The following is a 57,671-nucleotide window of genomic DNA, read 5'->3' on the forward strand; positions in this document are numbered from 1 at the left end:
TTAGCCCTATCAGGAAAAGGATGGTGGCGATTATCAGGTTGTCCTCAAGCTCATCAGGCTATGAATCTACAATGGTTCATAGATTTAGGATTATATAATATGTCAGTTATCTATAAACAGTTCAAACTTTATTCGAAACCGCCGTGTACGAGAGTACGCACGGTGGTGTGAGAGGGCGGGGGAGTAATCCCCCTACCTACTCGATTATCATTGAGATTTCAAGTAGAAGTTTTTAAAGCCTGCCTGAGTTCATCTTTTTATAAAACAGAGGCTGCTTGAATGGAGAGGCAACTTTAAAACAAAAAGCTTCATTTTTTCTTAGCTCATTTTTTTTGGAGACTTGATATTATTGATCAACTTATTTCATAGATTTGCGGGCTTCTAATAGTCTGTTAATCATTATCAGAAAAGGATTGATTGAACTTTTAGTATGCGTTTGATTTTTTGCGAATAAAGGAGTTTTAAGTAGCTAAAATGTTACGGTCGAGGCATATAGTGTCAGTCATGTGACTTGTACAACTGTAAATTATCTCCCTGTACATACACCTGTGTAAGACACAAACTAAAAGGAATAAAAATAAAACTATTAATCATATGATTATAAAAGAATCAAACATAACCATAAACATTAAAGATATGGACAAATCCATTTCATTATACGAATCTATTGGTTTGAAAGTTAAAAATCGATGGGATAATCATTATGCTCAGTTGACAGCGACTGGTATTGTTATTGGACAGCATCCAACCAGCGACACCAATCTGACAGGAGGGGCAGGTAATATTTCTATAGGCTTCACAACAGACAACTTTGAAGAAACGAAATCCAGATTGGAGAAATTATCTATCAGGACTATTAACAGGCAGGAAGAAGGTGGACAATTTATTCACTTCAACGCCCCTAACGGAACAGCACTTTATTTCATAAAACCAAAATGGTAATAAATAAAAAATACCATAGACGTGTGCGACACTTAAGACAGAAATAGAATACTATGACATCAAAGAAATTCAAAAAAGAAAAACCGCAAAATTTATAAATAACGGAATTAAAATTATTACAATTGAAGGTACCGAATATGATTTTGTTGTTAACGAAAGAGATACATGGATTGAGATTTTAAATGAAAAAATAAAATAACGCACTACAACATGCTAGTATAAAGCATATGGCGTTCGTAGTTTTTAGGAAGTGTAGGAGGGTAATTGATCACCGCCAAATCTTTGATTTGGCTCAGTAGTGTTTTGGAGGTTTCGATTGGTTAATTTTCCATACGCCTCATCTAGCCAACGTCGGCTGTAATTTGATATGGTCAAGGCACATCGTTTACACTTTTAAAGTAGTAATTTGAAAAAAAACTCAGATTGTTATGCCGAGGGAACAAACAACGGCTATGGTACAAAAAAAATAGAGTACAGATCGTTTAAAATCTTTAAATGACTAGGAAATGGTATTGAACTACAAAACGGGAAGACTACCATTCAATTTTATTGCTTTAGGCTTTATGTTATTTGCTGTTAGTATATGGCGCATAGTTGTTCTAGACTGGAAAGGGATGTTGTTTTTTCCAATTGCATTGCTATTCTTATTTCTAAAATCGGGATTGATAATTGATACCGACAGTAGAAGATTAAAAAAATACATTGGCCTATTTCTGATTAAAAAAGGTGAGTGGGAAAATATAGAGTTAATACTTTATCTTGAGATACTTAGGGTGATAAGATCTCAAAGGATGAATGTCCTTTCGATTCGCAGAGCTGAAACAAAGGACGTTTACAAACTGATTTTAGTATTGCCTAATAAGAGCATTGAACTTATGGTAGGAGAAAAGGAATCTATTATCAATACTTCAAAAGAGATCTCTCTTTCACTGCAAACAACAGTGTTAAATAGATATATATAATACCAAACGAGCTTGAATTAAAATATTCTGTGAAGTACCGCAAATCAAGACGATTGATAATTTAAGTAGATCTTTTTTCCAATTTAGATAGAATAAAAAAGCACTTCCCTTATCCTGATGGCTATCGGGAGAGGGAAGTGCTTTTTGCTTGAATGGTGCTTGAGATGTTTAGAGGTTATATTTTACAGTGAATAAGAAGTAGCGAGGCTGCACATAGTAGGTTGATGATGCATAGGCATAATCTGTTTCGCTAGATTGATTTAAGGATTTGGTATCTAAAAGATTTTTTCCTTTTAGTCCGAATTCCCACTGGCTATCCTTTTTCTGATAAAGTAGGTTCGCTTCCAGAAAACTATACTCATTATCAATGGTGTTTTCCTTGTTGGTGTAAGAATAGAAATTATAATCAGCTGTTAGAATTAGTTCTTTAAGGATAATCGCATCTAATTTGACATAGGGACGCTTGGTGAAATAGCTGGTCGATGTTTGACCTCTGTCGTAATTGCTCACCGAATAGGAATAGCCCAGTTCTAGATTAGGAGCCTTCTTAAAGTTGGTTGAAACCGACCCACTATAATTTTGAGAGAAAGACTCTGATGTGCTTGGCAAAGAATTAATTAGGTTGTTCGTTTTTGCCCAGGATAGATTGGCTCTTGTAGATAGTTTAAAGTTCTTAAAAGTACGCTGATAACGTGCATTGGCACTTAAGGATTCATCTTCCAGATTTGAGTTAATTGTACTTGTAATCTGATTAGTCCCCATTGGAATAACATCACTCTTAAGAGCATCTATTCGCTTTGTATAATTCAGATTGGCAAACATGTGCGTAAAGTTAAACATGTTGAATGAGAAGAAATTCAAAGAGATATTGTGATTCAGGGAACTCTCCAGATCTCTATTGCCACTATAAACAGAATTGTAATTGTTTAAAACGTAGGATTGTGCAAATTTACTCACATCGGTAAAGGCTCTTGTAATCTTATAGTTGAATCTTAGGTTTTCTGATTTTTTCAATTGCACATTGATATACATATCAGGTAATATAGAGGTTAATTCATCTGTCAAATGGCTTCCTAATTGCTTGTTATCAGTCTTATACTGATGCAGACTTAAACCTGGATTAAACGTAAAGATACCAGTTTGTAGCTTATAGTGGAAACCAAGAAATAGATCAGAAATATTGAAATTTACATCATTCTCGAATGAATCACCCTCCATAGCTAGTTTCGATTTATCATCAAGAATCTGGAAAATATCTGAATCAAAGTTCTGATGACTTTGGGTTGTTCCCAAAGTAAGTTGAATATTGCTTTTATCGCCCGTGATATAGTAGTAATCGACTTTTGCATCCACTTTATTCGTTAAGATATTCTTCTTTTGATTCAGGTTGTAAAGGCTTTGAGACTGATTGACGGGGAACAAATCCACAAAGGCAAATTCGTTTCTGACTGAATTGTAAAAAGGATCTTCGTTCTGATACAGATGCTGGGCCTCAAAAGTAAAGATATTCCTGTCATTTAAAGTGTAATAGATGTTTGTATTCTGGTTGATAGAAATTGGCTTTTGCTTCTTATTTTGAATGATTAGATCTGTGGTATTGTCTACCAAAGAAGATACAGATTCTACTTCTTCGTCATTCGATTGTTTTAACATGATGTCATAATCGAATTGAAAGTTGGCATTGGGTTTAAAAACCGAGCTAAACTTAATAAGGCCCAAATTAACATCCTGATCATTTTCTTTTATCGCTTCCTCAACCTTCGAACGATTGTTATCTAGTTTATAAGTAATTGAGCTTTCGGTTCTCATTTCAGTATCCGTATAAGCATATATTCCGAATCCGCTAATATCTAGAGTTTTACTAGGAGAGTAGCTGAAGTTTAGAGCAGCAAATTTCGTGTCAATATTCTTGGCTTTATCGTTCTGAGCCGTTGAGATACCCAAACTATTTGAACCTGTACTAAAAGAACTGCTACCATTACGGTTGAAGTTTTTAAAGCCACCCGTAAAATTCATATAATCTCGACGAGTAAAAGGTACTTCTCCAATATTATTCATATCAGTAATCAGGTTGAGGCTAAACTTAGGAGAGTAATAGAATAGTTTGGGATGAGCCAGGAATTTTTCATCTGGGCCGGCACCAGCAGTCAGTTCACCAAACCAAAAATTCTTTTTGCCTTTTTTTAGCTTGATATTCATAGCGATATTATCTGTGTCATTTGTCAGGCCTTGCATCTGATTAACTTCGTTGTAGTTGCGCAGGACCTCGACCTTATCAATAGCATCGGCAGGAATATTTTCAGTCGCGATTTTTGTGTCACCATCAAAGAAATCTTTGCCTTCAACCATGATCTTCTGGACTTTTTTGCCTTCTACCTCTATTTGTCCATCGTCGTTGAGTTCCACACCAGGAAGGGCGACCAGAACGTCTTTCAATTTCTTTTCGGTGCCAGTTGTGAACGAATCTGTATTGTAAACAATGGTATCACCTCTGACGGATACTGGCATCTTGTAGGTTACATCAACCTCAGAAAGCAAACTGTTTTCTTCCATTAGTGTGATATCTTTACTAAGATCGGTTTCTGTTGTTGAAATTGTGAATTCACCAGGAGTACAGCCCAAAAAACTAACTTTAATATTATAAGTCGTATTGGCTTTTAAAGTCAGTTTGTATTCGCCATTGTGGTTCGTTACACAATAGGACTCCAAAGCTTTTGTTTGTGCGTTTAAAGCTATAATGTTGGCCATTTCAAGCCCTGTTCCAATACTGTCTTTGACCTTACCATTCAGATTGATATTCTGTGAGAAAGTGGTAAAAAAAGCACACAAGAGTAGGGTAGAGGAAATAAATTTCTTCATGATATAATAAGTTAAGAGTATGGTGATTTTACTTGATGACTATTTAAATATGGCCTAGTGTCTACCACCTTGTCCTTCTCTACCTCCACGCATATTTTGGAAGTTTTCACGCATTTCTTTCATCTTAGTTTTAGCAATTTCATCATATTTAGTCTGATTGACTACTTTTCCTTTTGATGGCGATTTTATTTCAACTTTTTCTTTGGGATTCATGTTTATTTCTGAGCACAAGATCGTGGTGATATCATCACTGATCTCAAGAATTAAGCCTGGTAAGCCCCAATAGGCCGCAGGACCTTGGTTGATTGGGATCTCAGGTGAATACCATGCCACAATCTGTATTTCTTTTTCAGTATATTCTTGTTCCTTATTTTCAGTATTTCGATTAAAGAGTGTTCCCATATTAGGTCTTTTAATGGTTTTTGTTGCTGTGGCTTTAAATACCGTGTATTTTCCAATCTTTTTGGTATCTCCTGCCATTTCCCAATTCAACTTCGGTAAGGAATCTTGGACAAGAAATATCTTTCCAAAGAGATCATTTTTTACAACATAAGTACCTTTTTTTACATTTTTATAATAGTTTTCACTATTACCACCCATCATGCCGAATCGCATTCCGCCCCCTCTATTCGTTTCAGGTTGTTCGAGCTTGACATCTTCTTTATAAATAGACTCAAGCTGATTGAAGTTTAAAATAAAAGTTTTTTCATTGGCTTTTTTTATACGCTCCTTAATCATTTGCTTCCGATTTTCAGGAATATTTCTTCCCGAAAGATCAACATTAATGGTGGTTTTGCTTTGGTAATAGGCTTTGCCTTGGAATTCTTGAGCGAATAGGCTTGAGGTCATAAATAGAATCATGCCAGAGACTAGAAGAATTTTCGTTTTCATATTGAATGGGTTTGGTTATTTACAGATCACTTCGCTAAGACTCTAAATGGAGCATAAGGTTTAATTAAGTCATTAAAGTCATTTTTATAAATCAGCTCCCAAGATCTATTAGTATAGGTTAATTTTTCATTGTTGAATTATTCATGTTATAACGAGTTAAATGTGTTTTTACTTAGTGTTTGTGCTTGATATTTATTATTTTGAATTTTCGATAATAAAAATTTATTGTTAGCTTTAGTGTAATCTCTTCTAATCAAAATCCATTAAAAGGGATAAGATTAAAACACGAATAATACGATATGAGATCATTTTACATTCAATCTGAGGATATAAATTCTCTTGAAAATCATCTCGCTCAGTTAGATATTGAGGACGAAACAAAATCGATTTTGTTTCTGATGGCAGATGAAGACCAATTTTCAGAGGATCAATTAAACCCAATACTTAGAAGGATAAAAAAAAATCTAATAGGAGGCATCTTTCCTGAGTTAATATTTAATGGTCGGAGTAAAAAAACAGGTGTTTTGTTATTAACTCTCCCTTTTGAGTTACGCACGCAAGTATTCGATTTATCAGGTAATTCTGATGAGTTTTTTAGTCAACTCGAAAAAGCACAACACAATTCAATGAACTCCCTTAGTTCATTATTTGTATTTGTTGATGCTATGAGTCAGAATAAAGAGAATTTTATGCAAGCCTTGTTCAATTTCTTTGGGATGAATACCAGTTATATTGGCGGAGGAGCAGGTTCGTTGAGATTAGAAAGTGTGCCTTGTATCATTAATAATCAGGGGATTTATGCAAATTCAGCTGTCATAGGTTGGGGTAATAAGCCCATTAGTCTAGGAGTGGCTCATGGTTGGTATTCATTTTCGGGCGTGTTGAAAATTACCGAAACGCTGGGGAATATAGTGAAATCAATCAATTGGCGACCAGCCTTTGAAGTTTATAAAGAAATTGTAGATGTACATTCTGGCATGAGCTTGACCTCTGATAATTTCTCAGAACTTGCTAAGTCATATCCTTTAGGTATTGAGAAATTAGATGCTGAAATGATTGTACGAGATCCCTTTAAATTATGTCCACAAGGGCTCCATTTTATAGATGCTATTCATGAAGGCGAATACGTAAAGGTATTACATGGCGATATTGAATCGTTAATTGAAGGTGCATCAAAAGCACAAGTGCTTGCTTTATCTAAATCAAACGAGAATATGGATCAGGATTCTCTTTTTTGTATTGATTGTATTTCTCGGGTTCTATTTATGAAAGAATTTTATAGAAAAGAGCTAGAAACAGTTGCGGCAGATAAGCATGTATCAGGTGTTCTCACCATTGGAGAAATTGCCAATGAGGGTGATTCATTTTTAGAGATTTATAACAAAACTATAGTTTTAGGGGTATGGTAGAAAAATGCTTACAAGCAGAAATCTTATTGGAACTTGTTTTTAGTGTTAGCCTTGAGAAGAATGAACAACTAATTTTAAACAAGAGCCTGCCTTTGTATTTAAGGAAACTCAATTGTTTTTTGGCTGGAGTTCTAAAAAAGGATAAGAATGAAAATATCAAGGAATTAATCGTTATGCCTTTTGCAGCAGGAAAATCTGATGATTGGGATAGCGTTAAAAAGTACTTTTCCTCTTTAGATCTCGACAGTAGACAGAAGTGTCCAGAATTTGTCTATAATAATCTTTATTATTATGGCTTATGCTTAAATGGTTACGGTTTATTTATATTAGGCAGAAAGAAAGCTTTTGATCATTTTTTTATAAAAGAACTCCAGAATGTCGTGCATCATTTGGGTAAAATACTGATTCAATCCAATGAGATTGAGAAAAGAGAACGTGCGGAAGAGAAGTTAAGAAAAAGCGAAAAACGATTGTCATTGTTGATGCAAGAATCTCCTTATGTTATTGAAATCTATTCTGAGGATGGCATACAAAGATACGTCAATAAAGCTCATAATAATTTTTGGGGAGTGCCTTCAAGTAAAACCCTGAATAAGTTTAATATTAAAGGTGGGAAGGATGTTAAAAAATCGGATAACCTACAATATGTTCAGAAAGCATTTCAAGGTCACTCAGTAAGGGTGCCAGAATTTGAAATACAAATCAAAAATTATAATTCAGGATTACTCGAAACACGTTGGTTATCTTCAAGAATGTATCCTTTGAAGGATGATGAGGGTAGGGTTACTAATGTGGTTATTACACATGAGGATATTACCACAAGGAAGCATGCTGAAAAGGAACTACTAATTGCTAAAGAAAGGGCTGAAGAAAGTGATCGTTTGAAGTCAGCTTTTCTGGCTAATATAAGTCATGAGATACGTACACCAATGAACGGAATTCTTGGTTTTACAGATATTCTAAAGCAGTCCGATTTTAATGATATTGATCAGAATCTATATATTGAACTGATAGAACAAAGTGGGACACGTTTGCTGAATATAATGGATGATCTGATAGATATATCAAAAGTAGAGTCGGGGCAGGTGGAGTTGTTGATTTCCGAAACTAATATAAACGAACAAGTTGAATCTGTTTTTAATGCTTTTCAAGCAGAGGCAAATAACAAAAATATTCAACTGCACATAGAAAATCTATTACCTAAAGCAGATTCTATTGTACGAACTGATAAAGAGAAACTCTATACAATACTTAGAAATTTGATAAAAAATGCCATCAAATTTAGCCTGAAGGGAAGTGTAAAAATAAATGTTGAGAAAAAAGGTGATTATATCGAGTTTCATGTAAAGGACAATGGTATCGGAATTCATGAAGAAAGACAGGATGCAATATTTGATCGTTTTATTCAGGCTGATATGGGAGATAAGAGAGCTTTCGAAGGGGCAGGTCTAGGTTTATCAATTTCAAAAGCCTATGTAAATATGTTAGGAGGAGAAATTTGGTTAAAAAGTAAACCTAATATTGGGTCTAAATTTTATTTTACCTTACCTTGTGATATTGAAATTAAGGAAGATGATGGATCTGAGTTTATAAACTACGAATTAAACGAAAGTGAGATGAAATTAAAGGTATTAATTGTTGAAGATGATAAAATCTCTATGAGTTTTATTAAATTGCTTTTAGAACCCATAAGTAGGCAAATAATTTTAGCAAAAAATGGGGAAGAAGCGGTTAGACTTTATTACGAAAATCAGGATGTTGATTTAATTTTGATGGATATAAAGATGCCAGAGTTGGATGGTTATGAGGCTACACGTCAAATACGTCATGTGAATAAAGATGTCATTATTATAGCTCAAACGGCTTATAGCCTTCTAGGCGATAGAGATAAATCTATAGAATCTGGATGTAACGATTATATTACCAAGCCAATTTTTAAAGACAAACTGATGATTTTAATCGCGAAATATTTTAATCATTTAGTAGAAAATTGAGCAGATAAGAAACTTTGATTTAGGTATCATACATAAATGTTTTTAAGGTGCAGTTTCAAAGCTGTACCTTTTTTATATTAAATAAATCAATAGAAATTAGCTTAACATTTCCGAATTGTATAAATTTGAGAGTCAGCTTTCTAGTTTTTAGTTTGCGTCTGCTTGTGGTAAGTTTGTAGAGGTGTTTTTAAGGATTGTACTAGAAAGAATGAGTTTGAGTGAGTACTGCCTGATAGATATAATATAAGATGTGTTGTGAAGACGGAATGATCTATCGGTGAATAGCTTTTTCAAACTAGAGTAAAACAATGTGTTACGATTTTCAGATCTTAAGTCTTCAAGCTCATGTTAGAAAAAATCATTGATTTTAGCATTAAAAATAAGCTAATTGTAATTCTATTCACACTTTCTATTGCCTTGTTTGGAGTCTATTCTATTCTGAAAATTCCTATTGGTGCCGTCCCCGATATTACTAATAATCAAGTCCAGGTCATAACCACATCGGGTAATTTATCGACTCAGGAAATTGAGCAATTCATTACAGCACCTGTCGAGTTGGAGATGGCAAACCTACCGGGGGTAGAGGAAATACGTTCTATCTCCAAGTTTGGTTTGTCGGTCGTTACGATTGTCTTTAATGATGAGATTGGAACTTTTTTACCACGGCAGTTGATCGCTGAAAAGATTAAAGCTGCCTCTGCTAATATACCCGAAGGATTTGGAACGCCAGAGATGGGACCTATTACAACAGGCCTTGGTGAAATATATCAGTACATACTAGATGTGAAGTCCGGCTACGAAGATCGCTACACGGCCATGGATTTAAGAACCGTACAAGATTGGATTGTTAAGCGTCAGTTGTCGGGAATCCCTGGAGTGGTTGAGGTGAATAGTTGGGGTGGTTTTCTGAAACAATATGAGGTCGCTATTGATCCCATTCGTCTTAGAAGTATGGATTTAACGCTTGTGTCTGTTTTCAATGCTCTTAAATCCAATAATAGTATATCGGGTGGAGCTTATATTGAAAAAACTAATCAGAGCTATTTCATTCGTGGGGACGGTCAGGTGAAATCCATAAGCGATATAGAAGAGATTGTTATCGAAAACAAAGCAGGTATTCCAATTTTGGTAAAGGATGTGGCCAAAGTCCATTACGGCTGCGCTAATCGTTTTGGAGCCATTACGGCCAATGGGCAGGGTGAAAAAGTGCTTGGCCAAATTATGATGTTGAAGGATGCCAATTCTAAAGTGGTTATCAAAGAGGTGAAAGAGCGTGTTGCCGAAGTTCAAGAAAGCTTACCCGAAGGTGTCTTTATCAATCCTATTCTAGAACGTTCTGAACTCATTGGAAAAACCACTTTTACCATTGTAGAGAATTTGGTTCTGGGTTGCCTGATTGTTATACTGATCGTGATTCTCTTGTTAGGAAATATCCGATCAGCCTTGGTGATTGCCTCTATGATACCCTTGGCACTTCTCTTTACATTATCTCTGATGTATATTTTCGGAATTGATGCGAATCTGATGAGTTTGGGGGCTCTCGACTTTGGGATTATTATCGATGGTGCTGTTATTATTGTGGAATATATTGCCATTCGTATTAATACGCAACAGGCAGTTTTCGATAAGAGTAAACCTGAAGATAGACAGCGGTTAATTGATAAGGTAACATTCACGGGTGCTTCAAAAATGATGAATTCAGCCATATTTGGACAAATCATTATCCTCATCGTTTTCATACCCATCCTATCATTACGTGGTGTTGAGGGCAAAATGTTTCAACCCATGGCCTTATCCTTTAGTTTCGCCATTATAGGTGCTATGATATTGGGTTTAACCTGGCTTCCAGTAGCAGCTTCTTTATTTCTGAAACCTGTAAAGCAAAATACGAATGGTATTTCACAAAAAATCATGAATTTGGCTTACCGGTCGTACACGCCTGTTATGAAATGGACTTGCGGACACAAAAGGCTGGTCTTGGCTTCTGCTCTAATTGGTTTCGTGATGACTGGATTTTTGTTTACGCGAATGGGGGGTGAATTTGTTCCGACTCTCGATGAGGGTGATTTTGTGATTCAGCCCGTTCTAAAAACAGGAACATCTCTTTCGAAGACAGTTGAAATGACAAGTCAGATGGAAAAAATCTTGTTGGATAAGTTTCCTGAGATCGATCAAATCGTTTGTCGTATTGGTGCTGCTGAAGTGCCCACCGATCCTATGTCGATGGAAGAGATCGATATGATTATCAAAATAAAAGCGCGTGGCGAATGGACTTCGGCTAAAAGCAAGGAAGAATTGGCTGATAAGTTTAAGGACGCCCTTTCGGTGATTCCTGGAATCGAATATGAATTTACCCAACCCATCGAAATGCGTTTTAATGAACTGATAACGGGTGTTCGTGCTGACATCGCCGTTAAAGTATTTGGAGAAGATTTAACTTATTTGAATGAAAAGGCCACAGAGATTAAGAAGCTGATCGAAGATGTGCCTGGTGCTGCTGATGTTATTCTTGAAAAGACTGAAGGTTTGCCTCAAATGAGTGTACGCTATCATAGAAGCAAAATAGCTCAGTACGGTTTGAATATGGAAACTTTGAATACTTATTTATCTATGGCCTTTGGGGGTGAGAGTTCAGGTAGTGTATTTGAAGGTGAAAAACGTTTTGATTTGGTAGTTCGCCTGCAGAAACAAAATCGAATGGATATCGATAATATCCAAAATCTGATGATTCCTTTGCCTGATGGCAGTCAAATCCCAATGTTGCAACTCGCTGATATTAGATTCTCTGAGGGACCTGCAAAAATATCACGTGAGAATACCCATCGCCGTGTAGTGGTGAGTGTTAATGTGCGTAATAGAGACCTACAATCGGTCGTCGAAGATATTCAGGCTAAGATAGATGGACATATCTCCCTTAAGCCTGGGAATTATATTATTTATGGTGGACAATTCGAGAATCTTCAGAATGCAACTAAGCGTCTGATGTTTGCTGTCCCTTTGGCCTTATTACTCATCTTTATCTTCTTGCACTTTGCCTTTAAATCCTTAAAGGATGCAATCATGATTTTTACCGCAGTGCCTTTGTCAACCGTTGGGGGTGTTCTTTTCCTTTGGATCAGAGGTATGCCATTTAGCGTATCGGCCGGTATTGGTTTTATAGCTCTTTTTGGTATTGCTGTACTCAATGGTATTATCCTGATAGAGCATCTAAAGGATTTGCAAGAGAAAGGGCATAGAAATATAAAAGAACTCATATTGCAAGGCACCAGAGATAGGTTGCGACCTGTAATACTAACCGCTGCTGCTGCTGCCATGGGTTTTCTTCCTATGGCTATATCAACGGGAGCAGGTGCTGAGGTTCAGCGCCCACTGGCTACCGTTGTCATTGGTGGATTATTCACCTCAACCATGCTGACCATGCTTGTTCTTCCTTTGCTGTTTGAGTTATTCTATAATGTAAGTGGCTTTAAATGGCGACCTTTCCGATTGATTAGAAAGAATACTGTCATAACGGGTCTTATCTTGGTTTTGGCCTCTGTAACTGCCTTTTCTGATAGGCAGCAAATAAAATATCAAGGCACTAAAGAAATAAGGACACATGAATCGCATTTGGAATCGAATTATTTAAATATATAAGTCAGAATCATTATGAAAGAGAATCAGATTACTATCCTAATCCTCCTTGTTTTATCTCTTTTTGCTTGTCAAAATAAAACGATTCAGCAGGATGATATGGGCCTGGATAACACGAATCTTATTAGCATCACTAAAGAGCAATTCAATTCCGATAAAATGGAAATTGGAACCACTAGCCTGTATTGTTTTCAAGAAGAAATAGATTGCAATGGTTTTATTAAAGCTGCTCCCGAAGGCTGTGCTAAAATTAGTACGCCCATATCTGGAATAATCAAGTCGATTAAATTCAAATCGGGTGATTTTGTGACTAAAGGGCAAGTTTTATGTGAGATTAATTCCAACGAGTTGATCGATATTCAACAGGATTTTATTGAAACTGAAGTCAAGTTGAAAGTAGTAAAAGCCGATTACGACAGATACCTTTCTTTATTTAAAGAAAAGATTACGGCTGAGAAAGATTTTTTGAAGATAGAGAGTGATTTTAAGGTTTTGATGGCAAAGAAGCAGGCTTTAAATTCGAAACTTCATATATTACAGTTGGATGTTTCTAGGATAAGGGATGGAAACTTGTACACTGCGTTACCCCTTAAGGCACCTATTAGTGGCTATATCATTAAACAGCAACTCATGCTTGGGCAATTTATTGAACAAAATCAGCAACTGATAGAACAGGTTGATATCAATAAACTTCAGCTTGAAATTTCAATATTCGAAAAAGATGTGAATCAATTGGAGCTTGGACAGACTATTCATTTTAAAAATATAGGAGGGGGAGAAATGAATTATCAGGCCAAACTGATTTCCATAGGAAAGGGACTGGATACAGATTCTAAAAGTATACTTTGTTTGGCTTCAATAGAGAAAAATATCAAAGCCAAATTAATTCATGGCTCCTATATTCAAGCTAAGATTACGACCAATGAGAAAGATGCCATAGCCTTGCCTAGTAACGCTATTACCAAATTGGGCAACGAACACTTTGTCTTAGTTGTTAATAATAGGGATAATGAAAACTATTCCTTTCGAAAAGAAAAAGTGAAGATTGGTTGCATATCAAAGGGGTATACTGAAATTTTAGGAACAAATGATTTGGGTAAGGTCCTGCTTAAAGGTGTTTACAATATTTCAGTAGAATAAACTTTAATTCTTAATTATAGACTTGATGGCTAAGTTCTATTTTATAGCTTTGGGAAATCTAAATTTGAAAACAACTAAATAAACCCTTTTGAAAATGAAAAGAATTGCCATACAAAGTTTGATTTTGGTGCTAATGAGTAGCATGAGTTTCGCTCAAACAAATCCTTTGGAGAGATTAAATGCCATAATTGGCGAGTGGACAGGTGTTGGGAGTGGCTTTGGGAATAATAAATCGAAAATAGAATCCAGCTTTAAGTTGGTTATGGGTGGAACTTATCTTGAGATCAGTAATGAGTCTCAATTTGAACCAACAGGAAGAAACCCTAAGGGCGAGCATCATATTGATAAGGGATTTATCTCCTACGACAAAACTCGAAAAGTTATCGTTTTTCGTCAATTTAACAACGAAGGTTACATCAACCAATATGTATTGAACGATTCGCTATCAAATGAGAAGCTTTTTGTTTTTGAAACGGAAACAATTGAAAACTTTATGCCAGGAGGTAAGGCACAATGGATTATCAAACTGATCTCTGATAAAGAAATTGAAACCACTTTTAATGTGTCTTTCCCTAATAAGGACTATACTTGTTTTGGTGTAAATACACTTATAAAAAAGGAATAGAAAGAAATAAGAATCTTTAAATGAAAGCTGTAACCTTAGGGATGCAGCTTTTTTTATTAAAGGGAAATTATGACTTAATATTAAGGGAGATTATTTTACTTTGTATTTAGTTTCATTAAGGTAAAAACCCCCAATTATATAGAAATATGAATCATTCTATAGAAGAAGATATCATCGCATATCGAAGACATTTTCATAGACATCCAGAATTAGGTTGGCTGGAATATTGCACGGCCGCATTTATTGCAGATGAGTTATTGAATTTAGGGTTCGAAGTGAAGACAGGACATGAGGTTATGCATGTTGATAATCTAATGGGTTTACCTGCTGAGCAGGATAATGTAATTGCATTCGAAAAGGCTGAGAAGATATTTGGTCAAGAAAAAATGCAAACTTTTGCCAATAATTCTACGGCTGTTGCTGGTATTTTAAAATGTGGAGATGGGCCTTGTGTTGCTATTCGTGTTGATATGGATGCTTTGCCCATTACAGAATCAAATGCCAGCGATCATTTTCCCAATCAAGCTGGTTTTGTGTCAGAATCAAGGGGAGTTATGCACGCTTGTGGGCACGATGCTCATATGGCTATTGGTCTTGGTTTAGCGCAATATTTAGCTAAATACAAAGATCAACTGGATGGAAACTATATTCTATTATTCCAGCCTGCTGAAGAAGGCGTGCGAGGAGCCGCATCAATCGTGAAATCTGGTTTTTTAAAGAATGTTGACTACCTATTGGCAGCCCATATGTGGAGTAATATGCCTTTGGGTAAAGTGGTTTGTTCACAAAATGGAACTGCGGCTACCGATAAATTGGATGTGACTTTTTATGGGAAAGCAGTCCATGCTGGTATTTGCCCTGAAAAAGGGAATAATGCAATTCTTGCTGCAGCGAACACAATCCTTGCTTTGCATGAAATTCAATTCATTGGCGAAGGGTTGAAACGTGTGAATATCGGGCGTATGGAAGGTGGTACAGCTCGCAATATAATTGCTGATAGGGCTAAGTTGGAAATTGAGCTAAGAGCAGATAGTCAAATAGGCGAGTTTGAGTTACTTGAAAAGCTTGAGGGTATTGTGAAAGCTTCAGCTCACAAAGAGGGCTGCTCTTTTGAGATTAAAAAAGTGGGTGAAGCTTCTGCAGCTCGTGGTGATGATTCACTTGCAAAATTAATAAGTGATGAGGCAAATAATATGAATTGCTTTAGGGATGTGATTCTATCCGATAAGACAAACAGAGGAAGTGAAGATTTTACATCTCTGATGATAGACGTACAGACAAGAGGAGGAAAGGCCTGTTTTGTTGGTGTAGGTGCCTCACCTGATAAGGATTTAGAGCACCATACTCCAGATTTCGATATAGCTGAAGCAGCATTAAATTCCACAGCTGTACTTTTCTTTAATCTTATAAAAAGATTAAAGAAGGAGCATTTGTAGATAGTCAATCGAATTCATAAGTCGTAGTACCTTAGTTTAGAGTGTAGCTTTTTTTTGTTTTAAAATCTCTAGATTTAATAAAAAGAGATATGTGTATCTTAATTTAATTGCTTGATGATTCAAATTTTCATAAATTGGGTAATCTAGTATCTACCTACACCTATTAAAAAGTTGTTATACTTAATAAATTGATAGGATGAAATATGAAGTAGAAGTTGACATTAATCTCTCTCGTGAGATCGTTATTAGACTCTTTGATAATCCTGCTAATATGAAACATTGGCAGCCAGGGCTTGTAAGTGTTGAACATTTAAGTGGTCAGCCGGGCGAGGTTGGAGCCAAGTCCAAATTGTATTATAAGATGGGAAAACGCGAAGTTGTGATGATTGAGACCATCACTAGTAAGAATTTACCCTCTGAATTTTCTGGAACCTATGAAGCTAAAGGCGTGTGGAATCATGTACAAAACTATTTTATCGAAATTAATGAGAATAAAACCGTGTGGAAATCTGTAAATGAGTTTAGATGCACTGGTTTTTTTAAGATCATGATCTTTTTGATGCCTGGGATGTTCAAAAAAGAAACCTGTAAACATCTGGTCAATTTCAAAGAATTTGCTGAATCCATATAATTAATGACTTATGTTATGACAACACTTAACACGTATCTGACTTTTAATGGCAACTGTGAGGAGGCCTTTCTTTTTTATAAATCTGTGTTTGGTGGGGAATATGCCCATATAGCTCGATTTTCTGAGATGCCGGATAATCCTGATTGTCTTATTGCTGAGGAAGATAAAAATAAGATTATGCATGTTTCATTACCAATTAGCACGTAAACTGTTTTGATGGGTAGTGATACCAGTGGCGAATGGGCCAAGAAATTTATTCAAGGGAATAATTTCTCAGTATCTATTTCTACTGATAGTAAAGTGGCTGCAGATGAATTTTTTAACAAATTGTCTGCTGATGTAAAAGTTATTATGGCTATGGATAACACTTTTTGGGGTTCTTACTTCGGTATGTTTGTTGATAAATTTGGTATTCAATGGATGATTGGCTATGATGACTTGCATTAAAAGGATTGTATCTTCTAAGGAGACCAATAGAAAAGATTTAAGTCATTTTAAAGAATATTCAGATGAAAACAATACACTAAAAGGTAATATTAGAATATTATTTTAAATGTAAAAGGTGTAGTTTAAAGGCTACACCTTTTCTTATTCAATTTTAGCCTGAAGTCTGCTTAGATTTCTGTTATTATGTCATGAAATATTGCGCTTAATCTGTCAGGATGGCTTAGTTTTGAAAGGGGTATGAGATTTGATTGGTTGTTTGTCGAATAATATTTAATACAAAATGATTAGACTATGAATTTTAATCAATACACCATAAAATCGCAGGAAGCGATACAGTTGGCCCAGCAAATCGCTCAGGGCTACGAAAACCCACAGATAGAAAATGCTCATATTCTAAAAGCCATTTTTGAGCTCGATGAAAATGTACTACCCTTTATCTTAAAAAAGGTTGGTATTAATGCAGAGCTCTTTCAGAAAACTCTTGATCATGTTATTCAAAGCTTTGCCAAAGTACAAGGGGGTGAAATCGCTTTGTCTCGTGAAGCAACTAAAAGTTTAAATGATGCGGCCAATGTGGCTAAAAAAATGAAAGATGAGTATATCTCAATTGAACATCTTCTTTTGGCCATGCTAAAAGCGAAAGATTCGGTCTCTCGTTTGATGAAAGATAGTGGGATTGATGAAAGTAACCTTTCTGCAGCGATTAATGAGTTGCGTAAAGGGCAGAATGTGACTTCTCAATCACAGGAAGATACCTATAATACTCTCGATAAATATGCGAGAAACCTAAATAAGTTAGCCAATGATGGTAAACTGGATCCTGTAATTGGTCGTGACGAAGAGATCAGGCGAATTTTACAAATTCTTTCGCGACGAACCAAGAATAACCCCATGCTGATTGGTGAACCAGGTACGGGTAAAACGGCTATTGCTGAGGGCTTAGCTCACCGTTTGGTGAAAGGAGATATTCCAGATAATCTAAAGGATAAAATCATATATTCCTTGGATATGGGAGCTTTGATTGCCGGAGCGAAATACAAGGGCGAATTTGAAGAAAGGTTAAAGGCTGTTGTGAAAGAAGTGATTGCAGAAGATGGCAAGATTGTTCTTTTTATAGACGAGATTCACACACTTGTAGGTGCTGGTGGAGGGCAAGGTGCTATGGATGCAGCCAATATTTTAAAGCCTGCTCTGGCCCGTGGGGAATTGCGAGCCATTGGTGCAACCACTTTGGATGAGTACCAAAAATACTTTGAAAAGGATAAGGCCTTGGAGCGTCGTTTCCAAAAGGTGATGATTAGTGAACCTAATCGAGAAAGTGCCATTTCTATTCTTAGAGGTATTAAGGATAAGTATGAGAGTCATCATAAGGTGAGAATACAGGACAGTGCCATAATTGCTGCGGTTGAACTGTCACAACGCTATATTACTGATCGATTTTTGCCGGATAAGGCCATTGACCTAATGGACGAATCGGCTGCAAAATTGCGTATGGAAATCAATTCAAAGCCTGAGGAATTGGACGTTTTTGATCGTAAGATTATGCAATTCGAAATTGAATTGGAAGCCATTAAACGGGATAATGATAAGGCCAAGATTTCTAAGATAAAGAAAGAACTGGCTGATCTTAAGGAAAGCAGAGAAGGTATCTATGCCAAGTGGCGATTGGAGAAAGACTTGGTTGAGAAAGTACAACATGTAAAAGCTCAAATTGAGGATGACAAACAAAAGGCTGATAGAGCAGAACGCGATGGTGACTTTGGTTTGGTTGCAGAGCTTCGTTATGGGAAAATTAAAGAGGGGGAAGAACTCTTAAATCAGCTTAAAAATGATTTGGCTGCCAATCAGGAAAATGCTTTGATTAAGGAGGAAGTGACCAGTGAGGATATTGCTGAGGTTGTGGCAAAATGGACAGGAATACCTGTTTCTAAGATGCTGCAGAGCGATAGAGAAAAGTTATTGCAATTAGAAGATGAATTGCACAAGTCTGTGGTAGGGCAAGATGAGGCCATTGAATTGGTGTCTGATGCTGTTCGTCGTTCTCGTGCTGATTTGCAAGATAGTCATCGTCCAATAGGGAGTTTCTTATTCCTGGGAACAACAGGTGTTGGTAAAACAGAGTTGGCTAAAACGTTGGCCGAATACTTGTTTAATGATGCGAACTCGCTCACTAGAATTGATATGAGTGAATATCAGGAGAGACATGCGGTAAGCCGCTTGGTAGGAGCGCCTCCGGGGTATGTAGGTTATGAAGAAGGTGGCCAGTTAACAGAAGCCGTTCGTCGCAAACCTTATTCAGTTGTTTTGCTTGATGAGATTGAGAAAGCTCATCCCGATACTTTCAATATCCTTTTGCAAGTACTTGACGAAGGCCGTTTGACTGATAATAAAGGGCGTGTTGCTGATTTTAGGAATACCATTATTATCATGACATCGAATATGGGTGCCCATATCATTCAAGATAGATTGGAAAATATTGATATGAATAAACGCATGGCCATTTTGGATGAAACAAAACTTGAAGTGCTTAAGCTTTTAAAGCAAAGCGTCCGTCCTGAGTTTCTAAACCGAATTGATGAGACGGTGATGTTTACACCACTTAATATCGACGAAGTTAAGCAAATTGTAAAGCTTCAGATTGAAGGTTTAAAGGGGATGTTGGCCAAAAAGGAGATTCGATTGAATGTTAGTGATGCTGTTATTTCACATTTGGCTGAGATAGGTTTTGAACCTCAGTTTGGTGCTAGACCTATCAAACGTGTTATTCAAAGAGTGATTTTGAATCAATTATCCAAAGAGATTTTATCTGGAAGACTGATTTCGAACAATATAATCTCGATAGATTTGGACGGAGGGAAGCTTGTTTTTAATAATCAGGATACAATATAGGCAAGTGCTGAGACGTCCAACTTGGACGATTGTGCTTTAAATCAAAAAACACCCCAATCTGGCTAGCGCCGATTGGGGTGTTTTTATGTCTTGAATTATCCTGGGTGCTGAAAGACTAACTTTTCTAATCAATTTCAAAACCATTATAGGTTTCAAATTTCCAAATTTCAACCACTTTACTGATAGCTAATTCATAAGGCTTGTATCTACGATTGGAGGAAACCAATTGTAAAGATTGATTTTTATTGAGTTGCTTGTACACAATTTTAAAAACAATCCCATCATCTTGTGTTACAATAATGCAGGGTGTTCCATCCTTTATTGTTTCCCAATTTTGAATGTAGGATGCCGTAATCCACGATCCTTCGGGTATGGGTTGCATTGAATCACCTTTGATTTGAAAGGTTCTATAGGTTCTATCTTTTGGTAAAAATGGAAGCGTAAATTTGGGTAGAGATTCTATGAATTCCATATCGCCATAACTATTGGTGTAGCCAGCCTGAGCCTTTAAAGGCACCATTTCGATATTTTCTTCCCCATCCTGATTGACCGAGATGGTCAGCAAGCGTAATTTCTTACCCGTTACATCAATATCGTAACCATCTTCTATCTGCGAAAGCTGAAATTCCGATAACTCTTGCAAATTGTATCTCACTAGTGCATCTATTGACACTTTAAAATACTCGGCAAATTTAATCAGCACCTTAAAAGGGGGTTGAACATTTTTTTCGTATCCAGCCAATGTGGTACGCGTAATCTCCAATTGCTGAGCTAAATCTACCTGTGATTTCTTTCTTCTATTACGAAGGAACTTGATATTTTCTGGAAAAAACATAGCGACTTTTTCCCAAAGATAAGAAAGAAAGACTAAATTATAGGCAGAATATTGACGAAATTATCGACATTGTATGAGGAGGACCATATTACATATGGATTTGGACACTTTTTTTGTGTCATGTGAGAGATTGTTGGACAGTAGATTGAACAATCGTCCGGTTTTGATTGGGGGAACATCAGATAGGGGAGTTGTAGCGGCTTGTAGTTACGAAGCGCGTGTGTATGGTATTCATTCGGCAATGCCCATGAAAATGGCACGCATGCTGTGTCCCGATGCCGTAGTGATTAGAGGAGATAGCGGAACCTATAGCAAGTTTTCGGATATGGTGACTGAAATTGTTAGGGAAGAATCGCCCATAGTCGAGAAATCATCAATCGATGAGTTTTATGTGGATATAACAGGCATGGATCGCTTTGTGAAGGAGAGTTATATGTGGTCGAAAGAGTTGCGGGAAAAGATTTTAAAGGAAACACACCTGCCTATATCATTTGGTCTTTCTACCAGTAAAACGGTTTCTAAAGTGGGAACGGGAGAGGCAAAGCCCAATAATCATATCAATATAGAATATGGAAACGAAATGTCGTTTCTGGCTCCACTTTCAGTAAAGAAAATTCCTATGGTAGGCGATAAGACCTATCACAAGCTGCGCAGTATGGGCGTAGAGAAAGTGCGAACCATACAAGAAATGCCCATGGAATTAATGGAGCGCGTTTTGGGAAAGAATGGACAGGTGATTTGGAAAAAAGCACAGGGGATTGATAATACACCTGTAATTGCCTGGAACGAGAAAAAATCAATTTCGAGTGAACGAACTTTCGAAAAAGACACAACTGATATGCAAAAGCTACGTAGTATTTTAGTAGCAATGGCTGAAAACTTAGCCTATCAGCTGCGAAATGGAAATAAACTGACGGCCTGTGTAACGCTCAAAATTCGCTATTCCGATTTTCAAACCTTCACAAAACAGATGCGAATACCATACACTTCACTCGATCATACCCTCATCGCTACCACGCTTAGCCTATTTGATAAAATGTATGAGCGTAGAGTTTTGATTCGATTAATCGGAGTGAGCTTTAGTAATTTAGTGGGAGGAACCTATCAAATTCGTTTGTTCGAAGACTCAGAGAAACTCATAAAGCTGTATCAAGCTATGGATAATCTCCGAAATTGCTATGGGAAAGATGCTGTGAAACGCGCTATTGGAATGGACGTAAAAAGCATTGGGGGCATGAATCCTTTTAACGGACAAGCTCCAATTATTCCTGCTCATCGACGAAGATAGGATAATTAGGAATTACGAGTATTTCGCTCATCGAGCAGAGTCGGGGTGTAGAAATAAACAATTACGAATTACGTTTTTGACTTTTTAACTGTTAAGATTTTTTGACTTTGAAAACATGCTATTAAATTGCCATTCATATTATAGTTTTAAATACGGAACACTGTCGGTTGAAGATCTTTTAAATGAAGCATCAAGCGGAAAGCATACTGCTGTTGCTTTAACAGATATCAATAATACGGCTGTAAGCCTCGACTTTGTAAGACGATCAGAAGAATTTGGAATTCGCCCTGTAGTTGGTGTCGATATTCGAAATGGGATGGAACAGCAATATGTTCTGTTGGCTAAAAATGCCAAAGGATTTTGTGAGATTAATGAATTTCTGAATCCGCATTTGCACAATGATATTCTGTTTGAAACAGATGCTCCTGTATTAGAAAATGCCTTTGTCGTTTATCCTTTTCAATCTGAACTGCGAGAGCTCAAAGAGCATGAATATTTGGGAGTAAGTTCAAAGAATTTGCCGTATTTACCTTTCTCGAAATGGAAAAATCATCAGGATAAGTTAGTGGTTCTACAAACTGCGAGCTTTCGAAATAAACGAGATTATAACATACATCGATTATTAAGGGCAATCGATAAAAATACGCTTTTGAGTAGGCTTTCAAAAGAAGAGCAAGCTAATTTTGAAGATCAATACAGAAGTCAAGCAGATGTGTTGGAATTGTACAAAGCATATCCTAAACTGATTAAGAATACTGAAAATTTGCTGTCAGCTTGTAATATGAATTTTGAGTTTGGGACGAATAAGAATAAAAAACGATTTACGAACTCGGAAGAGGATGACTTTAAGCTGTTAAGACAGCTGGCCTGTGATGGTTTGCAGTATCGATATCAGAACGTGACAGATGAGATTCTGGACCGAATGAATAAGGAATTGAAGGTTATTCGTGAACTAAATTTCTGTTCTTATTTTCTGATTAATTGGGATTTAGTATGCTATGCGCAGAGTCAAGGCTATTATCATGTTGGTAGAGGAAGTGGAGCTAATAGTTTGGTCGCTTACTTATTAAAAATCACCAATGTTGATCCTGTTGAATTAGATCTTTATTTTGAACGATTTATTAACCCTTTTCGAACTTCTCCGCCTGATTTTGATATCGACTTTTCATGGACAGACAGAGATGATGTAACGCGATATTTGTTCGATAAATATGGTTGGGATAAGGTTGTTCTGCTTGGCACCTTTATTACGTTCAATCACAAATCAGCTTTCCGGGAAATTGGTAAGGTGTTTGGTTTACCCGATGAAGAGATTGTTCGTCTGCAAAAAAATCCAAATCCTGATCAGGCTGATGAGTATGGGAAATGGGTGATTCGCTACAGTCAATATATTGCCGGTTTTCCGAGTCAAAATAGCATTCATTCAAGTGGCATTCTAATCGCTGAAGAGCCAATCAGTCAATATTCAGCGACTGAGCTTTTACCCAAAGGTTTCCCTTCAACTCAGTTCGATATGTATATAGCTGAGGATTTGGGTTTGCATAAATTTGACATTTTGAGTCAGCGAGGTTTGGGTAAAATTAAAGATAGTTTAACCATCATTAAGCAAAACTATGGATTGGATATAGATATTAATGATACGAAACTATTCATGGAGGATCTGCGTGTAAAAAGTATGCTTAAAAAAGGAGAAGCCATTGGCTGTTTTTATGTGGAGTCACCAGCAATGCGTATGCTTTTGACTAAGCTGAAGGCTGAGGATTACAAGCGTTTGGTGGCTGCCAGTTCTATTATTCGTCCAGGTGTGGCTAAAAGCGGCATGATGCGAGAATATATTATCCGTTTTCAGAATAAGGATAGGAGAGAACAAGCTCAAAAAGAATTACCCGAACTCTATAAAATATTGGAAGAAACCTATGGTGTGATGGTTTATCAGGAAGATGTGATTAAGGTGGCTCACTACTTTGCCGGATTAACATTGGATGAGGCTGATGTTTTGCGCCGGGGTATGTCGTGGAAGTTTAAGCAAAGAAATGAGTTTGGAAAGGTCAAAGATAAATTCTTTTCCAATTGCAAAACCAAAGGATATGCCGATGAGCTTGTAAAAGATATTTGGAGACAGATTGAAAGCTTTGCCAATTATGCTTTTGCGAAAGGACATTCAGCCAGTTATGCGGTAGAGAGTTTTCAGGCCCTTTATTTAAAGGCCTATTACCCTTTGGAGTATCTGGTTGCCACATTAAATAACGGCGGTGGTTTTTATTCCGCACAATTGTATTTGCACGAAGCTGTTATGCAGGGTGCAGATATTCAAGTGCCTTGTGTGAACCGATGTGTTTGGAAAAATACGATTCAGGATAAAACCATATGGCTGGGTTTTTATTTGTTAAGAGATTTGGAAAGCGGTACAGGTAAAGCTTTGATTAAAGAAAGGGATAAATATGGAGAATTTGCGAATTTGCGTGATTTTATCAAGCGTTTTCCCATTAGTTTGGAGCAGTTAATCATTTTAATACGTATTGGAGCTTTCCGATTTACGGGGCAGGATAAAAAGGAGCTCTTGTGGGATGCGCATTTTTTATTGGGACATAGTAAGAAAACAAAACCTGAGAAAACGCTTTTCCAAACTGAAGTGAAAGAATTTCAGCTGCCAAAATTGTGGAGACATAACTTAGAGGATACTTTTGATGAACTAGAATTGCTCGGTTTATCGGTGCAATCACCTTTTAAACTGGTTAAAGATGAACTGTCATCTGATTTAAAGGCTTGCCATTTAACACGATTAATTAATCGATATATTCGTATTGTTGGCTTTCTAATTCATCGTAAACCAACTAGGGCCAGTAATGGTAAACTGATGTATTTTGGAACCTGGATCGATTTGGATGGTCATTGGTTGGATACGGTTCATTTTCCCCCAGTAGCTATAGCCTATCCTTTTCGAGGACCTGGTTCTTACCTTATAGAGGGTAAGGTTGTTGACGAGTATGGTTTTCTAAGCATAGAGGTCTCTAAGATGGAACGAATGTCCCATTTGAGTAGAGAAGATCTCACAAATCAATAGTTAAACCGCTTGTAATCATAAAACCACCTCAGTCAGCTTTTTGTTAATTGAGGTGGTTTCGTTTAAGTACGATATAAAAGGGAAGATTGATATGAATCGATTATCCCTTTTCTTTAAACACTAAGTAGAAGGATTCCATTTTATATTCTTATATGAATATACAAATGTTGGTTATATTGTTTATTAAATTGTTTTCATAAATTTGATCTCATGTTAATTTAAAGATGAAAAAGTATGTGGAATAAAATCAAACAAACCAAGTATTTATTCTTAGGACAATATTTTCTGCTAGGAATTATTTTAGGTGTATTTGTCTATCAATTCTTAACCCAATCATTATTGAATCAGAGGATTGATTTGGCATTACTCTTTGATAAAGAAACAATAGGATTCCTTATTTCATGTTTAGTCGGAGGCATTTCAGGAGGTATCGTTTATATTATCATCTCCTTAAATGATAAAACAAGGGTGAAAAGAGAATCTAATAGTTGGGTTAAAATGAAAAATGCGAAGATTAGCTCACTTATATTTAAAGCAATGTTTGCTTTTTCGATGGGTGCTTTTGTAGGAATGCTGGCTAAGAAAGCCATGGATCTAGAGTCCTATACAAATTTCATGAGTTCTTTGTTTTCAAGCGAGAATATGATAAGCTATATAGGCGCTGTAGTGGCTGCTTGTGTATTTGCTATTCCTTTATCAATTGGAGCATTAAAGCGTTTAAGACTTCTTTACGATAATTAAAGAATGTGAAAGCAAGTAAATATATGAAGCTTAAAAGTCATTTTAATGAAGCAAAACTACTACGTGATTAGTATCCTTCTTTTTAGTTTGCTATTTATAGGAAAACCAACACAAGCTCAATCTCCCAATGAATTAATCGGTCAATTGATAGGAGGCGATGATATGTTTGAATTGCAAAAGCAACATGATCTCTTGAAAGATAGTATCATTCCTATGCTTGATTGTATGTCCGAAGCAATGCTTGCAATATCTTTTAACCAGCCTAATAAAGGAATTAAAGCTTTTGATGACTTATTGAGCGATGAAAACTATCAGGCTCAATTGGGAATAAATACCATTGCCAATTTCATGTACCTCTATGCAGATGTATTCGAGAATAAATATGATTTTAAAGCTTGTGTAGAGCTGTTGCAATCCTTTCTGGAGCAGACCAAAGCAGTGTCTCTTGGACAAATTAGAGAGATACTTCAGAATAAATTAAAGCTCAATATATCTTTGTCTAAAGCAGCCAGCTTTAAAGTCGTTCGTCCTAATAACGACTGTGAAATAGATTTTTATTTTGAAAAAGCGGGTAGAGGAGAAAGCTTAATGGTAAATGCTGAGATAAATGGTAAAGACTTACCGATGATTTTCGATACGGGTTGTCCCAAGTATAGCTTATTGTCTGAATCCACAGCAAAAAGTCTCGGGATTGTTAAAATTGCAGATTCCATATCTATGGTAGGTGTAGGAAAAGGGACAGCATGGGTTGGAACCACTGATAGTTTAATGATTGGAGAGGTTATCTGTTATAATCCAATTTTCTACGTTGTACCAAAAATCGTAACTGATACATCCTTGAACGATTTTGCTGTATTAGGAGCCGATATTTTCAACGCCTTAGATGAGCAAAATTTTTACCCTAAGAAAAAGAAAATCATAGTCCCAGCTCAATTATCGGTTTTACCTGAGAGTGGAAATAATTTGGTGATGAAAAGTCGACAGCCTTATCTTAAGTTGAACTTGAATGGAAAATCCTGCTTGATGCATTTTGATTCAGGTAATGTCAAAACCTATATGAATCATCTTTTTTATGAGAGAAATAAATCATGGGTTGAAAGGCAAGGTCAACAGGATTCAATCCGAATTGGAGGCTTTGGAGGTATTTCAATACAAAATTCATATCGATTGCCAAAAATCACCTTCGAACTCGAAGGTCGTGCGTCTGTTTTTAATCAAATTCAGGTCAGTATAGAATCAGAAATGAATATCTGGCGCGAGGATGGTAGACTTGGAACCGATTTCTTAAAGAAGTTTGATAAAATCGTTTTAAGCTATAAAAATATGTTTGTTGCCGTAGAATAGTCAATTTTAAATGTCAATATGAATACCAAAAAAAATCTAATCATTCTACTGTTTTTATTAATTGGTTCTGCAACTTTTGCGCAGAAACATGAAGCGACCCTCTTTTTAAAAGAGGGTACAAAACTTAAGGGGCTGGCACGAATTAAAGCAGATCATACCGTAAAATTCAGAAAAGATAAGAACAGTGAAGCTTGCATTTATACTTTTCGTGAAATTAGAGGTCTGAAAATAGAGGAGGATTATGAACAGAACACCTATCATTATAAGATGATAAAGAAAAATATGGTGATGCGACCTAAGCTATTTAAGTTATGTGTCAAAGGAAAAATGAGCTTGTACTCATTGCATCACAAGTATATGCATACTGTAGGCGGGAGTGGGCCTATAACTATGGCTGGACCTCCAGGTGTTGGCTCTGTTAGTATGCCCGGATTCCCTGGACATACTATGGGGGGCGAGACGACTTCTTATTACATCTGCATGAATGATAATCATATTGTAGAACCTGTCACAAAAGTTGGTAATGGTTTGGGAAGAAGCCTTAGAAAAACAGGATTGAAATTTTTTAAGGATTGCCCGGTAGTTGCTGAAAAAATTAGAAATAAAACCTATAAGAAACGTGATATAGAATTGGCTGTATACGAATATAATCTTCATATTGGTAATTGATGATAGCCTTTTTAAAGTCTTCTTAATTGCGGCATTCTGTATTATCAAATCCTACAATTTTTCAGACCATAGACGATAAATCTTATTGGTTAGTAAGTTACCGCCTGCCTACCAGCGAAGTGAAAATTCCGATCACACACAAAAATGTAAAGGCAATAACAATCACTCTCATGCTTAACATGAATGAATCAAGATTGCCGGCACTAATTTTAGCATCTCCCAAAAACACATGTACCGAAAGGGCTGCAACAGCCATGCTGAACATCATTCCAGTTGTTCGCATTGTTGCAACGGTAGCCGAAGCAAGTCCTAATAAACGTTTATCTACCGAACTCATTACCGAGTTTGTGTTGGGTGATGAAAACATGCCAAAACCAAACCCTAAAATCAATAAAGCAAAAACAATATAGGTATAAGGAGTTTCTTTGCTTATAAAGCTGAGCATTAACAAACCTGCTGCACTTATGCCCATTCCTATAGATGCAAGAATTCTGGGGTCTTTTGTATCCGACAATTTTCCTGAGAATGATGCAACAAGAGCCATCATGATAGGTTGTGCAATTAAAACAAAACCAGCCTCTTTGGGCGATAAACCTTTAACGTATTGCAAATACAAACTAAAAACGAATGTGATGGCAAAGGTAGCGGCATAGTTTATAAAAGCGGATAGATTTGAGAATGCGAACAACTTGTTTTTGAAGAACAACTGCATTTCAAAAACTGGATTGGGGTGCTTTAACTCGTATCTGACAAAAACAATTAGTCCTGCAATACCTAAAAAAGTGAATGCGATAGCCTCCGTTTTAGGTAAATGTGAAAAACCATACATCAATCCCGAAACGGAAACCATATAGAGTAAAGTTCCCTTAAAGTCAAATTTCGCATCGACTGGAACGGCCCACTCGGCTTTAATTTTCGTAAGTATTGCAAGTATTATTAACAAGACTGCTCCTGCATTAATAAAGAACAAGGAGCGCCACCCCAAGGATTCTGTTAATATGCCGCCCAAAACCGGAGCAATGGATAAACCGACGTAAACCGCCATCACATTTAATCCAATCATTTTACCTCTTTCGTGCGGTTCGAAAGCAGATATAATAATAGCCATGTTCGTGGCAAATATGCCTGCAGCAGCAATTCCCTGCAATAATCGACCCATGAGTAATGTTTCGGATGAAAAAGAAAAGGCACAAAATAAAGTGGACAAAGCAAATAATATATTGCTGTACAAGAATATTTTAACACGCCCCCAATTGTCACTTATTTTACCAAAAGGGACTAAAAATACCGACGAAGCCAATAAAAAGGACATACTAACCCAACTTAAACCCACTGCCGACATCGAAAATTCTGCCCCAATTCTGGGTAAAGCTACATTGACGGCAGCACCCATTAAGGGATTCAGGAAATTGGATGTCATGGTAACGGCCAGTAAAATATTCTTATTTAAATTTGGATTTGATTCGTTCATCATTTTATTTCATGTGTGTCCGAAAGTATAAATTTTGAAATGTAATTTACAGAATATATAATCGGTATGAAACAAGCCCAATAGGTTTACTGATGATATTTTAAGCAAGTTTAATAATAGCACAAGTCGAAATATACTTGAAAGTTATTCTAAGGATGAGTGGACTTGCAACAAAAATGTGGACAATAAGTTGAGCCATGTATCATTTTTTCTGTTAAAGGTTCATGCATGAGCAAAAAGCATGCAACTTTCTTTAAGAGAGTATGAAATATTGGTCTGCTGATACAGAAGCTTCATGTTCAAAACATTCTTTTCATAAAACGGAAGCTTGCAAATGAATTTTATTAAATTTACTATTCAAGGCAACATGCTTTAATGTCATCCCAGCATGCGATGGGGCCTTGTTTTAATAGAATAAGTAAAATCAACTTTGGTGTCAATAAACCATTTTTACTTATTAAAGACATATTGTTTTAGCAACACTTAAAAACCATGATAAGAGATATCGAAAACATCGAATTGCAATTTTTAACACCTAGTGATTATCAAGAGTTAAAAAATGCTATGATTGAGGCTTATTCAAATATGCCCAATTCCTATTGGGGAGAAAAACAGATTAAATCCCTAATAAAAAAATTCCCAGAAGGCCAGGTTGTTATTAAAGTAAATAATCAATTAGCAGGATGTGCGCTTTCCATTATGGTGGAGTATGACAAATTTGATGAGCATCATACCTATAAGGAAATTACGGGTAATTATTCTTTTAGCACCCATTCAGACGAGGGTGATGTGCTTTATGGGATAGATGTCTTTATTAAATCAGAATTTCGTGGATTAAGACTTGGAAGAAGACTTTATGATTACAGGAAAGAATTATGTGAGCGTTTGAATTTAAGAGGGATTGCTTTTGGAGGAAGAATACCAAACTATCACAAACATGCAGAAGAAATTTCGCCCAAGGAATACATCGAAAAGGTTAAAAGAAAAGAAATTAATGACCCCGTTTTAAACTTTCAGATTTCTAATGATTTTCACCCTTCAAAAATACTGAAAGGCTATCTTGAGGGAGATGAAGCTTCGAATGAATTTGCAGTATTATTGGAATGGGATAATATTTTCTATCAAAAGAAAATTAGAAAAGCAGCAACTCAGAAAAAAAATGTTCGTTTAGGTTTAATCCAGTGGCAAATGCGTCCATACAAGAACCTTAAAGAATTAATGCAACAAGCAGAATATTTCATCGATTCGGTTTCCGCTTATCGATCTGATTTTGCTCTATTTCCAGAATTTTTTAACGCTCCCTTGATGGCAGCTAATAATCATCTTCCTGAATCAGAAGCAATAAGGGAATTGGCAAAACATACGGCAAATATTGTTCAAAAGTTTTCAGAATTAGCAATTGCTTACAACATCAATGTTATTACGGGGAGTATGCCCGAAATGCGAAATGATCTCCTCTACAATGTTGGCTATGTATGCAAAAGGGATGGGACTACAGAAAGATATGAAAAGCTTCATATAACTCCCGACGAGGCAAAAATTTGGGGAATGCAGGGGGGCAATCAGATAAAGACCTTTGATACCGATTGTGGCAAGATAGGGGTTCTTATTTGTTACGATTCTGAATTTCCAGAACTGAGTCGGCTCTTAGCGGATGAGGGGATGGATATATTAGTTGTGCCTTTCCTCACAGACACTCAGAATGGCTATTCAAGAGTGCGCCATTGTGCTCAGGCGAGAGCCATTGAAAATGAATGTTATGTTGCTATTGTGGGGAGTGTTGGGAATCTACCAGCAGTTCATAATATGGATATACAATTTGCTCAATCGATGGTCTTTACACCTTGTGATTTTTCTTTCCCCGCCAATGGCATTAAAGGTGAGGCGACTACAAATACCGAAATGATTTTGATTACGGATGTTGATATTGACCTACTCAGAGAGCTTAATCAATTTGGCAGCGTTAAAAATTTGCGCGACAGACGAAAAGATCTGTTTGAATTGAAGAAACGTTGAGTGATTCGCCCTGGGGATGTTAGCTCTCCAGGGCGAATGGCTTACAGTTAAAAAGAACAAGAATAGTCACACTTATATGGGTGCAATAAGACTCACCTGTTTATTTTAATATTTAGCTTATATGGCAAGATTTATAAAAACAAAAAAAGACACAATAGGTTTATCCCCTTATGCGATTCATTTTAGGGGTGATAAGAAAAGCGATTTCATCAGGTTAAGACTCATTGACTTTAATTCTGAGAAGTTAAATGAACTCGAAGTTGATCGTGTTGGTGAGGTTCTTGATTACGCCAATTCAAAAACAACTTCCTGGTTTAATGTTGACGGTTTACATGATGAAAAAATCATGCAGGAAATATCATCGGGATTCAAATTAGACACGCTGATCATACCCGATGTATTGAACACGCATGCCAGGTCTAAAATTCATGAATATGATAATTGTATTTATATTTCATTAAAAATGCTTCAATATCATCAGTCTAATGACCTAATTTCAGCTGAAAATTTTGTTCTTATCATTAAGGAAAATATACTCTTATCGTTTCAAGAAAAGGTGGGTGATGTTTTTGAACCCATTCGAGAGCGTTTACGAAAAAGTAAAAAAAGAATTCGAAATTCAGGTTCAGATTATCTTGCTTTTGCCATTCTCGATATTATTATAGATAATTATATATACATCATAAGTTTAGTCGGTGAAAAAATTGAATCTCTTGATGATGAATTAATAAAGAACCCTTCGAAGAAAACATTAGAAGAAATCAATAAATATAAGGGCGAAATTAATTTCCTCAGAAAATCAATTAAGCCTTGTCGGGAGATGATTTTGAGCCTGGCGAAAATGGATTCTGAATTGTTAAACGAAAACCTATCTGTGCATCTAAAAGAACTTCAGGATAACATTAACCTTGCAAATGATTCTTTGGATAGCTATAGGGAAATCCTTTCTGATCAGCTAAGTATTTTTCATACTAGCGTTAGTAATACCCTAAATGATATTTTAAAATTCTTGACTATTTTCTCGGTGATATTTATTCCATTAACATTTATCGCAGGTATTTATGGGACTAACTTTGATAATATTCCAGAACTGCATTACGAGTACGGTTATTTCGTCATGTGGGGTGTGATTATTGTGACAGCTATTTCGATGATCTTATATTTTAAACAAAAAAAATGGTTTTAGTAATTATCTAGATTCTAGCCCTTTATTAAGAAGTTTGGTAATTGTTGCATTATCATTGAAGCTACATTAATCTATACTGATTACCAGGGTTTAGTGACTGAATGGTTTAGGTCCATTTTAAATCGAATAAGTGAGGAGGCTAATAGTAATCGGAACTATAAAAGGAGTCAGGTGAATGGTCTGGCTAAATCGATAAATGTCTTAACCAAACTGAAAAAGAAATGAAGCACATGTGCAGGCTGTTATGAAGATTTATGCGTAAATTATACTATAATAATCTATTTAAATAATTAGAAAAATGGGATGTTATAATTCAATTGTGATCGAAGCCCCTGCTGAGAAAGTATGGGATGTGTTAAGGAATTTTCATGACTTATCATGGGCCAGAAATGTAGTAACTAAAGTTGAAATTGTAGGGGATAAACCCTTTTTTGAAGTTGGAGCTAAGAGAATTGTAAATGGGACCTTTTATGAAACCTTATTATCATTCGATAATCACGCGAAAAAGTTTAGCTATAGTATAGATGATGGTCCAGGGCCTGCTTCAAAAGATAACCTTTTTGGATATGTAGGAGAATTGACCGTATTTTCTGTTACTGACAATAATTCCTCATTTGTATTGTGGAAGACAACATGGGAATTAGAAAAAAATGAAGGTGTTGCTCAATTCCTTAATCCTTTATATAAAGCCCTCTTGCAAGATTTAAAGACTTATATTATCTGATTAATCTTTGACGCAGATTCAAATAGGATTGATGTATGAACCTAAGGCTCATAAGAAAATCAGGTTTAATCAGCATCTGGTTTTTGTGTGCATTCTTTTAGCCCAATCCCCAAAACTTTCGAGGACAGATCAGGGAGAGATGTTTTTTTACTCAGCTTATTTAGAGTTCAATACTGATTTAGTAGGCTAAATATGATACCAGCAAGTGGTCTAATTTGAATAACCACACTCAAAGAGTGCGGAATGTTGACTCACAATTTGCCTCTCTGAAGAGGGAGAACCTATTGACTAATAGGCTGAAACATACAGGCATGCAAATAAAAGCTGATAATCCAGAGCAATATATCAGGCAGATTCCTGAAGAAAGAAAGGAAGCCTTTGGAAAATTAAGAGAGGTCATAATCGATCATCTTCCTCATGGATTTGAAGAATGTATGAGTTATGGTATGATAGGTTATGTGGTTCCACATTCCATTTACCCTAAGGGCTACCATTGCGATAACAAATTGCCCTTGCCTTTTATTAATATTGCTTCCCAAAAGAATTTTGTCGCCTTTTATCATATGGGACTCTATGCGAATCAGGAACTTAAGGATTGGTTTTTGGAGGAATATCCAAAACACAGTAAGTTAAAATTGGATATGGGAAAATCATGCCTTCGTTTTAAGAGAATGGATCAAATTCCTTATGAGCTTTTAGCCGAGCTCGTCTCCAAAATGGATACTATAGAATGGATAAATCTCTACGAAAGTGAAATAAAGAGATAAAGGAAACCTATGATTGCAAAAGGAGGAATATTAAGTTTCTCTTTTTTTTTGATATAATAATGAAGTCTATATTTCTTTTTTTTAGATTGACTTTATTTCAAACGTTTTCGTTAGAGTAAAAGTTCATCCTGTCTGATTATCTGATGAAAAGGCTTGCTATTAGGGGTGTGTGGAGAAACAAAAATATTACCTTTAGCCTTCGATCAGTTTTTGCTGATCAATTTCGAAAGAATAATTTGGAAAAGGATGCAAGAAGATAATAAAATGGTTTTTCCCGAGGCGTTTTTATGGGAAACGCATGGTGTACATGTGGGAACAGGAAACGACCATGTGAAACATGGTATTGACGATATTGAAATAATTATCCAGGAAGCGATTAATAGAGCTTATCCCAATATTACATTTATTATCCATACGCCGCGCATGACCCGTTTTCGTTATGATGCAGAAAAACGGACTGATATTAAATTTATTCGTGGGCATAATGCCTATTTAGATTATCCCAAGAAAATTTCAAATCTGAAAAAGAAATTCGGACATCTTATCAATATCAAATACGGAATTGAGTTGGAGTGGTTGGGACCTGATTTGGGTTTACAGTGGAATCGATCTAAAATTTTCCAAGCGCAGGATGCCGATTTTGTGATTGGATCTGTTCACTTCTCGCGTGAAGGAATAGCCTATGATGGATCGCTTGAGGAAGCGCAACGCTTAGTTGAAATTCGTGGAGGAGTCGAACAATATTGGGGTGCTTATATTGAGGAAGTTATTGAAATGATTGATAGCTCCTGGGATATGATTCAAGTGATTGGACATATTGATTTACCAAAACTATATGTCCCAATCCCTAAGCCTTTACTGGAGCTGGATACGTCTAAGCATTTTTTGGCTAGACGGATGCGTGTTTTATTAGAAATGGTGAGTGAATACAATTTAGCATTGGATATCAATCTTGCAGGAATCCGAAAGAAATGTGGTATTTACCCGCATGCATCTATTCTTACCAGAGCTAAAGAATTGAATATTCCAATAGCGATAGGTACGGATGCCCACTCATTAAAGGATTTGGCTCAGGATTATCAGGTGGGAATAGACTATGCTTTAGAAAATGGTTATAAGTATTATGTCAGTTTCTCCCAATGCATTCCTGAGAAGCATCCATTAAGCTTAGGTGAAGAGAAAGCCGAGCAATACAAGGTTTTGAATCTAGGTATCGAGATGTTGAACCGTAGATTTGAAAGCTCAAAACAACGAAGGATACCTAAGTTTTCTTTCGGAGGAAGCTTTATGGATTTAATGAATGATCATCACAATTCAACTTCATTGGGAGAATATGAAGCTATTCGAATTAGAAAAGGAACGAAATCGATAGCAATTAGTCACCAAAAACCAGAAAAACCACAAGGACGCGTTAAGGGACTTTTTTCTCATCACCTCGATCAACCAGGGGTTTTGTCAATATTATTCAATACTTTAGCATCGGAAGAAATTAATGTGGACACGGCTTATCTTAATTCGAATGAAGATGGAACAGCTACAGCTTTTCTTACCCTTTCAGGAACAGATGAGCAGATTCGTAATGCGGTGGACTTTGTGAAGGGAACCTCAGGCGACTTTTTCAAGAATATTCATTTTGGTGATCAGTTGGAGATTCCTGAATTAAAAGCGGGAGACAATTATCTTTTGGAATTTGACGGTGTTGACCTTCCTATTGCAATAAGTTCTCAAATGCTTGTAACGATTCACAACAATATTTCAGGCGTTTTATTGATTCTACTCTCAGCATTGGCTTCACAACAGATTAATGTGTTGGATTTGCAATTAGGACATAGAGGCAATAAGGGATATGCGGCTTTAGGAATAGATGGTAATCCAAGAGTGGTTCGTGAATTATTAAGTCAGTTAGGCGATCAGTTCCATGAAACGACACATTTAATTCTTAAATCATAAATCCGATTTATTAGGAATCTTAGGAAATTATAAAGGCATGAAAGAAATTGAAGAAAAAGTAATACACTCATTTTACAATGGGATGAATTGTGCTCAATCCATATTAACAGCCTATGCTGATCATTTGAAATTTGACCCTGCTTTTGCTCTGTCTGTATCCAGTGGTTTTGGTGGGGGGATGGGAAAATTGCAAAAAACCTGTGGTGCAGTTACCGGATCGTTTATGGCATTGGGAATATACAATTCTCAAAAGCATTTCGAGAATATTGAAGCTCGTAATGCTACCAATCAAATGATTCAGAAGTTTACTGTCGACTTTGAGGCTATGTATGGTTCGCTTGATTGCAAAGCTCTTTTGGATTGTGATTTCACAACTGACGAGGGTGATAGCCAATTCAAGGATAAGGACCTAAAGAAAAATGTATGTTCTAAATGTCTTGCCGACTCAGTTAAACTAATTGAAGGTTTGATTGGAGAAAAATAAGAGACGGATCATTTTAAAAGCAATTCCGGGTATTATTCCTCCAGAATATGAAAAGAATGGGATGCAAATACGATTGGGATATTTGCATCTATAAACTCAGTAAAGAAGAGGTTTGCTTTAAGGATTAATCATTTGATTCTTTTATAAGTAAAGCTAACAAAGCCATTGTTAAGCTTCAGACTATTTTTTCCTATTAACTCAATACTGTAAGTTTCATCGTCAACAGAGGAGGAGTGATTACCTATGCTCTTGGCTGTAAGAATGAGCTGTCCATTTTTAAAAACCCATTTCTGATACAAAAGGGTATGCATATTTATTGAACTAGCAGAACCATCTTTGTTTAGTCTAAAGCCTTGAACTTCGCTTTCATTTCCGGGGATAGGTTCTATCCATGAACCCACGAATAGTCCCTTGTCGTCTTCAGATAGACTACTTCCTTCTATATAGATATCATCCTGTAAGATATTGAACTTGAATATGCCTGTAAAAGCAATTAATATAAAAAGAGAAATGATGCCAAGGCATGTGCGTATAAGAAATTTAGATTTCATAAGATCATTTATTAAGCTTAAGTGAAAGTCACTCTATTTTTTTAAGTTTAAAAACTAAATGCCATTCCCAATTGAAAATGGTTGTTATTACCCATTTGTCGTGAACTGAAATCGCTCAATAAAACCCGGTCTAAACTCATACCAACATCTTGGACAGTTCCCCAAATGTGTAGTCCTTTGTAAGAAATATTTAGACCAGCAAATCCTCTTAAGGCTATAAGTTCATTGAGTCTAAATCCAAATCCAAACTGAGGTGTCAGCTGCCATGATTCTCCCATTTTAATAGCAAATTCAGTATAGGGATAAAAACTTAGGTTTGAAAAATCGTGTGTGGTGTTGATTCCAGAATTAATGGCGTCACCATTCTCAATATTTTCCAGTTGTCTTAGTTTATCTTTAAAGCGGGTGTAGTCACCGCGCTCTATATGCCAGCTACTCTGCAGACCAATAACACGCCAGTGAGTCTTGCTGCTAAGGGGAATATTATAAGCCACTTTTGCTCGTACACCTCCTCCATAATAGGAATGGTCACCATTTAAGTCTTCAAATTTGCTGGGTAGGTTTTTAACTTGGTAGTTGCCTAAAAAACCAAAAGCGCCAATGGCATAGGTAAGGTGTTCTTCTGATACAGCATAATGGTACGAAAGTTCTGCAGATTCATTTTTCTCATTCTCATAATAGTTGACATCCTGATTGTACTTGCCCCCAAAATAGTTTCGTGAAACGCTTTCTTCATCTTCAGCCATGGGACTTTGCATATGGGTATATATTCCGCCAGCCAAACCATCACCGTAGTAAGTTCTGCAAGATGAAATAAAAAGAATACTGCTACAAATGCAAAATTGCATAATGAGTTTTAAGCCTTTGGTTTTTCTTATCATTCAGTAAGATTAAAAGTCTACTTTTTAGTCTATTTAATAATAACAATCTTTATTGAGAATACCCTACCTCTGCTACCTGTTATTTTTTCAAAATTGATTAGTTTCTTTATGCAGTTCCCCAGATCGTTTTTAATTTAGCTATCAAGTATTGCCCTGGTCCTTATTTTTCAAGACGAGAGGAATCGCATAAGTTTTGATGATTGATGTGCTATTGCATCATATTTTATAAAAGAGGACTTCCCTCTACGGAAAGTCCTCTTTCGTTAATGCTTGTGAAATGTATTGTAGGCTATTCGTATTTTAAAGCCTCCACCGGGTTTTGAGTGGCAGCTTTCCAGGTTTGCCAGCTTACGGTTAGTATGGCAATGATTAATGCTAGCACTCCAGATATCGCAAATATCCACCAGCTTAACTCAATACGATATGCAAAATTGCGAAGCCAGTCCCTTGCGATATAATAAGCAATGGGGCAGGCAATAAGAAAGGCCACAACGACCCATTGTGTATATTCTCTTATTAATAACATTAGAATTTCAAGTGAAGTGGAACCATTGGCTTTTCGAATACCAATTTCTTTCGTTTTGTGTTGAATACTGAATGAAGACAAGGCAAACATACCTAGAATAGATAGAATAATCGATAGAATAGAGAATAAGGTTAAGGCTCGCATCTCTTTGTATTGATTGAAATAGATTTGCTCATACAAATCATCAACAAACTCATATTTGATAGGATGATCTGGTGCCAGAGTATGCCATTCCTTTGTTAATACCTGAAGGGCTTCTGCTTTTCTGTTTGGATCTATTTTAGCAATAAACGTACTGTTGAACATCTTTTTAGCTGCCAAAACCATTGGCTTTTCTATTGAAAACATATCGCCATAGTGTAAATCATCAATCACACCAATAACTTGACCTTTTTTGAACAGTTTAGGTGCCATAAAGTTGAATTGGAAAGATTTGCCAATGGCATCCTGTGGATTCTTTATACCGAGCACCTTTAGGGCTGACTTGTTTAGAATGTAATTTTCCTGAAAGTCTGGATGTTCCTTATTGTATTGTTCTAATTTTTCTAGAACTTGATCACTATTGGGATTATATTTACTGATTTTAATAGCAATATTTTCCCATGACATTGATGAGGTGATACCCATATCCAATGATCCTGCCAATGGCTTAATATTAAATAGTTTGAAGAAATCTGCTTCGATCGAAAACATATTAAGTTTCTTTTCTACAGATTTATCAATGCCTTCCATTTCTATTGGATAAGAATAAGGCATATTAAGTCCTGGTTTATAGAAAGCTGCACTAATATTTCGAATTTCGGGATGTTTTAAACAAGATTCCTTTAGAATTTCATATTTCTGAATCATATGATAAGGTACATCTGGCATAATAACAATAGATGACTTTTCATTTCCAGGATGCAGATCATTAACCAAATCGATTTGTTTGTGTAATACAATAGTGGTGATAATAGCTGCTATGGAAAGCATAAATTGGAAAAGTAGAGAGGCTACGAATTTCTTTGATCCTTGATAGGGAGAACGAGCTAGATCTTTGGATACTTTAGTTGTGACTAAAGGTAGAAGAGACGATAAAGCAAAGACCAAGTAAAAAACGAGTGCGATCCAAAGGGTATTGAAAACTGAGATATTCAATTGAAAAGCTGATCCGCTTAAAGCATCGAAATTGTAGGCTATAAGTCCACCTAAAAGAATGGCAAAACTGATAGGGATAAGTGATCGGGTGATTATGATCCTTGATAAATCAGAATAAGACGCCCCATTGATCATGTGGATTTTGAAATCCTTAAGATCAGTAATGAACTGCACGTAGTTCAAATTCGTGAAATTGATAAAGGCAATCAGAAAAACAATTAAGGCACCTACAATCAATATAATCAGAGAACTCATACTTCCATTAACATCCATTTCATCAGTATTATGACTGTATAAGTGAATATCTCTTAAAGGCATGAGTTGAGATATTGGCTCAGGTTCTCCTTCTTTCGTATTCTTTTTCCAATGTGCATTAATTAGCTTCTTAAGAGAAGTCAAGTTGCTCTCTTTTTCTAATAAGAGATAAGCGAAGGTGTGATACTCGTTTATATCTTCATTATTATTAATAGAAAATAGCAGTTCAGCATTAAAGTGTGAATTGTCGGGGAAATTTTCCATAACACCTGCAACGGTATAGCTACCCGATTTGGCATAGATATATTGAACAGCGATTTTAATCTCCTTACCAAGTGCCTCTTCCGTTCCAAAGTAAGCTAAAGCTATCTTTTTACTAATGACGACCTGATTGGGTTTATTAAATAAGCTTTCTCTGTTTCCTTTTATTAATTTGAAGTCGAATACCTCAAAGAATTGTTTGTTTGTAAAAAAGAGTTGATTGTTTGAGAAATTGTTTTTCTCGGCCGTAATAATTGTATTCTCGGGATGAATAAGACGAACGACTTCTTTAATTTGAGGAAATTTATCGTAAAGAGGCACAATTAAATTACCTTCAATACCCGAAACTGGAGGTCGTCCTTCTGATTGCTGATCTTCAATATTAATACGATAAATATTATCCGCATTTGAGTGAAACCTATCGTATGAGAGTTCTTTTTGGGCGTGGGTGAATATGATAAGGACAACAGCAAAAGCAAGCCCTATACCTAGGGTATTGATGCCGTACCATTTTTTGTTCTTTATAATTTGATTTAATATCATGGGTTTGTGGTCTTAACTTAGTAATTAATTGTAGCGAATTCTTTGGCGGTTTTCTCTGTCATCACTTCACCATCAAACAGGCGAATAACGCGGTGTGCAAATTCAGCATCGCGCTCAGAGTGCGTTACCATCACAATCGTCATGCCTTCGCTATTGAGCTCGCTTAGCAAATTCATTACTTCCAATCCTGTTTTAGAATCCAGATTACCCGTTGGCTCATCGGCAAGTAGAAGTTTGGGTTTTGCTGATACAGCTCGGGCTATGGCTACACGTTGTTGCTGTCCACCCGATAGTTGTTGCGGGTAATGGTGTTTTCTGTGCCCAATCTTCATACGATCCAGAACTTCTAAAACTCTGGCTTTTCTATCACTCTTGCCAATGTTAAGATAGGTGAGAGGTAATTCCACATTACGAAAAACGTTGAGCTCATCGATTAGGTTAAAGCTTTGAAATACAAAATTAATATTGCCTTTACGAATGGCATTGCGTTGGCTTTCCTTTTGATTACCGACTTCCTGATCGTTAAAATAATAATCGCCAGATGTAGGTGAGTCGAGCATGCCTAATATATTGAGTAGGCTCGATTTGCCACAACCTGATGGCCCCATGATGGCTACAAATTCACCTTCTTTTATTTCAAGATTTATTTGATTGAGTGCGGTCGTCTCAACTTCTTCGGTTTGGAATCTTTTGCTTAGGTTTTCAATTTTTATCATGCCAATAAATTTTGTGTTACGATTGTTTTATTGAATTAGTACAGATCAAGCTTTTTATCTTGATTTCATCTTTATGTTACAAATCAATTGTTCAATCGCTATGCCATAAGACTCTAGATCTAGATAATCAGATGTTTGTCGTCTTAGATCGCTGAGTCTGTGCTGTTAGATTGTAAAATATAAAAAAATGACTGTAAGAAAACTTTACACTATGTTGACTAGTCTGCTTCTTATTTTTACATTTGAAGAGCTAAAGTTATAAAATTATGTCTACTGGTAAAATCTTAGTTGTTGACGATCAAAAATCGGTCTTGGTGGCCTTACAACTCCTGCTTCAGGATGAATTTGAGGAGGTGATCACACTTTCTAATCCGAATTGTTTATTGAGTACCCTCGAGAATCACTCTATTGATGTGGTGGTATTGGATATGAACTTCTCGGCAGGAGTAAATACAGGTAATGAAGGTATTTATTGGTTGAAAAAAATATTGGAGTACGATTCCAAACTCAGTATCATTCTACTGACTGCCTATGGTGATGTGGAATTAGCTGTAAAAGCCATCAAGATGGGAGCAGTTGACTTTGTTTTAAAACCCTGGGACAATCGAAAGCTAATCACGACCATCAAAACAGCCATTCAGTTGCGGAGGTCCAAACAAAAGATTGATCGGCTTGAGGGGGAAAAGCAGACTTTGACTCAGGTTCTGAATCAGAGCGAAACGCAAATGATTGGCCGATCAAAGGCCATGCTCAATTTAAACAGGATCATACAAAAAGTAGCGGCTACCGATGTGAATGTTCTCATATTGGGAGAGAATGGAACGGGTAAGGAGTTGATTGCACGAGAAATTCATGCGCAGTCGGCAAGGCGAAATGCAGTGCTGATAAGTGTTGACATGGGAGCTGTTTCCGAATCCTTATTCGAAAGTGAACTCTTTGGCCATGCCAAAGGCGCTTTTACCGATGCCAGGGCCGATAAGTTTGGGCGTTTCGAATTGGCTTCGGGTGGCACTTTGTTTCTCGATGAGATTGGCAACCTGTCTTTAGCCATGCAAGCTAAGCTGCTATCTGTTTTGCAAACCCGTCAACTAATTCGTTTGGGAGATAATCAAATCAGAGAAATCGATATTCGTTTGGTTTGTGCAACCAACCGAGACTTAATACAAATGGTTGCCGATGGCGAATTTCGGGAAGATTTACTTTATCGCATCAATACCATTCATATTGATGTGCCGCCTTTGCGCCAACGAGGAGAGGATATCGTTGTTTTGGCTGAATTTTATCTACGTAAGTATGCTCAGAAATACAATAAGACTAAACTGAGCTTTTCGTCAAAAACTCTGGATAAGTTGATGCAATATGCCTGGCCAGGAAATGTGAGAGAATTGAAGCATACCCTAGAGAAGGCGGTGATACTGACTGATAATGATAAACTGATGGCTGATGAGTTCCTTTTTCATCAAGCTGCGAAAGGGAGAGCGGGATATAAGCCAGCCAGTTTGGCTGATATGGAAAAGGAAATGATTGCTTTGGCTTTAGAGCATCATTCAGGTAATATGAGTCGTATTGCAAATGAACTGGGTGTGACCCGCCCGACACTCTATAATAAACTGAAGAAGTATGATTTATAAGAAACTCTTTGTCAAATTAATTTTGAGACTCAGTCTCATAGTTCTTCTTTCTGTTTCGATGGCTTGGATATTTTGGATGAGTCTATACCCATTCCTGGCTCTTGTTCCCTCGGCACTGATTCTATATTTAGTTTATGCTTTGATTCACGACCTGAATTCAACGAATCGCTTACTCAGTCAATTTTTTCTGGCAGTTAAAAATGACGAAACAGCACTAAACTTGCAACATACAGATGAAGGGAAATCTTTTAATGACTTGCGTGATAGTATGCAGGCTGTGAATCAGATCATCAAGAATTTGCGTGTAAAATACCAGCAAAAGGAGATTGTGAGCGATGCTATTATCGAGAACGCAGCTGTGGGTATCCTCAGTTTTAATTCTCAGGGCATGGTTGAGCATATTAATAAAAAAGGAAGAGAATTGCTAGGTGTACATCATTTGGTGAGTATAAAAGCCCTGCTTAAAACAGATCCAAATTTGGTTGAGCTCTTTCATAGCATCAAAGCGGGAGAGAGCCGGGTACTGAAAATCTCCGTGAATCAAAAATCCTTACATCTGCTTATTTCTTGCACCCGTATTAAGCTTAATACGGACAATTGGAAACTGCTTTCCTTCTCAGATATTAAAAATGAGATGGATACCACAGAGCTGGAGTCCTGGCAGCGATTAATATCGGTTTTGACTCACGAGATTATGAACTCTATTGCACCCTTAACTTCCCTTTCGGAGACTTTGGCTCGAACTTATGCTCAGATTGATGCTCAATCGATTATTGGAGAGAAAAATCTGTCTAAAACCCGACTCGGTTTACAAGTGATTCAGGAGCAAGGAGAGGGTTTGATGCATTTTGTCGATAACTACCGTCAATTAAGTCGAATTCCAAAACCGAATCTTAAACCGATGAGGATAAAGCATCTGTTTGAGCATGTCAAAGCTTTGCTTGCTTTGGATGAAGACAGGCGTATTCAATATCATTTTTCTATTCAGACCGATGATCTATTTATTGAGGCCGATGAAAAGCTCCTGGTTCAGGTTTTGGTTAATCTGATTCAGAATGCTCAACATGCCATTAGCGATAAGGGAATCATACAGGTGATTGCCTGTAGAGCCCGTGAGGAACAAACCCTGATTAGGGTCATCGATAATGGTATGGGAATCAAAGCTGAAGATATCAAGAATATTTTTGTGCCCTTTTTCACTACCCGGGAGAATGGTTCTGGTATTGGACTCAGTGTTACGCGTCAGATTATCTGTCTGCATCATGCTAAAATCTCAATGGAATCGGTTTATGGGGAAGGTTCGCAAGTAGAGCTTCGTTTTTCGGCCTATAAATAAAGAGCCTATATTTTTTTAGACGCAGATCTGTTAAGATGAAATATGATTGAAGCTAAGTAGTCATTATTGATGAATAATTGGATGAATAAAATGATTTCCCGCAGATTGTGCGGATGATCGCAGAAATAAAATAAATAGTTCGATATTGATTTAAAATATCAGGCCATACAAGCCCTGAAAGGGTGAAATAATTTATCGCAAAACACAATAAGTAAGTTTGGTTATTCCTTTTTGTAGTTGTAATATTTAAAATAAGCGAAAAAAAAGATCTTCAGGACGCAACCTTTTCGCTATTCTATTGTCTAAGATAAAAACGTAATAAGTTTTTACTATTTTAATGGGGTTAAAATAGGTGGGTGTGGTCGATAGGCTGCACCTTTTTTTTTGAATTGATGTCGAATATAGTGGGTGAAGTTTGATTTGTTAGACAACACGGTTTCTTAGAGCTGTAATTGTTGAGTATTGATTTAAGAGATATTATAAACCAAATGGATGATTAGTAAAACTGGGAAGTTCCGAGCTTGCCGAGGAAATCACCCAGCTGCACTTATCATTCAGGCAGTTTAAAGATTGAGAAAATCGTGGTTCTTGAATTTTGGGTTCTTTTGTTTCAAGACAAAAGAACAAATAAAAAAAAGGCTGAAAAACGATTGACCAACCGAAAACAACAGAGCATCTTTTTCTTGTGTTTATTTGAGGATGTAACAATAACAAGAGGGATTTGTCGAACTGTAATATCATGAAAAAAAAGAACGCCCTGACGCAACCTTTGTGGCATTCTCTCATCATAAGTAAAGTTAAAAAAAGATTTGTATTTGCTTTTGTCCAAAATTAGCGAGACTTGTTTGAGTGAAACTTTGACACAGCTGTAATGTGAAAATGCCATTCTACTTACCTGTTAAGAGTTTTATTATCTATTTTAATTTGGGGTTAAAATAGGTAGGTGCAGTCATGAGACTGCACCTTTTTTTTATGCCCAAACTTCTTTCCTTAAGAGTAAAAAAAAATAAGAGATTTCATTCTGTAAATAAATTTGTTCGAGTCAATGCTCTCTTCGTATATAAGTTTTTTATGAAAATAATTTAATACGAATTTGCTTAACAAAAAAAGCGTGTGTGTAGAACTTAATAATTAACTTTGTCGTTGAATTGAATAAAGTCAAATTTCATTTGTGGAACTACCCTAAGCTACTTTTTATGTTAGTTTGTTAGATTCAGAATCAAGTGTAATGTATGCTTTAGTTGTTTGTTTCAATTTGTTATTAAGAATTATGTGGTTAATTAATAAAACAAATTTCAAAATGAAAAAGGGTATTTATGTTTTACTATCATTTATAATGATATGTCTCAACAGTTGTGATAGTGATTCTTCTGATATTAAATTAAAAGGAGAAAACACATCAATCTTTCTTGAAGAACTAGTTGTTAAGGAAAATCATGTTCAGTTAAAATGGAAAGCAAATAATGATAGTATTGCTTATTATAGAGTCATTAGAGCAGTCGGGGAAAAAGGAATTTATGATATAAATAATAATAGAACCAACATAACAGAAATTAATAGTAGTGACGAATTAAGCTATACTGATACGAATGTTCCTTATTCATCACGCGTAAGTTATGAAGTCCAGGGTATATTTTCTGAATCGGAGGATCAGTATTACATGAAAAATGTTTGGAGTAATGCCAGAGAATACGTGAGGGACATTCCTATGATTAATTTTCCATCAGATGATGTTATTTTTGTTACTGAACATGACCGTTTAATATTTATCAATAAAGCAGATGGGGAAATAAAATCCTATAATTATAAAACTAAAGAAGAAACAGATTTTGAATTAAATTCGGGAGTTGGGTTTTGTACATTAAATAAAAATGGTCAACGGTTTGAATTGCTTGTTCCAAGGAATGATGGTTGGTTGTTTATTTACGATGCGAATAGTTTTGACTTGATAGAGCAAATTAAGATCAGTCCATTTTCAGTTGTTTCAGCTGTCATAAAAGACGATCTCATATTTGCTAGTACAAACACCAGCGATGAGCCCGTAATCGTAATACGCAGAAGTACAAAAGAGATTGTTTCCAAGCTAACCTGGTATGGTGACGATGATAGAAGATTGCAAATTTTACCGAATACAAATACTGAACTATTTAGTGTTAATTCCGATGAAATTTCCTTTTATACTTATGATGCAAATGGTATTATGATCGATCGAAAGTATAAAGATCCTTGGGACAGTGAATATGCAACTTCAACGAATTTTACCATTATTCCAAATTCAAAGAAATTCATTACTGCACCATTGGGAAATATTTTTGATAACAGCATTGCCTATGTGAATGGATTACCTAGAGGGAATTTAAAATTCTCAGATTTTATTATAAATACGAGTGGTTCTCTTGTTTATGCGGCATGTAGTAATAATAAATCAATAGAAGTTTATGATTTGTCGACCTTTAGACATATAGAAACTTTAAAAACAAACGCTTACCCTTATCGAATCTTTTATAAGGATGGAGAAATTATTTCAGTTTCTAAACCTACAGTCGAGAATGACTATTATTACGATTCATCTCTTTCTGATTTAATTATTGAACGAATTGTTCATGAAATTAATTAGGTTCTTATTGGTGGATTAAGTCTTCAGGTATAATTAGTATTGGGGAGAAAGAATAAAGCTGTGGGAAATATACCACAGTTTTTTTTGCGATCGTCGTTGAGTGCTTGTTGTTATAGAATAACTTTTAAGCATATTAACAATTTTCTCGTCTTTTACTCATCTTTCTTAGTATTTCGTGGCAGTACTTCTTCTGGGAATGGGAACAGAATGGTTGAGTTCTTTTCAGCGGCAATATTGGCCAGAGTTTGGTAGAGTCTAAGTTTGATAGCTGAGGGTGATTTATCGATGAGCTTACCAGCAGCCAATAAGTTCTCAGCAGCCTGTTCTTCGGCAAGAGCAAGTATAACACGAGCACGACGGGAGCGTTCTGCTTCCGCCTGATTAGCCATCATACGTCTCATGTTTTCCGGCAATTGAATATCCTTAATCTTAACGTCGATAATGATAATACCCCATTCCTGGGTTTCTTTTTCGACAATGCGTTTGATATTTTTGCCCATCTCTTCACGTTTGGATAAGATGGTATCCAGTTCAACCTTACCACAAACATCTCTCAGGGCGGCTTGAGCCAGCTGCATTATGGCAAATTTATACTCTTCAACTTCTAATACGGCTTTCTCCGGATCGTCAATCTTAAAAAAGACAACCCCGTCGATACTACAAGGTACATTATCTTCTGTCATTACTTCCTGTGAATCGATATTGATGGTGATCACACGGATATCGACGATCTGTATGGTCTCGACCAATGGAATCACCCACCTGAAGCCAGGCTTTAGGGTCATAATGTATTTTCCGAAGCGGAACTTCAAAGCTCTTTTATATTCGAAAATGATTCGGATACCACTTAATAGGAAGATGATAAAACCAAGGCTGAAAAGGATCAAAGGATTCATAAGGCTTGTGTTTAAATAATTGATATTCATCTTGTAGAGTTTGTATGCTCTCTTGTAAATTTACGAAAAACAGAGAGGCTGGGCAAAATTAGTTTGGTTAGACGTTCTGGATATGGTCATTGATTATTTATTGAACAATACCATTAGAGTCGATACACCTATTCGATAATGGATATAGCTTTTATCTTTATTTGTGTTCAATGAAAGGGAAGGTGAAACATTTTATAAAAATAAAGATTCTTTGATCAGATTACTCTGAATGCCTTTAAATATCTGATAATCTATTGCTTTACGAACGTATCTGTTTTCATGACCAATGGCATGTATTTCAGTATTCATGTCTTGTTTATTTGGATTTTAGAGAAATAACTCTCTAAATTAGCTTTGCTGTTCGACCACAAGAACATCTTTTCTTACAAATTATAAGACTAAAAGGGAGTCTGTAAGTTAGGCTCTAAATACTTTTGAGACTTCTAAGTCAAAGTATTTCATATTTGCTGAATCTCTCTACACGATTAAGTTCGTTGATAGTAAATTCCTTTAAAATTCCATTCATATTACTTAAAATAATTTATTCAGGATGCTTTCGATTCTTTTTTAGAAGCCAGCATGTTGTACTACTACAAGTATTGAAACGAAATCAACAAATAGTGCAAAATTATATCAGAATGTACCAAATCCATGGAGCGATAATACGGTTATCAAGTATCACATTCCAGAAGAGTCCCAAGAAGCATTTATTCAATTAAGAAGTATAAATGGAAAGCTTATTAATAAGTTTAATATTAATTATAAAGGTGAAGGTCATGTTATGCTTTCGTCAAATTCACTTACAGAAGACTGTTACGTTTAAACACTGATTATTGACAATAGAATAATTGATAGCAAGAAATTTATTATTAGCAGATAAAATAACAAATGGGGCATGGGGTTGACTTATGTCTTCGTGGTTGAATGTTTATAAAAAGAGCAGGACTAAGCTGTGGTGGAAGAGCCACAGCTTTTTTATTGCAACTCCAAGTTTATTCTATACTAACAGTTTCCCCTCCTTAACGAGGAGGGGTGGCTTGCGAAGCAAGACGGGGTAGTGCATACGCTTCTTTTATTATCCCATATAACTATTCATAATTATATAGATCTATTATATTTTATGTATGTTAGTTGCTTTACTATGGTTTAATTTATTGTTTTCTAGTTGTTTTTCATAAATTTGGTAGGCTTGAATTACAATGTTTGCCTTTATTTTATTTGTATGTGTGAGTAAATGCAATTGATAAATTTAATGGCAGTGTAAGTTAAGTGGTTGAAAGACCGGTTTGTAGCTGCTGTTATGCAAAGGCAACGTAATATTAAACTATGAGATTAGAATAAAGAATAAGAGTGAAATAGTAATCAGGTATTTTTGATTTTGAACTAGGGATTTTTCGAATACTGTATACAGATTTAAGCCTCAATTTAAATAATGAAATTCCTCATCGAATTGCTCTCATTATTTAATCTATGAATTTTATGATAGAGGTACTGCTAATCATATTTAAAAATGAATTCGAATTTATCAATAATTACAATGTTCATGTGCGTTTTTGCCTCCAGTGATCCTTCGGTCTAGGTTCGGTCAAGGTTCGATGTAGGTTCGTGTAAGGGATTTTCAGTTTAAGTGTACATAATAAAAAGGCCTGGGTGAGTCATTTAATATCACAAATCATTCATCTAAAAAACTCCAGCAAGCCTATTAAAATAGAACTTGTTGAAAAGATAAATTTATGACTTAGAAACAGCTTCGAAATTAATAATCGTAAACAACTAAGTTTAGTTTGATAATATTATAAACGATGAAAAAAACACTCTTAATTTTTTGTTTCATTAGCATATTCGCAATTGGTACTATGTCACAAGTGTATGAGCCTGATAGGAGATCTCAATTGGAGAGGAATGATGATTATTGTGAGTATATGCCGGAGAAACTGACGAAGTTGGATCTGATCCAGGCTCTGGAAGTTGCTGGTGTGAGAATAAATATATTCGACTTGGGGGATTTTGATAAGACCTATAAGCTGACGATCAGCTTGGATGAATATGTGGATTCAAAACGGCTTACTACCGATATTATTTTTAGGGGTGACAATGAAACCACTTATTATAAAGAGAATGACGAGCGCTACTTTATTGACTACATCAAGCAGATTAAGATATTCTCGAAGGAGAGTGATGAGAGCCTTTTGTTGCATATCAAGACCTTGAGTTATGATCTTAAAAGGAAGATCACATTTAAGCTGAAGAATGAAGAGCAATATTATAGTTTGAAAGCCTATGCTAACACAAAATGGGAACTCAATAAAAAAATTCCCCTATTGGTATATGCCTCATCATGGGAACGGGATGGTTCTGAAATAATCTGCGGCTCTCTTTTATTAGAAGAAAATGAAAAAGGGACCGATAGGATTCTAAGCTCTTCACCTCATTACTTTATCGTCTCTTATGAAGTCAGAGAGATTAATAATAACTAATCCATTCAAATTATATCGATACAAATGATAAGAACTTATACGTTACTCATTCTTTTTCTTCTTACATCAGCTTGTTTAAAGGCACAGAACTTGCGAGAAAAAATTGCCTATAATGCCTGTGAGCAACTGGATTCTATTCAGAAAGTAAAGGTTTTGAATGATAGTATTATTCGAAATAGTATAACTCACGCCCTCGCGAGAGTCATGACTGAAGGAACAGCCGAGGAGAAAAAAATAATTTGTACAGTTACGGGTATTCGACAGCTTTTAAAAGAAACTTTCGAGGTGATGCCATCTGCTTGTTACCCTGTCAGACGATTTTTAGTGGAAAAGAAGAGAACTGAATTTTATAAATTTTCAGATAATGAAAAAGCAAACCTTCATTTTGATGCAGGTAACGATTTTTTGAAATCACAAAATTATAAGAAGGCAATAAAAGCATTTAAATCGGCTATTAAGCTGGATAAATCCTTTGTTTATGCCATTGATCATTTAGCCGTAGCATATCGCAGACAAATGAATTTTAAGAAAGCGATAAAATATTACAAGCAGTCGCTAAGTATCTTTCCCGAAGGTGATGTTGCTCTATTAAATATTGCGGTGTCATATACATTTTTAATGGATAATAATAAAGCATTGGAATGCTATAATCAATTGATGTTTTTATATCCAAATGAAGCCGAAGGCTACTTTGGCTCAGCAAAAATACGCTTCAGGAATTCGGATTATAGTAAGGCCTTAGATCATTTGTTTATTGCCCACAGTATTTATGCCGATACCCATTCAGATTACATAAAGGATAGCACAAAACTATTTGAAATAATGTATGTACAACTAAAGGAAGAAAACAAACTGGATTTAGTTAAAGCAAAAGCTAAAGAGCATAACGTACAGATAAATGTAGAATAAACTACTGCTACAAAAAAATATCAATACTTAGCTGTTTGAGGCGGTTAAAGGTGAATATCAGAATGCTTACTAAAATTGAGAATTAAACCATAAACCAGCTATGACTAAAAGAAAAGCTCTCATTGTTTCAGCAGTTTTTATTGGATCAGCATTGTTGGTAGAAGTATTAAAAATGAATTACAAGGAGCTCCTTGATGGAGAATTCGTCGATTTTCTTTCGGGTGCTTTATTGGGCTCAGGAATAGGTCTCTTTCTTGGAAATATTTTAAGAAAAGAAAAAATATGTTAGAACAGAACTAATTAATATCACTTAAATATTAGAACTATGAGTAAAAGAAATAAAATTATTTTAGCCGGTTTATTGATTGTGTCTGCAATAACCATAGGTGTTTTAGAGGGACTTGGTTACGATTTAATAAGTCAACATTATGAAAGATTTATTCCAGGAGTTTTGTTTGGCGCGGGCTTTAGTCTTATTATTATAAGCCTGTTTAATAAAAACGATAGGATAGAAGAGAACCAATAAAATTGTCGATGCATATTCAAGAGAAGGATATGCACGACTCATTATTAAAATAGAAATAGTTATGAAAAAATTATTGATCCCTTTTTTTATGCTTACCCTTTTCTCGTTAAGCTCTTGTTGTTATGAAGAAGAATGTGGAGCCTGTTTTACGCCTCCAAACTATTTTGTATTCGAATTGGTCGATAGTGACACAGGAGAAAACCTATTTACGAATAGAACTTTCGATTCAGATGATATAGAAGTTTTAGATGCCTCAGACCATTCTATTGAATTTGCCTTTATAGAGGAAAATGACATCAATTTAATTGAAATAAACACGATTGGCTGGCAAACGGAAATTGTCAATTACAGAATCAATATAGGCTCCGAGAATATATTCGATCTGTATGTAGATGCTAAAAGATTAAGTGAAGACTGTTGCTCCTTTACGAGATACAATGAAATTGAAATCGGTAATACAGACTTTAGCTTGAGTGCTGAAACAGGGATTTATACTATTTTAGTTGATTAAGAAACAAATATTGGATTGTTGAATGAGTTGGTAAAAGCATTAAAGCCTTATGAAAAAGAAAATACGTTGGGGAATAATGGGCTTAGGCAAAATTGCAAACAAGTTTGCCAGTGATCTCCAGTTATCTAATGAGGCTGAACTTTATGCTGTGGCTTCGAGAAACCAAGAAAAGGCCATAGCCTTTGAAGAGAAGTTCCATTCACAAAAGCATTACGATTCTTATGAAGAGATGGCAAAGGATGAAGCGATTGATGTGATTTATATTGCAACACCACATAGCTTTCATTTTGAAAATACCATGCTTTGCCTGAAGAATAATAAGTCTGTATTATGTGAGAAGCCTATAGGCTTGGACTCTCATCAGGTGAGAGCTATGATAAAAGAAGCTAGATTGAGAAACCTGTTTCTAATGGAAGGTTTGTGGACCCGTTTTATACCCGCCACAGAGAAATTAATCGAGTTGCTTCAAAAGAAGTCGATTGGTGATCTTCAATACCTGCAAGCTGATTTTGGTTTCAAGGCCGATTTCGATCCTGAGAGCCGGGTCTTTAATAAATGTATGGGCGGTGGCTCCCTAATGGATATAGGTATCTATCCCATTTATTTAAGTCTGATTACTCTCGGTATCCCTACGCATCTGAATGCGATAGCCCGTATAACCAAAACAGGAGTTGATTCTTATTGTTCCATGCTCTTCGGCTATGAGAATGGTGAGAAAGCCATTTTGGAATCGTCAGTAGAAGCTGACACACCAACCACTGCTCATATTTATGGGAGTAAGGGTTATATCAAGATGCATAGCAGATTTCATCATAGCAAGAAAATATCTTTGTATCAGGACGATGAGTTGAAAGAGGTATTCGACTTAAAGTATCAGGGGCATGGTTATATCTACGAAATTGAAGAGGTCAACCGCTGTTTGAGAAACAAAATGATTGAAAGTCCAAAACTACCACATACACTCAGTTTAGATCTAATGGCAGTAATCGATCAGGTAAAGGCTAAAATTGGTTTGACATATTCGAGTCATAGCTAACTCATGCTAATTTGAAATTGAAAGAGCTCTAGTCTATACACGCTTTGTATATGTTTTTTTCTATTATTTTGTTTATCTTCAGTATGGAAATAGAGAAAAGAATTATGAATTAATCTCTTAATGCAAAAATTTAATTTTTGCTTAACATGACCAAAGAGAAGCTAAATACCTAAAAACGACTAGTATGAGACGACTTTATAAGCCTATAATGTTTTCTTTCTTATTAGCTCTTTCTAATGGGGGCTATTGTCAGTATGAATCGATACTCGAAGAGAGAATTGTAGGAAGAGTGCTCGATACACTTGAGGTCAATGAAAATAATACGGTAGTTCATACTTTATGGTTGAGTGATACCTTAAAAGTTGTTGTTCAGAACGAGCATCTTAAGTATGATTTTAAGAGCACGGAAAAGGGAGGCGAAAAACGCTCATTTAGTCTGACTGAGCGTAAAAACTATATCAAAGATTTAAAGACTTGGGGGCAAAATTGTTTTTCTTCTGCTCTAGAGCATTGTTTGGCTCGAAATGGCTTGGCTCAACAAGCCGTGTTTAACAAACGAACCTTAATTGGCTTGGAGACCTTCAGTCAGATTCTGAATCACTACTTTATAGAAGTAAAGGCCTTTAACACACTTTCCAAACAGAATTTTAAAACAAAAATGCCGGATAATGCTTTGCTTACTTTTTCGAGTCAAGCTGGTAAGCTCATTCATGCCGTCTATTTCACTGAGGGGCTTTATTATTCCAAGAGTGCTGGTTCTGAAGCGACGGAGTTTATAAACCTTAAGAATTTTATTAAAGAAAATTATAACGAAACCCAATTGATTAAAATATATCAATTCGATAAAGCCAGATTCGATTTGGCTTTAAATAAATAGAAATTGTTTCAGGTTAATATCATTATCGCTTAAGCGAAGCCCAATAGGCTTCGCTTTTTTGGTATGCTTTTGTGTCCTTCAACTATATAGATATATTCTATTTTATATCCGCTTTTTACTTTAATTTGTATGAATATATTGTTTGCTTTCTAATTTTCATAAATTTGGATGGATGTAAAATGCTATTAATAATAATAAGCCTGTCTAATCAAATAGAGAGATTATAAAACAAGAATTATGAAATATTTAATTATTATTCTATTGTTAACATTAACTACAGGTGTTTATGCACAGACAGAGTATTATACGACGGATGGTAAGAATAGGCTTTTGCAAGCTGATCTTGATAAAATAAGTACGAATCTGAAAACAAAATATTCTGAGGTACTGGATAAAGAAATGTTTGTAAATATTAAGATTAAGGAAACGGAGAGAAAGGGTGATTCTATCATCCATAAAATAAGCTTTGATATAACAGACAAGAAAACGACGGATAAATTCAAAAATAGTTTACTTGCTGATCTCAAAGGAAAGGAATTTTTAAAATTCAACTTAAGTTCTATAAATGGAGAAATGATTCGTTCCGAAAGTCTTAAAGGAAAACCGACTTTAATAAATTTCTGGTTCAAGGGCTGTGCGCCATGTATCGATGAAATGCCCATTCTAAATCAAATTTTTGAGACGTATAAGTCTGAGTATAATTTTATATCGATTACATACGAGACGAAAAAGGATGTCAACCTATTCCTAAAGAAACATGCATTCGAGTTTAAGCATTTAGTTAATGCCAGAGCCTTTATAGATGAGTTGGGTATTCAATCCTATCCCTTGAATTTGTTTATAGATAGTAAAGGCATTTTAAGATTTGTTGAGGGAGGCATACCCTATGAAGACGATGAAAAGGGCGGTATGCAAATGGGAAACGGACATCAATTTATTAAATTATTGAAATCCTTAGATTAATCTAAAAGAGAATTTAAGAATCATCTAAATGATCTTGACTATGTATCGATTTAAAAGAGTGTATATAAGTTGGACGAAACTCAATCCTTATAAGTTTATCCTCATTACAGGATTCGTAGCATTTCTGTCTAAATTATGGATTGTTCCTATATTATATCTATTTAGTATGGATGAAATAGGCGGAGTAGACTTTGATTTAAAGGGTGTCGTCGAATTGGTTTTTCTGGGAATAATATTTGCTCCCATCGTTGAAACATTTCTTTCTCAATATATTCCAATTGTTTTATTTCAAAAACTATTAAAAAGGAACGCTAATAGGGTTGGAATAGCAGTTTCGGTTATTTTATTTTCCTTATTGCACATAAACTACTCTATTGGATATGCTATTATGGTTGTACCGATTGGAGTCATTTTGGCATTAAGTTTCGTGATATTTGAGAAGAGAAAAGAATCGAGTTTCTGGATGACCACATTTCTTCATGCCTTTATAAATATGATTTCTTTAAGTTTTGTGATTATTGAAAAGTTGCTTGCATCCTAAATTGAATATTAAACTATCCTTATTAAAATGAAAAAATATATTTTCTTGGTTTTTATCATGCTATGTTTAGCAGGTTCTTCAAAAGTGTGGGCAGATAATGGTTCCACAAAATGGGAAGGCGCTTTATTGGTTCAAGGCTTCGAACTGAAGTTGGTTTTTAAATTCAATCAGGATACGTGTTTGCTTGGGGTCCCTGTTCAGGGAGTTGTGGATTATCCCTCATCAGAATGTCAGGTGATTGGCGATAGTATTCGTGTTTCCTATACGGGGATGTTGCAAGCTCAATTTGTTGGGGTGAAGCAAGCCGATACCCTTCTTGTTGGTAATTGGCTGCAATCGGGTAAAAGCTTTCCTTTGATCCTGAGAAGAAAGATCGAAAGTAAAAGACCGCAAAGCCCCAAGCTGCCTTTGCCCTATAAGCAAGAGGAAGTTTCCTATTTCAATCATGATAAAAGTATTCGTATTACTGGGACCTTAACGCTTCCAGAAAAAGGCAATAATCATCCGGTTGCGATTCTGATTTCAGGCAGTGGACAGCAAGATAGAGATGAAAGTATCATGGGGCATAAGCCCTTTTTGGTTATCGCTGATTATCTGACTCGACAAGGGATTGCCGTATTGCGAGTAGACGATAGAGGTGTAGGAGCTACAACGGGTATGGAATCATTGAAGAAAGCGACATCCTATGATTTTGCCTTGGATGTTGTTGCGGGTATTAAATACCTGCAGAGTAGAAGCGACATTGATCAGCAGAAAATTGGTCTGATTGGACACAGCGAAGGTGGCTTGATTGCTTCAATTATAGGTTCAAAACGAAATGATTTGGCCTTTATCGTATCCTTGGCTGGTGTAGGAGTTTCGGGAAATAGATTGATGAGCTCTCAAATAAAGACGGCATTAGTCAGAACATTGCCCACTAAATCAGTCGATAGTATTGTCTCTTTTGAAAAGAGAGCCATGAATATCATCATCCATCAAGAAGATGATCGATTGGCCGAGGTAAGTATTAGTCAGGCAATAATTGGTCCCTGGTTGGAAGGTCAGGACGCGTCCGTCAAAGAATATTTTGGAATGAAGACCGTAGATGGTTTTCAAACCCTTGACACAAAACCCATTTTAGCTCGTTATAAGATGATGATGATCCCCTGGTTTAGATACTTTATAGCTTATCAGCCTGATGAATTTCTACCGAAAGTGAAAGCACCTTTTTTAGTTCTGAACGGAGAAAAGGATACTCAGGTATTAGCAGATTTAAACACATTGGGTTTTAAACGAATTTTTGATGCTTGTGGAAAAACCAATTACAAAATCAAAACTTACCCAAATCTCAATCATTTCTTTCAGCATTGTGAAACCGGTTATATCGACGAGGTTGAGGCCATTGAAGAAACCATCTCAGAAGAGGTTTTGAATGATATGTCGGTTTGGATTGAGGAGCAGCTAGGTAAAAAGAATTAAGAGTGAACAATTCGTTTGATGTTGAGTGCTAATTTGTAAGAAATCTCAACCAGACTATTAAAAACTAAATAGAAAATTATGAAAACATTAGCCAAAAGTTTATTTTTTATCATTGTCTCATTTAATTTGACTTCTTGCATGGTACAGAAGCCAATCTCGGCAGCTGCACCAGAGAACAATAAGACCTATGAGATAGAATATTTATTTGAGCATGACGGTTGTAAAATGTATCGTTTTAAGGATGGTGCTTCCTATATCTATTTTTCCAACTGTAATAATGATGTGACTCATGTTGTTAACGATTCAGTACAAGTTAGAGTGATTGACAAATCAAAGGGGCAACTATCGAAATAATAATCGTGATAAACGATGGAGCCAATAAAATGTGATGACACATTCAGCTCTAAATTATCTTTGAATTTAATCATAAATGGAACGAAAACTTTTTACTGAGAAACAGATTAATACATCAACCTTTTTGGGTGGTCCGATACCATCGGGTCTATTAATTTGTAAAAACTATATGGTTATGGGTAAAGCCCGATCAGCTTACTTTACCATTCTATTCACGCTTCTTTTTACAGTCATTTTCTTTT

47 protein-coding genes (1 of these 47 running past the window's edge) are annotated in these 57,671 nt (G+C 35.9%); 38 read left to right on the plus strand and 9 right to left on the minus strand.

What is annotated here, in order from left to right:
- The first annotated feature begins 594 nt into the window (after positions 1 to 594).
- Positions 595 to 942 (plus strand): VOC family protein, encoded by a 348-nt coding sequence (locus tag DWB61_RS14700; RefSeq protein WP_125031675.1) that lies wholly within the window; start codon positions 595 to 597, stop codon positions 940 to 942.
- Between the two features lie 506 nt (positions 943 to 1,448).
- Positions 1,449 to 1,904 (plus strand): hypothetical protein, encoded by a 456-nt coding sequence (locus DWB61_RS14705; RefSeq protein ID WP_125031676.1) that lies wholly within the window; start codon positions 1,449 to 1,451, stop codon positions 1,902 to 1,904.
- A gap of 168 nt (positions 1,905 to 2,072) precedes the next feature.
- Here the strand turns inward: DWB61_RS14705 and DWB61_RS14710 are convergent, their stop codons facing one another.
- Positions 2,073 to 4,763, minus strand: a complete 2,691-nt coding sequence (locus DWB61_RS14710) for a carboxypeptidase-like regulatory domain-containing protein (protein WP_156190155.1) — start codon at positions 4,761 to 4,763, stop codon at positions 2,073 to 2,075.
- A 54-nt stretch (positions 4,764 to 4,817) separates the two neighbouring features.
- A complete protein-coding gene (locus tag DWB61_RS14715) occupies positions 4,818 to 5,654 on the minus strand; it encodes a GLPGLI family protein (RefSeq protein ID WP_125031677.1) in 837 nt (278 codons plus the stop codon).
- A 299-nt stretch (positions 5,655 to 5,953) separates the two neighbouring features.
- On the opposite strand from DWB61_RS14715, the gene DWB61_RS14720 reads away from it, so the two are divergent.
- The 10 genes from DWB61_RS14720 to clpB all read left to right on the plus strand — a co-directional run bounded on the left by DWB61_RS14720 (position 5,954) and on the right by clpB (position 19,858).
- On the plus strand, positions 5,954 to 7,063 hold the full coding sequence (locus DWB61_RS14720; RefSeq protein WP_125031678.1) for an FIST signal transduction protein: 1,110 nt from the start codon (positions 5,954 to 5,956) through the stop codon (positions 7,061 to 7,063).
- Entirely contained in the window at positions 7,057 to 9,057 is a 2,001-nt protein-coding gene (locus tag DWB61_RS14725) for a hybrid sensor histidine kinase/response regulator (protein WP_125031679.1), read from the plus strand. Before DWB61_RS14720 ends, DWB61_RS14725 begins: the two co-directional genes overlap by 7 nt.
- A gap of 345 nt (positions 9,058 to 9,402) precedes the next feature.
- Positions 9,403 to 12,693 (plus strand): efflux RND transporter permease subunit, encoded by a 3,291-nt coding sequence (locus DWB61_RS14730; RefSeq protein WP_125031680.1) that lies wholly within the window; start codon positions 9,403 to 9,405, stop codon positions 12,691 to 12,693.
- A gap of 12 nt (positions 12,694 to 12,705) precedes the next feature.
- Positions 12,706 to 13,830: an efflux RND transporter periplasmic adaptor subunit gene (locus DWB61_RS14735; RefSeq protein WP_125031681.1), complete on the plus strand. Its 1,125-nt coding sequence runs from the start codon at positions 12,706 to 12,708 to the stop codon at positions 13,828 to 13,830.
- A gap of 94 nt (positions 13,831 to 13,924) precedes the next feature.
- A complete protein-coding gene (locus tag DWB61_RS14740) occupies positions 13,925 to 14,455 on the plus strand; it encodes a hypothetical protein (RefSeq protein WP_125031682.1) in 531 nt (176 codons plus the stop codon).
- 146 nt (positions 14,456 to 14,601) lie between these two features.
- A complete protein-coding gene (locus DWB61_RS14745; protein ID WP_125031683.1) occupies positions 14,602 to 15,891 on the plus strand; it encodes an amidohydrolase in 1,290 nt (429 codons plus the stop codon).
- Between the two features lie 196 nt (positions 15,892 to 16,087).
- Positions 16,088 to 16,522: an SRPBCC family protein gene (locus tag DWB61_RS14750; RefSeq protein ID WP_125031684.1), complete on the plus strand. Its 435-nt coding sequence runs from the start codon at positions 16,088 to 16,090 to the stop codon at positions 16,520 to 16,522.
- A 15-nt stretch (positions 16,523 to 16,537) separates the two neighbouring features.
- Positions 16,538 to 16,729, plus strand: a complete 192-nt coding sequence (locus DWB61_RS17810; protein ID WP_197091126.1) for a VOC family protein — start codon at positions 16,538 to 16,540, stop codon at positions 16,727 to 16,729.
- Between the two features lie 9 nt (positions 16,730 to 16,738).
- Positions 16,739 to 16,969, plus strand: a complete 231-nt coding sequence (locus DWB61_RS17815; protein ID WP_197091127.1) for a VOC family protein — start codon at positions 16,739 to 16,741, stop codon at positions 16,967 to 16,969.
- Positions 16,970 to 17,260: 291 nt separating this feature from the next.
- Complete coding sequence (clpB, locus tag DWB61_RS14760) at positions 17,261 to 19,858, plus strand: ATP-dependent chaperone ClpB (RefSeq protein WP_125031685.1); 2,598 nt, start codon at positions 17,261 to 17,263, stop codon at positions 19,856 to 19,858.
- 124 nt (positions 19,859 to 19,982) lie between these two features.
- Here the strand turns inward: clpB and DWB61_RS14765 are convergent, their stop codons facing one another.
- Positions 19,983 to 20,693, minus strand: coding sequence for an XRE family transcriptional regulator (locus DWB61_RS14765; protein ID WP_125031686.1), 711 nt, complete (start codon positions 20,691 to 20,693; stop codon positions 19,983 to 19,985).
- A 73-nt stretch (positions 20,694 to 20,766) separates the two neighbouring features.
- On the opposite strand from DWB61_RS14765, the gene dinB reads away from it, so the two are divergent.
- From dinB to DWB61_RS14790, 5 genes are all read left to right on the plus strand, one after another.
- Positions 20,767 to 21,981, plus strand: a complete 1,215-nt coding sequence (dinB, locus tag DWB61_RS14770; RefSeq protein ID WP_125031687.1) for a DNA polymerase IV — start codon at positions 20,767 to 20,769, stop codon at positions 21,979 to 21,981.
- A 115-nt stretch (positions 21,982 to 22,096) separates the two neighbouring features.
- The gene (locus DWB61_RS14775) at positions 22,097 to 25,045 is read left to right on the plus strand and encodes a DNA polymerase III subunit alpha (RefSeq protein ID WP_125031688.1); all 2,949 of its coding nucleotides are present in this window, start codon (positions 22,097 to 22,099) and stop codon (positions 25,043 to 25,045) included.
- 234 nt (positions 25,046 to 25,279) lie between these two features.
- A complete protein-coding gene (locus DWB61_RS14780) occupies positions 25,280 to 25,786 on the plus strand; it encodes a hypothetical protein (RefSeq protein ID WP_125031689.1) in 507 nt (168 codons plus the stop codon).
- A gap of 45 nt (positions 25,787 to 25,831) precedes the next feature.
- Positions 25,832 to 27,130, plus strand: coding sequence for a retropepsin-like aspartic protease (locus DWB61_RS14785; RefSeq protein WP_125031690.1), 1,299 nt, complete (start codon positions 25,832 to 25,834; stop codon positions 27,128 to 27,130).
- An 18-nt stretch (positions 27,131 to 27,148) separates the two neighbouring features.
- The gene (locus DWB61_RS14790) at positions 27,149 to 27,799 is read left to right on the plus strand and encodes a hypothetical protein (protein ID WP_125031691.1); all 651 of its coding nucleotides are present in this window, start codon (positions 27,149 to 27,151) and stop codon (positions 27,797 to 27,799) included.
- A gap of 97 nt (positions 27,800 to 27,896) precedes the next feature.
- Here the strand turns inward: DWB61_RS14790 and DWB61_RS14795 are convergent, their stop codons facing one another.
- Positions 27,897 to 29,273, minus strand: a complete 1,377-nt coding sequence (locus DWB61_RS14795; RefSeq protein WP_125031692.1) for an MFS transporter — start codon at positions 29,271 to 29,273, stop codon at positions 27,897 to 27,899.
- A 489-nt stretch (positions 29,274 to 29,762) separates the two neighbouring features.
- On the opposite strand from DWB61_RS14795, the gene DWB61_RS14800 reads away from it, so the two are divergent.
- The 6 genes from DWB61_RS14800 to DWB61_RS14825 all read left to right on the plus strand — a co-directional run bounded on the left by DWB61_RS14800 (position 29,763) and on the right by DWB61_RS14825 (position 36,397).
- A complete protein-coding gene (locus tag DWB61_RS14800; RefSeq protein ID WP_125031693.1) occupies positions 29,763 to 31,286 on the plus strand; it encodes a carbon-nitrogen hydrolase family protein in 1,524 nt (507 codons plus the stop codon).
- A 121-nt stretch (positions 31,287 to 31,407) separates the two neighbouring features.
- Positions 31,408 to 32,472 carry a magnesium/cobalt transporter CorA gene (gene corA / locus DWB61_RS14805; protein ID WP_125031694.1) on the plus strand — a complete coding sequence of 355 codons (1,065 nt, stop codon included), beginning with the start codon at positions 31,408 to 31,410 and terminating at the stop codon, positions 32,470 to 32,472.
- A gap of 298 nt (positions 32,473 to 32,770) precedes the next feature.
- Positions 32,771 to 33,196: an SRPBCC family protein gene (locus DWB61_RS14810; RefSeq protein ID WP_125031695.1), complete on the plus strand. Its 426-nt coding sequence runs from the start codon at positions 32,771 to 32,773 to the stop codon at positions 33,194 to 33,196.
- Between the two features lie 311 nt (positions 33,197 to 33,507).
- The gene (locus DWB61_RS14815) at positions 33,508 to 33,963 is read left to right on the plus strand and encodes a DUF1801 domain-containing protein (RefSeq protein WP_125031696.1); all 456 of its coding nucleotides are present in this window, start codon (positions 33,508 to 33,510) and stop codon (positions 33,961 to 33,963) included.
- Between the two features lie 246 nt (positions 33,964 to 34,209).
- A complete protein-coding gene (locus tag DWB61_RS14820; RefSeq protein WP_125031697.1) occupies positions 34,210 to 35,913 on the plus strand; it encodes a histidinol-phosphatase HisJ family protein in 1,704 nt (567 codons plus the stop codon).
- Positions 35,914 to 35,950: 37 nt separating this feature from the next.
- On the plus strand, positions 35,951 to 36,397 hold the full coding sequence (locus DWB61_RS14825) for a C-GCAxxG-C-C family protein (protein WP_125031698.1): 447 nt from the start codon (positions 35,951 to 35,953) through the stop codon (positions 36,395 to 36,397).
- A gap of 128 nt (positions 36,398 to 36,525) precedes the next feature.
- On the opposite strand, the gene DWB61_RS14830 is transcribed toward DWB61_RS14825, so the two are convergent.
- The 4 genes from DWB61_RS14830 to DWB61_RS14845 all read right to left on the minus strand — a co-directional run bounded on the left by DWB61_RS14830 (position 36,526) and on the right by DWB61_RS14845 (position 41,267).
- Complete coding sequence (locus tag DWB61_RS14830; RefSeq protein ID WP_125031699.1) at positions 36,526 to 36,948, minus strand: lipocalin-like domain-containing protein; 423 nt, start codon at positions 36,946 to 36,948, stop codon at positions 36,526 to 36,528.
- A gap of 47 nt (positions 36,949 to 36,995) precedes the next feature.
- The gene (locus tag DWB61_RS14835) at positions 36,996 to 37,829 is read right to left on the minus strand and encodes a hypothetical protein (protein ID WP_125031700.1); all 834 of its coding nucleotides are present in this window, start codon (positions 37,827 to 37,829) and stop codon (positions 36,996 to 36,998) included.
- Between the two features lie 289 nt (positions 37,830 to 38,118).
- Positions 38,119 to 40,551 carry an ABC transporter permease gene (locus tag DWB61_RS14840; RefSeq protein WP_125031701.1) on the minus strand — a complete coding sequence of 811 codons (2,433 nt, stop codon included), beginning with the start codon at positions 40,549 to 40,551 and terminating at the stop codon, positions 38,119 to 38,121.
- 17 nt (positions 40,552 to 40,568) lie between these two features.
- Positions 40,569 to 41,267: an ABC transporter ATP-binding protein gene (locus tag DWB61_RS14845; RefSeq protein WP_125031702.1), complete on the minus strand. Its 699-nt coding sequence runs from the start codon at positions 41,265 to 41,267 to the stop codon at positions 40,569 to 40,571.
- Positions 41,268 to 41,533: 266 nt separating this feature from the next.
- Between DWB61_RS14845 and DWB61_RS14850 the strand changes: the two genes are divergently transcribed.
- The 3 genes from DWB61_RS14850 (at position 41,534) to DWB61_RS14860 (ending at position 46,851) form a co-directional block, all read left to right on the plus strand.
- The gene (locus tag DWB61_RS14850) at positions 41,534 to 42,898 is read left to right on the plus strand and encodes a sigma-54-dependent transcriptional regulator (protein ID WP_125031703.1); all 1,365 of its coding nucleotides are present in this window, start codon (positions 41,534 to 41,536) and stop codon (positions 42,896 to 42,898) included.
- Between the two features lie 58 nt (positions 42,899 to 42,956).
- On the plus strand, positions 42,957 to 44,234 hold the full coding sequence (locus tag DWB61_RS14855) for a sensor histidine kinase (RefSeq protein WP_158614439.1): 1,278 nt from the start codon (positions 42,957 to 42,959) through the stop codon (positions 44,232 to 44,234).
- A gap of 1,336 nt (positions 44,235 to 45,570) precedes the next feature.
- A complete protein-coding gene (locus DWB61_RS14860; RefSeq protein ID WP_125031705.1) occupies positions 45,571 to 46,851 on the plus strand; it encodes a hypothetical protein in 1,281 nt (426 codons plus the stop codon).
- Between the two features lie 152 nt (positions 46,852 to 47,003).
- On the opposite strand, the gene DWB61_RS14865 is transcribed toward DWB61_RS14860, so the two are convergent.
- Positions 47,004 to 47,747, minus strand: coding sequence for a slipin family protein (locus DWB61_RS14865; RefSeq protein WP_125031706.1), 744 nt, complete (start codon positions 47,745 to 47,747; stop codon positions 47,004 to 47,006).
- A 1,832-nt stretch (positions 47,748 to 49,579) separates the two neighbouring features.
- Here DWB61_RS14865 and DWB61_RS14870 point away from each other — a divergent pair.
- The 12 genes from DWB61_RS14870 to DWB61_RS14925 form a co-directional block, all read left to right on the plus strand.
- Positions 49,580 to 50,254, plus strand: a complete 675-nt coding sequence (locus DWB61_RS14870) for a DUF5041 domain-containing protein (RefSeq protein WP_125031707.1) — start codon at positions 49,580 to 49,582, stop codon at positions 50,252 to 50,254.
- A 90-nt stretch (positions 50,255 to 50,344) separates the two neighbouring features.
- Positions 50,345 to 51,163, plus strand: coding sequence for a tetratricopeptide repeat protein (locus DWB61_RS14875; protein ID WP_158614440.1), 819 nt, complete (start codon positions 50,345 to 50,347; stop codon positions 51,161 to 51,163).
- Between the two features lie 100 nt (positions 51,164 to 51,263).
- Positions 51,264 to 51,452 carry a hypothetical protein gene (locus tag DWB61_RS14880; protein ID WP_125031709.1) on the plus strand — a complete coding sequence of 63 codons (189 nt, stop codon included), beginning with the start codon at positions 51,264 to 51,266 and terminating at the stop codon, positions 51,450 to 51,452.
- 36 nt (positions 51,453 to 51,488) lie between these two features.
- Positions 51,489 to 51,689 carry a hypothetical protein gene (locus DWB61_RS14885; RefSeq protein WP_125031710.1) on the plus strand — a complete coding sequence of 67 codons (201 nt, stop codon included), beginning with the start codon at positions 51,489 to 51,491 and terminating at the stop codon, positions 51,687 to 51,689.
- 61 nt (positions 51,690 to 51,750) lie between these two features.
- A complete protein-coding gene (locus DWB61_RS14890) occupies positions 51,751 to 52,200 on the plus strand; it encodes a hypothetical protein (RefSeq protein WP_125031711.1) in 450 nt (149 codons plus the stop codon).
- Between the two features lie 49 nt (positions 52,201 to 52,249).
- Complete coding sequence (locus DWB61_RS14895) at positions 52,250 to 53,236, plus strand: Gfo/Idh/MocA family protein (protein WP_125031712.1); 987 nt, start codon at positions 52,250 to 52,252, stop codon at positions 53,234 to 53,236.
- Positions 53,237 to 53,420: 184 nt separating this feature from the next.
- Entirely contained in the window at positions 53,421 to 54,113 is a 693-nt protein-coding gene (locus DWB61_RS14900) for a hypothetical protein (RefSeq protein ID WP_125031713.1), read from the plus strand.
- 237 nt (positions 54,114 to 54,350) lie between these two features.
- Positions 54,351 to 55,076: a TlpA family protein disulfide reductase gene (locus DWB61_RS14905; protein ID WP_125031714.1), complete on the plus strand. Its 726-nt coding sequence runs from the start codon at positions 54,351 to 54,353 to the stop codon at positions 55,074 to 55,076.
- Positions 55,077 to 55,116: 40 nt separating this feature from the next.
- Positions 55,117 to 55,617, plus strand: a complete 501-nt coding sequence (locus tag DWB61_RS14910; protein ID WP_158614441.1) for a CPBP family intramembrane glutamic endopeptidase — start codon at positions 55,117 to 55,119, stop codon at positions 55,615 to 55,617.
- Positions 55,618 to 55,644: 27 nt separating this feature from the next.
- Positions 55,645 to 57,075, plus strand: coding sequence for an alpha/beta hydrolase family protein (locus tag DWB61_RS14915; protein ID WP_125031716.1), 1,431 nt, complete (start codon positions 55,645 to 55,647; stop codon positions 57,073 to 57,075).
- Positions 57,076 to 57,153: 78 nt separating this feature from the next.
- Positions 57,154 to 57,429 carry a DUF4884 domain-containing protein gene (locus DWB61_RS14920; RefSeq protein ID WP_125031717.1) on the plus strand — a complete coding sequence of 92 codons (276 nt, stop codon included), beginning with the start codon at positions 57,154 to 57,156 and terminating at the stop codon, positions 57,427 to 57,429.
- A gap of 76 nt (positions 57,430 to 57,505) precedes the next feature.
- Positions 57,506 to 57,671, plus strand: the 5' end (the start) of a protein-coding gene (locus tag DWB61_RS14925; RefSeq protein ID WP_125031718.1) for a hypothetical protein. Its footprint extends 563 nt past the window's final position; the window shows 166 of its 729 coding nt (coding positions 1-166); its start codon is at positions 57,506 to 57,508; its stop codon lies beyond the right edge, outside the window.

The organism is Ancylomarina euxina (assembly GCF_003863355.1).
Classification (GTDB): domain Bacteria; phylum Bacteroidota; class Bacteroidia; order Bacteroidales; family Marinifilaceae; genus Ancylomarina; species Ancylomarina euxinus.

Bases quoted from the DNA above. Each gene is read 5' to 3' on its own strand.
- DWB61_RS14700 (WP_125031675.1), top strand. From the start codon at position 595: ATGATTATAAAAGAATCAAACATAACCATAAACATTAAAGATATGGAC.
- DWB61_RS14705 (WP_125031676.1), top strand. From the start codon at position 1,449: ATGGTATTGAACTACAAAACGGGAAGACTACCATTCAATTTTATTGCT.
- DWB61_RS14710 (WP_156190155.1), bottom strand. From the start codon at position 4,763: ATGAAGAAATTTATTTCCTCTACCCTACTCTTGTGTGCTTTTTTTACC.
- DWB61_RS14715 (WP_125031677.1), bottom strand. From the start codon at position 5,654: ATGAAAACGAAAATTCTTCTAGTCTCTGGCATGATTCTATTTATGACC.
- DWB61_RS14720 (WP_125031678.1), top strand. From the start codon at position 5,954: ATGAGATCATTTTACATTCAATCTGAGGATATAAATTCTCTTGAAAAT.
- DWB61_RS14725 (WP_125031679.1), top strand. From the start codon at position 7,057: ATGGTAGAAAAATGCTTACAAGCAGAAATCTTATTGGAACTTGTTTTT.
- DWB61_RS14730 (WP_125031680.1), top strand. From the start codon at position 9,403: ATGTTAGAAAAAATCATTGATTTTAGCATTAAAAATAAGCTAATTGTA.
- DWB61_RS14735 (WP_125031681.1), top strand. From the start codon at position 12,706: ATGAAAGAGAATCAGATTACTATCCTAATCCTCCTTGTTTTATCTCTT.
- DWB61_RS14740 (WP_125031682.1), top strand. From the start codon at position 13,925: ATGAAAAGAATTGCCATACAAAGTTTGATTTTGGTGCTAATGAGTAGC.
- DWB61_RS14745 (WP_125031683.1), top strand. From the start codon at position 14,602: ATGAATCATTCTATAGAAGAAGATATCATCGCATATCGAAGACATTTT.
- DWB61_RS14750 (WP_125031684.1), top strand. From the start codon at position 16,088: ATGAAATATGAAGTAGAAGTTGACATTAATCTCTCTCGTGAGATCGTT.
- DWB61_RS17810 (WP_197091126.1), top strand. From the start codon at position 16,538: ATGACAACACTTAACACGTATCTGACTTTTAATGGCAACTGTGAGGAG.
- DWB61_RS17815 (WP_197091127.1), top strand. From the start codon at position 16,739: ATGGGTAGTGATACCAGTGGCGAATGGGCCAAGAAATTTATTCAAGGG.
- clpB (WP_125031685.1), top strand. From the start codon at position 17,261: ATGAATTTTAATCAATACACCATAAAATCGCAGGAAGCGATACAGTTG.
- DWB61_RS14765 (WP_125031686.1), bottom strand. From the start codon at position 20,693: ATGTTTTTTCCAGAAAATATCAAGTTCCTTCGTAATAGAAGAAAGAAA.
- dinB (WP_125031687.1), top strand. From the start codon at position 20,767: ATGAGGAGGACCATATTACATATGGATTTGGACACTTTTTTTGTGTCA.
- DWB61_RS14775 (WP_125031688.1), top strand. From the start codon at position 22,097: ATGCTATTAAATTGCCATTCATATTATAGTTTTAAATACGGAACACTG.
- DWB61_RS14780 (WP_125031689.1), top strand. From the start codon at position 25,280: ATGTGGAATAAAATCAAACAAACCAAGTATTTATTCTTAGGACAATAT.
- DWB61_RS14785 (WP_125031690.1), top strand. From the start codon at position 25,832: ATGAAGCAAAACTACTACGTGATTAGTATCCTTCTTTTTAGTTTGCTA.
- DWB61_RS14790 (WP_125031691.1), top strand. From the start codon at position 27,149: ATGAATACCAAAAAAAATCTAATCATTCTACTGTTTTTATTAATTGGT.
- DWB61_RS14795 (WP_125031692.1), bottom strand. From the start codon at position 29,273: ATGATGAACGAATCAAATCCAAATTTAAATAAGAATATTTTACTGGCC.
- DWB61_RS14800 (WP_125031693.1), top strand. From the start codon at position 29,763: ATGATAAGAGATATCGAAAACATCGAATTGCAATTTTTAACACCTAGT.
- corA (WP_125031694.1), top strand. From the start codon at position 31,408: ATGGCAAGATTTATAAAAACAAAAAAAGACACAATAGGTTTATCCCCT.
- DWB61_RS14810 (WP_125031695.1), top strand. From the start codon at position 32,771: ATGGGATGTTATAATTCAATTGTGATCGAAGCCCCTGCTGAGAAAGTA.
- DWB61_RS14815 (WP_125031696.1), top strand. From the start codon at position 33,508: ATGCAAATAAAAGCTGATAATCCAGAGCAATATATCAGGCAGATTCCT.
- DWB61_RS14820 (WP_125031697.1), top strand. From the start codon at position 34,210: ATGCAAGAAGATAATAAAATGGTTTTTCCCGAGGCGTTTTTATGGGAA.
- DWB61_RS14825 (WP_125031698.1), top strand. From the start codon at position 35,951: ATGAAAGAAATTGAAGAAAAAGTAATACACTCATTTTACAATGGGATG.
- DWB61_RS14830 (WP_125031699.1), bottom strand. From the start codon at position 36,948: ATGAAATCTAAATTTCTTATACGCACATGCCTTGGCATCATTTCTCTT.
- DWB61_RS14835 (WP_125031700.1), bottom strand. From the start codon at position 37,829: ATGATAAGAAAAACCAAAGGCTTAAAACTCATTATGCAATTTTGCATT.
- DWB61_RS14840 (WP_125031701.1), bottom strand. From the start codon at position 40,551: ATGATATTAAATCAAATTATAAAGAACAAAAAATGGTACGGCATCAAT.
- DWB61_RS14845 (WP_125031702.1), bottom strand. From the start codon at position 41,267: ATGATAAAAATTGAAAACCTAAGCAAAAGATTCCAAACCGAAGAAGTT.
- DWB61_RS14850 (WP_125031703.1), top strand. From the start codon at position 41,534: ATGTCTACTGGTAAAATCTTAGTTGTTGACGATCAAAAATCGGTCTTG.
- DWB61_RS14855 (WP_158614439.1), top strand. From the start codon at position 42,957: ATGGCTTGGATATTTTGGATGAGTCTATACCCATTCCTGGCTCTTGTT.
- DWB61_RS14860 (WP_125031705.1), top strand. From the start codon at position 45,571: ATGATATGTCTCAACAGTTGTGATAGTGATTCTTCTGATATTAAATTA.
- DWB61_RS14865 (WP_125031706.1), bottom strand. From the start codon at position 47,747: ATGAATCCTTTGATCCTTTTCAGCCTTGGTTTTATCATCTTCCTATTA.
- DWB61_RS14870 (WP_125031707.1), top strand. From the start codon at position 49,580: ATGAAAAAAACACTCTTAATTTTTTGTTTCATTAGCATATTCGCAATT.
- DWB61_RS14880 (WP_125031709.1), top strand. From the start codon at position 51,264: ATGACTAAAAGAAAAGCTCTCATTGTTTCAGCAGTTTTTATTGGATCA.
- DWB61_RS14885 (WP_125031710.1), top strand. From the start codon at position 51,489: ATGAGTAAAAGAAATAAAATTATTTTAGCCGGTTTATTGATTGTGTCT.
- DWB61_RS14890 (WP_125031711.1), top strand. From the start codon at position 51,751: ATGAAAAAATTATTGATCCCTTTTTTTATGCTTACCCTTTTCTCGTTA.
- DWB61_RS14895 (WP_125031712.1), top strand. From the start codon at position 52,250: ATGAAAAAGAAAATACGTTGGGGAATAATGGGCTTAGGCAAAATTGCA.
- DWB61_RS14900 (WP_125031713.1), top strand. From the start codon at position 53,421: ATGAGACGACTTTATAAGCCTATAATGTTTTCTTTCTTATTAGCTCTT.
- DWB61_RS14905 (WP_125031714.1), top strand. From the start codon at position 54,351: ATGAAATATTTAATTATTATTCTATTGTTAACATTAACTACAGGTGTT.
- DWB61_RS14910 (WP_158614441.1), top strand. From the start codon at position 55,117: ATGTATCGATTTAAAAGAGTGTATATAAGTTGGACGAAACTCAATCCT.
- DWB61_RS14915 (WP_125031716.1), top strand. From the start codon at position 55,645: ATGAAAAAATATATTTTCTTGGTTTTTATCATGCTATGTTTAGCAGGT.
- DWB61_RS14920 (WP_125031717.1), top strand. From the start codon at position 57,154: ATGAAAACATTAGCCAAAAGTTTATTTTTTATCATTGTCTCATTTAAT.